This window comes from Paenibacillus sp. HW567 (genome assembly GCF_000374185.1).
In the GTDB taxonomy this organism is placed as follows: Bacteria; Bacillota; Bacilli; order Paenibacillales; family Paenibacillaceae; genus Paenibacillus_AQ.
In genome coordinates this window covers 5,170,938-5,228,608 of record NZ_KB910518.1, presented here as the reverse complement: position 1 = coordinate 5,228,608, position 57,671 = coordinate 5,170,938, and the positions used below count along the sequence as shown (strand labels likewise).

The window sequence follows — 57,671 nt, the reverse complement described above, 5'->3', positions numbered from 1 at the left end:
GATCAGCAGGCCCACGCTGCCGACCTCGAATGCGGGCTTCAGCTCATAGCCATAGTCACGGAATAAGTCCGTGATTGCCATCCGGGCGCGGCTGCTGCGGGAGAACAGGGTGATAGGGTACTGAAGCAGCTCCTTGATGGACAGCACCTTTTGGCTAAGCTCGGCATAGTGGCTGCCCGCGATGAAGCAGTCCTGAAGCTGAAGTCCCTGCCGCACCTCAAGCTGGGGATCGCCGATAGGTATGCGCACTACGCCCAGATCGACCTGCCCTTCTTTTAAATAGGAGATGACCTCCGGTGTGGTTCCGTGGATCAGATGCAGCCGGATGCCGGGGTACTTCTGATGGAAGACTTCAATAAAGGGCAGCAGGTAATGCTTGAACAGGGAATCGCTGCCGCCAATGCGCAGCTCGCCGTTGTCGAGATTTTTCAGCTCGTCCATTTTCTTCTCCGCCTGGGTAATCAGGATGTGGGACTGCTCAATATAGGAGTACAGTGTAGCGCCTTCCGGTGTCAGCTCGACGCCTTTGGAATTTCGGATAAACAGAGTGAGGCCAAAGCTGTCCTCAAGCTGCTTGATGGCATGGCTGACGCTCGGCTGGGTGATATACAGAGATTTCGCGGCCTGGGTCAGGCTTCCAGTCTTCGCAGCCCAATAGAAAACCTTATATAGCTCAAAGTTGTTCATAGACATGGTCTATAGCTCCTGTAAAATATATTAATTACATGTATGGGTCGTATTTGTATTATAGTGTAACCAGGAAAGATAAACCAGAGTCAAAGGAGAATGGAGATGGAGGCAACTACGTTTGTTTTGTTTGGGGCGACAGGAGATTTGGCCCGAAGAAAAATCTATCCTGCGCTGTATAATCTGTATCTCGACCACAAGCTGCACCATTCATTCTCTGTGGTGGGTCTTGGCCGGAGAGAGCTGGCTGATGAAGTTTTTCAGGCCATGGTTGAGCAGTCGCTCCGGGACTTTTCCCGGCGTGAAGTGAATGACCCTGAGTCTGTAAGCAGCTTCCTGAACGCCTTCAGATATCATGTGCTGGATGTAGGGCACAAAGAGGACTATCTCAAGCTTTTACAGGGAATTGAACAGCAGGAAAAGGGCATGGGCAGCTCGCCCAACCGGATGTTTTATTTGTCCGTCGGCCCTGAGTTTTTTGAGACGATTGCCTTGAACATTAAAGAGAGCGGGCTGGGTGCGGCCAAGGGCTGGAAACGTCTGGTAATTGAGAAGCCCTTCGGACATGATTTGCAGTCTGCGCAGGAGCTGAATCTCAAGCTGAGCGAGGCTTTTACCGAGGATGAAATTTTCCGCATCGACCATTATCTTGGCAAACCGATGGTGCAGGAGCTGGATGTGTTCCAGCAGACAAATCCGGTGCTTCATGCGCTGTGGAACAACCGCTACATCGCCAATGTGCAGATTACCGCAGGCGAGACAGTGGGCGTGGAAGAAAGAGCGGGCTATTACGATCATGTGGGTGCGCTCCGGGACATGTTCCAGAACCATATGCTGCAGCTCCTGATGATGCTGGCGATCCGGCTGCCGAAGGACAGTACCGCAGACGAGGTGCGCTTTAAGAAGAAAGAGGTCATGGAAGCTCTTGTGCCGCTGAAGGAAGCGGATATCCAGTCCAATGTGATCCGGGGGCAGTACACCGCAGGCGCTATTCAAGGCAAGCCGGTTATGGGGTACACCTCTGAGCCAGGCATTGCCGAAGGATCGCTCAATGATACGTTTATTGCAGCCAGATTGCAGATTGATGATCCTTTTTGGAAGGATGTTCCTTTCTATATCCGCACCGGGAAAAGAATGAAGGAGAAATCGACGCGGATTGTCATTGAGTTCAAAGAGCCGATCAAGCAGAATTCTTCAGCCGCTGAGGATGATATTCCTAATTTGCTGGTGTTCGAGATCAGCCCGAACGAGGGCATCACCCTACAGCTCAAGGCGAGAGATCCCAAGCACAAAGGAAAATTCAAAGCGATGCACATTGATTTTCATACCAGCCATATTGATGTGCCGGAAGCCTATGAGAATCTGATCTATGACGCGCTGAATGGCGACCCGTCGTTCTTCGCGCACTGGAATGAAGTGGAGTTGTCCTGGAAATGGGTGCAGCCGATCCTGAATGCTTTTGCGGAAAATTCGGTTCCACTGTATCCTTATGCTGCGGGCACGTTCGGTCCTGCCGAATGTGATCAACTGCTTGCGAGAGACGGGAATCACTGGTGGTTTGACTCTGCAATTGATGGAGAAAGCGAACTGCCGCTGCCTGATGCTTCAAATTTTTAATATATCAATTAAATCAACTTAAAATGGAGGATTACGATTATGAAATTTTTTATCGACACAGCAAATGTAGAGGATATTAAAAAAGCATACCAGATCGGCGTATTGTCCGGGGTTACCACCAACCCTTCCCTGGTCGCCAAAGAAGGCGTGAAATTCGAGGACCGCATTGCGGAAATTCTGCGTACCGTGCCTGAAGTGGAATCCGTATCCGCCGAGGTTACACCGGATGCCGTTACCGCCGAAGAAATGATTGCACAGGCGAACGAGCTGATCAAGATCAACAACAATGATAAGAACATTACCATTAAGCTCCCAATGACGCTCGCGGGTCTGGAAGCCTGCCGTTATCTTTCTAAAAAAGGTGTAAAAACCAACGTGACGCTGATCTTCACCGTGAACCAGGCGCTGCTCGCTGCCCGTGCAGGAGCTACCTATGTATCGCCATTCCTGGGCCGTCTGGATGATATTTCGGAGGATGGTGTGCAGCTTATTGTGAAGGTTGCCGAGTTGTTCCGTATTCATAACCTGGACGCGCAGATTATCGCCGCTTCGGTCCGCCATCCAGACCACGTAACCCGCGTAGCTATGGCTGGCGCGCATATCGCCACCATTCCGTTCAGCGTGATCGAGCAAATTTCCAAGCACCCATTGACTGATCAAGGGCTGGAGAAGTTCGCTGCTGACTGGAAGAAGACACCACAGGTCTAATTCTGTTTAATAAAAAATCAAAGCTTAATCAGAGGGCAGAAGTGACGGAGGGGAAGTTTGGAACTGGAGGAGCGGTAGCGACCGCCTTTGTCTGCGGATTTCAACCGCGAACAGCGGTACAATTGAAGAAATCTGCAGACAACAGCGGCCGGAAGTCCAAACATTCCCCGCAGTCACGATTTAAGCCCCCTATCACAGACTTGATTCAGCACATATCATAGGGAGGTCATTAACGATGGGTAAACAGCAGATTGGCGTGGTCGGCTTAGCCGTCATGGGTAAGAATCTGGCCTTGAATATGGAGAGCAAGGGGTTCTCGGTTGCCCTGTACAACCGTTCTTCGGAGAAAACGGATGAGCTGCTCGCAGAGGCGGCAGGTAAAAATTTCAAAGGCGCTTACAGCATTGAAGAATTCGTGCAGTCCCTGGAAACGCCGCGTAAAATCATGATTATGGTCAAAGCCGGCAAGCCGACAGATGATACGATTCAGCAGCTCGTGCCTTACCTGTCGCCAGGAGATATCCTGATCGACGGCGGGAACGCCTTTTTCCCGGACACGCAAAGACGGAACAAGGAGCTGCAGGCGCAAGGCTTCCGCTTTATCGGCGCAGGGGTATCGGGCGGTGAAGAAGGCGCACTGAAGGGTCCGGCCATTATGCCGGGCGGGCAGAAGGATGCCTATGAGCTGGTGGAGCCGATCCTGACAGCCATTTCGGCCAAAGTAAACGGCGATCCTTGCTCTACCTACATCGGCGAAGACGGTGCAGGACACTACGTCAAAATGGTTCATAACGGCATCGAATACGGCGATATGCAGCTCATTGGCGAAGCGTATCAACTGCTGAAGGATGTGCTGGGCCTGACCACTGGGGAATTGCACGAGATTTTCTCGGAATGGAACCGTGGCGAGCTGAACAGCTATTTGATCGAGATTACGGCGGATATTTTCGCGAAGTCAGACCCGGATACAGGTAAGCCAATGGTCGATGTGATTCTCGATTCGGCCGGACAAAAGGGAACAGGCAAATGGACGAGCCAAAATGCCCTCGATCTGGGCGTTCCACTCTCGATTATTACCGAATCCGTATTTGCGCGCTTCATTTCTGCGATGAAGGAAGAACGCGTAGCTGCAAGCAAGCGCCTGCAGGGTCCTGCGGCCAAGAGCTTTGACGGCGATGCCAAGGAATTCATCGAAGCGGTCCGCAAAGCGCTATATGCCAGCAAAATCGCTTCCTACGCCCAGGGCTTTGCGCAGATGCGGGTAGCTTCGGACGAATATAACTGGAACCTGAGCTATGGCAGCATTGCGATGATCTTCCGCGGGGGCTGCATTATCCGCGCAGGGTTCCTGCAGAACATCAAGGATGCCTATGACCGCGACCCAGAGCTCAAAAACCTGTTCCTGGACGAGTACTTCAGCGGCGTGGTTCACAACTACCAGGAAGCCTGGAGAGAGGTTGTGGCGGTTGCGGTGAAAAGAGGCATTCCGGTTCCGGCGTTTGCCTCCGCACTGGCCTACTATGACAGCTACCGTTCAGAACGGCTTCCGGCCAACCTGCTGCAAGCGCAAAGAGACTACTTCGGAGCGCATACCTTCGAGCGTGTGGATCAGCAAGGCAGCTTCCATTTTCAATGGATGGATAACAAGTAATAACGGAACCACCGTTTTCTATAGATCACATGAGGTCCGGGTGTAAAGCCCCGGGCTTTTTTTCTTTTTTACAGCAGTAATCGTTAGCAAATCCTCCCGTTTCATGCTCTATAATGAGGATGAACGTTTGAGGATTTCAGCCCGAGGGAACGCTAAGAGCAGAGCTTGAATCTACCAAAGAATATTCAGGAGGAATCTGTCATGCCAAAGATTGTTACGAATTTATGGTTTGATACCCAGGCGGAAGAAGCGGCGAAATTGTACACCTCCATATTCAAAAATTCGCAAATCATCAATACGTCGTATTACGGCGAAGGGGGCCGGCGGCCAGCGGGGATGGTGCTGACAGTAACGTTTGTGCTGGACGGGCAGGTGTTCACTGCGCTGAACGGCGGCCCGGAGTTTACCTTCTCAGAGGCGATTTCCCTGCTCGTCAACTGTGAGGGGCAGGAGGAAGTGGACGAGCTGTGGGAGAAGCTGTCCGAAGGCGGCTCGGAAGGGCCGTGCGGGTGGCTGAAGGATAAATACGGCTTATCGTGGCAGATTTTTCCGACTATTCTGGGGGAACTGCTGAATGATCCCGATCCTGTAAAAGCGCAAAGAGTCATGCAGGCTATGCTGCAAATGGGCAAGCTGGATATTGCCGCTCTGAAGCGGGCGCATGCAGGCAGCGAGACCGATTGAAACCCGTAGCCAAAGAATGAACAGCTAAGCTGAGCAAAATATTACGATTAAGGGGATGCGAGCGATTCGTGTCCCTTTTTCTTGTGCGCTATAGTTCTATACCAGCTAGACGAAGGTACTGTATAATTTAGGAATCATGATAGTGAAACCGAAGGAGGTACAATGATGATCAGAGCAACAGAAGACAATGAATATGTTGAATTAACAAGCCCGACTCTGCTGCCCAAGGCGTCGGGGTTTCTGTGGAATGAGAAGATGATGATTCACGTGAACTGCCGGGGTTATGCGGTAGCCCAGTTTATGCAGCCGGAGCCTTCCAAATACTCTTATGCCCCCAACCTGGAAGCGAAGACATTTATGCAGCCGGAGCAGCCTTATTATGCGCATCATCCCGGCCGTTTTGTGTATGTGAAGGATGAAGAGAGCGGTGAGATTTTCTCTGCGCCTTATGAGCCTGTACGCGTGCATACCGATAAATATACATTTGCCGTAGGGAAGCACAATATCGTCTGGAAGATTGAGCACCACGACATCGCCATTGAAATGACCTTAAGTCTGCCCAAAGAAGATGCCCTGGAGCTATGGCGGGTGAAGGTACAGAATCTGTCGGACCGGAAGCGGAAGCTCAGCATTTATCCTTATTTTACTGTAGGCTACATGTCCTGGATGAATCAGTCCGCAGTGTACAATGAAGATTTACAGGCGATGGTTTGCTCCGCAATTACGCCTTACCAGAAATATCAGGACTATGCGAAGATTAAGCTGCTGAAGGATAAGACCTTCCTGCTTGCAGAGCAGAAGCCGCGAAGCTGGGAAGCCAGTCAGGAGGCCTTTGAAGGAGAAGGCGGGCTTGCCATGCCATCTGCGGTTCAGCAGGAACGGCTCTCCAAAGGGGATGCCCGGTATGAGATGCCGCTGTGTGTTCTGCAATACAGCCCTGAACTGGAGCCTGGCGAAGAGAAGGAGTACCGCTTTATCTTTGGACCGGCCAAAAATGAAGAAGAGATCACGCATATCCGCCAGCATTATTTTCAGAATAGAGCGTCCAGTGGCCAGGATGGTTTTGCTGTAGCTGAGCAGGAATATGGGGCTTACATACGGGAGGGCCAAGGCTGTATCGAGATCACAACTCCGGATAAAGATCTGGACAACTTCGTAAATCACTGGCTGCCCCGGCAAATGTACTATCATGGGCAGACCAACCGCCTGACAACCGACCCCCAGACCCGCAACTACCTACAGGATAATATGGGGATGAGCTATATCAAGCCGCAGATGGCGAGAAATGCTTTTCTCACGGCGTTAAGCCAGCAAAATGCAAGCGGTGCCATGCCGGATGGCATTATTCTGCATGAAGCGGCCGAGCTGAAATATATCAATCAGGTTCCGCATATGGACCATTGTGTCTGGCTGCCGATTTGCCTGAGCACTTACCTGGACGAAACGAATGATTATACAGTTCTGGACGAGGTGGTTCCTTTTGCCGGAGGAGGGGAAACAGGAACGGTCTTTGAGCATATTAACCGGGCCATGCACTGGCTGATGAATGCAACGGATGAGCGGGGTTTGAATTATATTGATCAGGGCGACTGGTGCGATCCGATGAATATGGTGGGCTACAAAGGAAAAGGCGTTTCCGGCTGGTTGACAATGGCTTCGGCCTACGCTTTTCTGATCTGGTCGGACATCTGCGGCACCAGCGGACGGCAGGAACTGCGCGAGGAATTTGCCGTAGCGGCGGGCAAGACGAACGCAGTCATTAATCAATACTTATGGGACGGCAACTGGTACGCCCGGGGAATTACGGATGATAATGTGGTGTTCGGCATCAGTAAGGATACGGAGGGGCGGATTTTCATTAATCCTCAGGGCTGGGCTTTGCTGTGCGGGGCCGCAGATGCCTCGCAGCAGCAGAAGCTGATGCAGGCCGTGAAGGAACAACTCGAAACCCCTTACGGTCTGGAAAAGCTGGCACCATCCTACACCGCGATGCGCGAGGATGTGGGACGGGTGACGCAGAAGCACCCGGGGACCGCCGAGAACGGCGCGGTATATAATCATGCGGCGGCCTTTTATATCTATGCGCTTTACGCTGTGGGCGAGCCGGATGATGCCTACCGCCTGCTGCGGAAAATGCTCCCCGGACCAGACCCTGAAGACCTGGTCAGACGCGGCCAATTGCCTGTGTTCATCCCCAACTATTATCGCGGGGCCTACAGACAATTTCCGCGTACCGCCGGGCGCTCGAGCCACCTGTTCAATACTGGGACGGTTCCGTGGGTATACCGCTGCCTGATTGACGGCCTGTTCGGCGTGCAGGGGAATGAAGCGGGAATCCGCATTCAGCCGCAGCTTCCGGCGCACTGGCAAAAGGCTGCGGTCAGACGTACCTTTAGAGGGGCGGAGCTGCATATCGAAATGAGGCGCGAACCCGGCGTCACCGCCGCAGAAGTATATGTGGACGGCAACCATGCCGTAGATGGAAGAGTCACAGATTTGGAGGCGGGCAGGAGCTATAACGTGCAGGTTAAGCTGCCGCTCCTTTATGCATAAACAAATAAGCTATATGATTTGAACTTTAAAACAGCATATCATGGGTAAAGTAACGGAGGGGAATTTTGGAACTGTAGGAGCGATAGCGACCGCCTTTGTATCCGGATTTCAACTGCAAAACATCAGTAATTAAAGAAATCTGGATACAACAGCGGCCGGAAGTCCAAACATTCACAGCAGTTACGACCAAACCCTTGATTTTTAGAGTTTTAAGTTCGTTTTATATAGCGACTCCGAAAAGCCGATAATAATATGGAGCCAAAGAAAAACTCCATGAAGGGAATTACCCGAGCTTGAAGACTACGATCAGAGCAGCCTTTTCCAAAACACTACCGTTCATCCTAATTGCCGCAGCCTACTTTTTTTATACAAAAACAAAATCAATGACAAGCCAGCAATTAGAGGTTATCCAAATTTCTCCCTATGTTATCGCCTTTGTGGGGGCTGTGCTGTCCTGGAAGTTTAACCGGAGCCGGGAATTTTATATCCTGATTATCCTTACAGCAAGTCTGGCATTAATGACTGATCTGCCGGAATTCTACGGTACAGCATTGCCGACTAAGGATATTTATACCGTCGTTTGCCTGGTGATTCCTCTGAACATCGCGCTGTTTTCCTTTTTCAAGGAAAGGGGCATTCTGAGTTTATGGGGGACTCTTCGTATAGGTGTGATCCTCGCGCAAGGTGTACTTGTTTATTGGCAAATGAAATCAGGAGCAAGAGAACTCTTCAATCTATTGAATAAAGATCTGGTGCCTGTAAACCTTCACTCTATGACTCCGGTGCCGCAATTGCCCATCATCGTCTTTTTGGTTGCGTTCATTATTCTTATCACTAGGGCAATCCTATACCGATCCTCTTCACAGGATATTTCCTTTACCGGTGTTCTGCTTGCATTGTTTATTGTGCTGCATAATAATAACAGTCCCGTGATGTATGCCATCTTCTTCGGGGCTTCGGTAATTATTCTGATTACTTCAATTATTCAGGATTCGTATTCAATGGCTTTTTCGGATGAGCTAACCGGTCTTCCATCACGGCGGGCGCTTAAGCAGGATATGATGAAGCTGGGCTTTAACTATGTGATTGCGATGCTGGACATTGATTTCTTCAAAAAATTCAACGATACCTATGGACATGATACGGGAGATGAAGTGCTGAAGCTGGTTGCTTCCACCATCAAGGACGTTACGGGCGGGGGAAGAGCTTTCCGTTACGGCGGAGAGGAATTCACGATTCTTTTTCCGGGAAAAAGCATTAATGACGCGCTTCCCCATCTCGAAGAGCTGCGGGAAAAGATATCCAAACGCCCCTTTACCATACGCGGGAAAAGCAGATCCAAAGGCAAATCCCGAAAAAGCTCCCAAAGCTCAAGGTCCACCAAACAAATATACATAACCGTAAGCATCGGCGTCTCGCAAAAAAATGAAAAGAACAAAACGACGGATAGTGTCATGCAATCTGCGGATAAGGCTTTATACCGTGCCAAGAAAAAGGGCAGGAACTGTGTTAGTAAATAGGGGGGACTGAATTTCCTCCTAATGAGGGACGAAGCCGGGGGTAAATGTCTTAGCAGCAGATTGACCGGCAGTTTGGTATGAATATACGGTATGCTGAATAAGAGTGAATGAGAGTGACAAAAGAAAAGCGGGCAGTCTAAAGAGGAACTCTTTGTGACTGTTCGCTTTTTTGTGTTGTATTAAAATCCAGTATATAGGATAATGATCCGAAGGAAATAAAAACCAGATGAATATTTTCCAGCTAGCACCCAATTGATGAATATGACTTTCATAGTTAACTATTAGTTATATTAATTAACGTTATTTTAACTATTAATGGGATGAAGGACAATGTTTAGTGAGCGTTATTGGGAGATAAGGGATTATACACCATTAATTAGAATGAACACTAGGTAAAAAACTAATAAAAAAGTTATTGACGTGAGAATTATTAACATGTAATATAAACCATAATTTATAAGGGAAGGCTAAGCCTCCCAAGCAGGTTTTATGTTTGGCGCTAATTGACCGACGGTCTATTTATGGGATGGTGGTCAAGAAAGCAAGAGAGTTTGCTGTGAGGTATTGTTACATACTTTGGGAGTCGATTGTGAGAAGGTTTTGACTTGCGCAAGGGAGGTTGAACAAAGCTTCAACAGAGAGAGCATGAATGCAGTGCGGCTACACTGGCGGCAACATTACACGAACCCACTAAGGAGGAGTAATTGGATGGCGAAAAAGAAAAAATGGTGGTCTGGTCTGCTTGTTCTATCACTTGTAGGGGCTCTATTCACAGGTTGCAGTACGAATGACAGCTCAAGCAATTCAGCGAGTGCAACAGCAAGCACCGCACCGACTGCAAGCGAGGCTGCTGCCTCTTCTGAACCAGCTAAAGATGGACCGGTCGATGGCGGAACCCTCGTACTCAGCACATTCTCTGATATTGTTAATATTAATCCGCTCATGGTCAATGATACTTCTTCCGGCGATGTGGCTGAATTTGTTTTTTCTAAGCTTTACAATTTGGACCGCGAAGGAAATGTAAAGGCAGAGCCTTGGTCTCTGGCGGCGGATGTGCCGGAAATCTCTGCGGATGGTTTGACCTATACGGTGAAGCTGAAAGACGGCATCAAATGGAGCGATGGCCAGCCGGTCACTGCTGACGATGTGGTATTCACGGTTGATATGGCGAAGAATCCGGAAACCGGATCGCCGCTTACCAGTCAATTCGACAAAGTGAAGACTGTTGAAAAGGTCGATGACAAAACCGTGAAGTTCACAATGAAACAAGTGTATGCGCCATTCTTGTACGCTTTGGTTCAGGCTGTTGTACCTTCCCATATTCTGAAGGATGTTAAGCCGAAGGAAATGCAAACTAATGCATACGGTACTGATCCTGCGAAAACTGTTACAAACGGACCGTGGAAATGGACTTCCTGGAAACAGGGCGACAGCCATACTATGGATGCTGATCCAAACTACTGGGGCGAGGTTAAACCACACATCGCACAGGTTGTTTATAAAATCTATGCTGACCAGAACACCGAGGTTCAAGCTCTCCTGAAGGGCGACACGGACCATATCAGTGCCATCCCGGTTACGCAGGTCGAAGCGGTCAAAGCTAATGACTCGATTCATATCATCCAAAAGCCGGGTGCTCAGTATGAATATGTAATGTTTAACTTTGACTCCAAGAACTTTAAAGATAACTATGGGCTGTTCTCCGGACAGAAGACCAGACAGGCGATCGCACATGCGCTGAACCGTCAAGGTATGGTTGACAATATTCTGAAGGGTGTCGGCGCGCTGATGAACGCACCGTTCCTGCCGGATACATGGGCTGATCCGGGCGATGCAGCAGTCAATTACGATTACAATGCAGATGCTGCGAAGAAGCTTTTGGCTGAAGACGGATGGGTGGCAGGCAAGGATGGCATCCTCGCGAAGGATGGACACCGGTTCTCATTCGAATTGCAGTACAATGCCGGCAACAGCAGACGTGAGCAAGTAGCGGCAGTAATTCAACAGAACCTGAAAGATGTAGGCATTGAAGTTACACCGAAGGCTATTGACTTTGCCGCATGGATCGACCAGAATGTTACACCGGGTAAATTCCAAGCCCTGCTATTGGCGTGGTCGCTGAACACTCCTGACCCGGATTCAGAGAGCGTCTTCTCCTCCAAGTACTTCCCGCCTGCCGGCCAGAACAGCGGCTGGTATAAGAATGAAAAGCTGGATAAGCTGTGGGTGGATGGATATTCTACTGTTGACCAGGAAAAACGTAAAGAAGTGTATAAAGAAGTAGGTAAAGAAATCTCTACAGATCTGCCTTACGTGTTCCTGTATCAATATGGTCAAGCCATTGGTACGGGCCCTAGAGTTCATTGGGCAGACGAAGATGCTCCAGAGCCGTCACTGGGCTATGGACAGTACTTCCATGCTATCAAATGGTGGGTAACTGACTAAACAAACAGACACAGGAAATAGAATTACGGGAGGGGAAAGAGAGTTCTCTTTCCTCTTCTCCTTTTGTTATAAAGGAGTTCCGGGTTCTATGCCTTACCATCTCTAGGAGGACAATTGATGACAGAATATTTGATCCGCCGCGTATTGCAATCGGTGCTGGTAATCTTCTTGATTACAATAGTTACCTTTCTTCTTATTCATGCGGCCCCGGGAGGGCCGACCCAAATGATGCTGTCCCCTGGCCTTTCGCCGGAAGTCTTCAAGCAGCAAGCGCATAATTTGGGCCTGGATAAACCTGTCTATATTCAATATTTCCGCTGGATCGGCGATCTGCTGCAGGGCGATCTGGGATATACTTTTAAAAATCATCTGGCAGTCTCCGATTTGCTGTGGCCGCGTATCGGCAACACCTTTATCTTGATGGGGGCAGCTTGGCTGGTGTCCCTGGTCATTGCGATTCCGTGGGGGATCTATAACAGTACCAAGGTGTACGGGTTATCCGACCAGTCGGCATCCTTCATCTCCTATATCGGTTTTGCAATGCCGACGTTCTGGTTCGGGATCCTGCTGCAGCAGTGGTTCTCTCTGAAGCTGAGATGGTTTCCCTTATCGGATATGCATACACGGGGTAAAGAAGGGGACATCGGGGATTTATTCATGCACCTTGTGCTGCCGATAACCGTTCTGGCCCTTGGTTTTCTGGCTTCTTATATGAAATATTCGCGGGCAAGCATGCTTGAAGTGCTGGATCAGGATTATATCAGAACGGCACGTGCAAAGGGTGTCAAAGAACGCAAGGTCGTTTTCCACCATGCGCTGCGCAATGCACTGATTCCGATCATTACCGTTCTTGGCATGGATCTTCCTATATTGGTGGGAGGGGCCGCATTGACCGAGAGTGTATTCAACTGGCCGGGTATGGGCCGCTGGTTCGTACAAATGGCAACTCAGCGCGAGTATTCAGTGCTCATGGCTATAACCATCGTAACGGCGGTTATGGTAGTAATAGGCAATTTGCTGGCAGATATTCTGTATGCGGTAGTAGATCCTCGTGTCAAGCTTGGCAAGCAAGGGGGCAAGGCGGCATGAGTATAGAGCAATCACAGCTTCCGACTGATCCGTTGAATTCAGAAGCCGGAGCACCAGCAGCAGAGCTTAAAAGACCTCCCGGTCCTTGGGCGATTCTCTGGAAGAAGTTCTCGCGCAATCCATATGCGATGAGCGGGCTTTTCGTTCTGCTCTTTTTCATCATTCTGGCGTTACTTGCTCCGGCTCTAACCAAATATAAGCCGGACGCTATTGATATGATGTTCCCCAACCTGAAGCCCGGAGCTGAAGGACATCTTCTCGGGACGGACGAACTGGGCCGCGATATTCTCACCCGGCTATTGTACAGTGCGAGAATCTCCTTGATTATCGGGTTTTCAGTAGCCTTTGCTTCCGTAGCCATCGGTTCAATTGTCGGCGCAATTTCGGGTTACTTTGGCGGTTGGGTAGATACGGTATTCATGCGTATTGTTGACGTGATGAACTCCGTGCCTACACTTTTTCTTAACATTTTGGTGCTGGCCATCTTCGGCTCACAGATTAAGTATATGATCCTCATTCTGGCTCTGACCAGTTGGATGAGTATTGCCCGTCTGGTACGGGGGAACTTTCTGCAGCTTAGAGAGATGCAGTATGTCGAGGCTGCCAAGGCGATCGGGGTATCGAGCTGGGGGATTATTTTCCGGCATCTGCTCCGCAATGCGAGCTTTCCGATTATCGTCAATGCTACTCTGATGGTCGGCGGTGCAATTCTCAGTGAATCGGCATTGTCCTATCTCGGTCTTGGCATTCAGGCTCCGGCTACAAGCTGGGGACTTATGCTCAGCAACGCACAGGAATTCATGCTGATAGATCCGATGCAGGCCGTTTATCCGGGCCTCTGCATCCTGCTGGTGGTGCTGGCGGTGAACTTTATCGGCGATGGCATTCGGGACGCTCTAGATCCCAGACAGCAAGTAACGAAATCCCGGAGGAGGCTGGACAAATGGCGGAAAAATTACTCGAAATCCGGAAACTGACCACCGGCTTTGTAACAGAGAAGGGGTTGGTTAAGGCAACGGATCAAATCTCCATCGCTGTGGATAAAGGCCAGACGCTGTGTCTTGTTGGTGAATCCGGCAGCGGTAAAAGCGTGACCTCGCTCGCAATTATGCGGCTTATTGATTACGCCGGCGGAATGATTCTTGAAGGCAATATTGATTTCCACGGACAGGATCTTGCCGCCAAGAAGCAGGAGGAGATGCGCGAAATCCGCGGCAACCGGATCGCGATGATTTTTCAGGACCCGATGTCTTCACTGAATCCGGTGTTTACGGTAGGGGATCAAATTGCCGAGAGTCTGCAACTGCACCAGAACAAACCTGCCAAAGAAGCTGCGCAGATGGCGATTGACCTGCTGAGGCTGGTAGGGATTCCGGCACCGGAGATCCGGGCGAAGCAATATCCTCATGAGCTGTCCGGCGGGATGTGCCAGCGTATTGTTATCGCAATTGCCCTTGCCTGCAATCCCGAGCTATTGATTGCCGATGAACCTACGACGGCCCTTGATGTTACGGTACAGGCGCAAATTCTGGATCTGCTGCGCAAGCTTCAGGCAGAGCTTGGCATGTCCATTCTGCTGATTACGCATGATATGGGCGTGGCTGCGGAGATTGCGGACCGCATCGCTGTAATGTATGCCGGAGCCATCGTGGAAGAAGGCACAGTTGAAGAAATCTTTGAACATCCGAGTCATCCGTATACGATTGGGCTGCTGCAGTCCATTCCAGGGTTTGAAGGCGGACGTGGCGGCGAGCTGTATACCATTAAAGGAACAATTCCGCCAATTGGCCAGCTTCCGTCCGGCTGCCGCTTTCATCCGCGCTGTCCGCATGCCATGCAGATTTGCCGGGAGCGGGAGCCGCAGGATTTCTTGCTCTCGGAGGATCACCGTGCCGCCTGCTGGCTGTTCGGCGACAAACCGGCTCAGGCTGACGATAGAGAAGAGGTGAACCATGCATGAGCACTGAACCAGCAGTCAAACCTATCATTAATGATGCACCTCCCGCCGAGGTGCTGGTAGAGGTAAAGGATGTCAAAAAGTATTTCCCCATTACCAAGGGCTTGCTTAACCGGACCGTTGGTCAGGTGAAAGCTGTGGATGGCGTCTCATTGTCTATCCGCAAAGGAGAGACCTTCGGCCTGGTTGGCGAGTCCGGCTGCGGCAAATCCACCTTCGGTCGGGTATTGCTGCGGCTGCAGAGCGCAACCGGAGGAGAGGTGCTCTTCAAGGGCCAGGATATTCATTCGCTGGGCCATCAGGATATGCGCAAGCTGCGCGAGGATTTGCAGATTATATTCCAGGACCCGTTCGGTTCACTGAACCCGCGTTTTCTGGTTAAGGATATTATTGGAGAACCGCTGCGGATTCACCGGAACCTCTCAGCTAAGGAGATTGATGCCAAGGTCGTGGAGCTGATGGAGCTGGTAGGACTTGACGCTACACGCCGAAATCGTTATCCGCATGAATTCTCGGGTGGTCAACGTCAACGGATCGGGATCGCACGTGCGATTGCCTTGAACCCGCAGTTCATTGTAGCCGATGAAGCGGTATCCGCACTGGACGTATCTGTACAATCGCAGGTTATTAACCTGCTGATGAAGCTCCAGAAGGAGCTTGGACTGACATTTCTGTTCATTGCACATGGCCTCAATATCGTCCGCCATATCTCGGATCGTGTAGGGGTTATGTATTTGGGCAAGCTGGTTGAGGTGGCAGAGACTGAGGCGCTGTTCGCGGCTCCGCTGCATCCTTATACAGCGGCCTTGCTCTCGGCGATTCCGAAGCCGACGCCACGGCGTAAGCAGGAGCGGATTGTCCTGCAGGGGGATGTTCCTTCGCCGGCGAACCCGCCGTCCGGCTGCCGGTTTCACACCCGCTGCCCGATGGCCCAGGACAAATGCCGCCAGCAGGAGCCGGTGCTTACCGAAGTGCTTCCTGAGCGCATGGTGGCCTGTCATTTTCCACTGACGACTTCGTAATATTGCATGATTAGAGCCTTTCCCTTTTCGGGAGAGGCTCTTTTTTCTGCCCGGAATGACCGGAACGTGTTCGCCGTGCTAAGCTTAAAAAAACAATTCTACAGAAATGATGGTGGCTATGCAGATTCAGCTTCAAGATCAGATGATACAGCTTCACGTTCAATATGCGAAGCGGAAGAAAATCTCCCTTCAGATAGATATGCTGGGATTGATTACGGTTAAAGCCCCTACGGGCACAAGCGAGGAACTGATTCTGGGCGCGGTGCAGCGCCATGAAGAGTGGATTCTGGAGAGTCTGCGCAAGATCGCAGCGGCCCGGCAGGTTCCAGTGCCCAAGGAGTATCAGGAGGAAGGCAAATTCTTGTACCTTGGACAGGAGTATCCGCTGCACGAATTGATTGAAACCGGTGAGCAGGAGGAAGAGAAGCTGAAGCTTGCGCTGAAGAAATTTTATTTTGCCAGCCTGAAAAGGATTGTTGCCCAGCGGATCACCGGGTACCAGACGATGCTGAAGGTCAAACCCAAGTCCATTGAGATTGTAGAATCCCGTACCAAATGGGGAAGCTGCAGCGCGGATAAAAAGCTGACATTCAATTACCGGCTCGCGATGGCACCGCCCGAGGTGATTGACTATGTAATCATTCATGAGCTGTGCCATTTGCTGCATATGAATCATGACCGGTCCTTTTGGCGGCGCCTCGGAAGTATTATGCCGGATTACAAGGAGAAGGAAGCCTTTCTGGCCCGGCACGGACAGTTCATGACGCTCTAACCATAACATCACCTCTATTTCCAGTTCGAATAGTTCTGTTATAGCCTTTTTTCCTAGCTCAATACCACAGAACTCTAACTACGTCAATACGCTAAAGGATACCTAATTGTACCCGCTGGTGTTATTCACATTTAATAGGAAGAACGGTATCTTATATAGTAAGAAATGTTCTTTATTAAGAACTAGGAGAAAGCTTTGCTCAGGTGCTTAGACAAGCATAGAGAGGCTTTCGAACCAGGTGGGGGTCTTACGATGAGTGCGATTGCCGGGATTTATCATTTGCAGCATCAAACGTTGGACCCGCAGTTGGGAATGGACCTTATAGAGCAGCTTAAGCGTTACCCGGCTGATGATATCAGTGCGTGGCAGAGCAAGGACATTTACCTTGGCTGCCTGTCGCAGTGGATTACTCCTCAGTCCGTGGGCGAGACGCTTCCTTATTATGATTCTATGCGGGGGCTGGCGATTACGGCTGATGCCATTATCGACAACCGGGAAGAACTGTGCGGGCAGCTTCAAGTGCCCCATGCAGACAGAGAGTCCATACCGGACAGTCTGCTCATTCTGCTGGCCTATGAGAAATGGGGCGATCAGGCTCCGGTCCATCTTATCGGGGATTTTGCCTTTATGATCTGGGATGAACGGAAGCGGTCGCTGTTCGGGGCCAGAGATTTCTCCGGGAACCGGTCGCTGTACTTCCGCCGGTCCGGCGGGCTGTTCTCCTTCTGCACCGTCATCCACCCGCTGTTGTCTATGCCCGGGGCGGACCGGGCGCTGAATGAGAGCTGGGCATCCGAGTTCCTGGCGATCCAGACGCGAACTGATGTCACGGACCTGTTCTCTACCGTCTATCAAGCGGTCGAGCAGTTGCCGCCGTCATATTCTATTACAGTAAGCGGCGGGAACATCGTGTTCTCCCGCTACTATACACTCAAGGCTCCGCCAGAGCTGCGCCTGCGCTCAAGCAGTGAGTATGAGGAAGCCTTCCGTGAAGTCTTTGGACGCGCGGTGCGGGACCGGCTTCGGACTCATCTGGCGGTTGGCGCCAACCTAAGCGGGGGGCTCGATTCAGGATCGGTGGTCAGCTTTGCTTCTGCCGAGCTTCGCCGCCGGGGCAAGCCGCTCCATACCTTCAGCTCTTATCCGGTGGACAGCTTTGTCGATTTCAATCTCGGCAAGCGCGTAGCCGATGAGCGGCCCTATATCCAGGAGACCATCAATTATGTAGGCAATATTCAGCCGAGCTTTCTGAATTTTCCCGAGCTGAGCCCTTACAGTGAGATTGACGAGTGGCTGGATATCATGGAGATGCCTTATAAATTTATTGAAAATTCCTATTGGTTAAAAGGGATCTTTGAGCAGGCACATATGAAGAACATCGGCGTGCTGCTCAGCGGACAACGCGGCAACTGGAGCATCTCCTGGGGACCGGCCTTGGATTATCAGGCCAAGCTGCTTCGGGAGTTCCGGTGGCTGACCTTTTACCGGGAGAACAAGCAATATAATCAGTCGATGGGTGCGAACCGTAGGAAGGTGCTGCAGATTGTCGGCAAAAAAGCGTTTCCGTCTCTGACGCGGCTGCTGCGGGCCGGGCAGGAAGCGCCGCTGGAGCTGATTCATCCTGATTTTGCGAAGCGCACGGAAGTGCAGGAGCGGCTTAACGGGGTAGGGATGAACAGCGGCGCGTCTTCCCAGACGATCTATGATATCCGCCGCAAGCATTTTGAACAGCCGCACATCTGGAATGTCAACGGAACGGTAGCCACTAAGCTGTCGCTGAAATATCGGGTGTGGGACCGCGATCCCACCAATGATTTGCGTGTGATCCGCTTTTGCTTATCCGTGCCGGAAGGCCAGTATGTGCAGAATGGGGTGGACCGCTCGCTGATCCGCAGGTCGATGAAGGGGCTGCTGCCGGACGAGGTGCGTCTGAACCGGAAGCGGCGCGGCGTTCAGGGGGCCGATGGAATTTTCCGTATGCTTCCGCAGTGGAATGCCTTTCTTCAGGAGCTCAGGGAGATGATCAAGGACCCGCGCACCTCCTCTTACCTCAATAGTACCGGGCTCGCCGGATGTTTGAACCGGCTGGGTAGTGAGCCCGCACCAAGCATGATTTTCAACTCGGATTTTCGCCTTCTGACACGGGGACTTGTATTCTATCGTTTCTTGAAGCGTCTGTCCTGATGAAGCAATGCCTGAAAGGGGGTGAGAATATGAAGAAGGAATACAGCAAGCCTGAATTGGAAGTGCTCGACGTCAAAATGACAATGGCTGGACCTGGTATCGCTATCGTCGACTCATTCCAGGATGATCCAGATGAAATTCAACACTACTCCTAAGATGTTTTTGGTTCTTGCAGCCCTCATCCCCCTGTGCTTGCTGAGGGGGATAAGGGCTATCTTTTAATAATACGGTGATATGGAGTGAACCGCATGGAGAGTACCGTTCAAGGTCTGGCCTATCAGGCATTTGGCCTGCAGATTCACAGTGAATTTCCTTTGCCGGAGCTTCCCCTCGCGGATAAGATGGGGCTGGCAGGCAGCGTATCGGTGGTTCAGGCAGATCTTGCGGAACGCTGGCAAGCGATCCCGAAGGTTACATCCAGCCTGGGAGTGTCCGGGAATGAGGTCATGTTCGAGGCCAAGGGTACGGCTGTTTTTTCAATTCAAGGCGGTAATACCATCACAGTATCTCCTGCACCGGAGGCAGACCCGGACTGTGTCCGCCTGTTCATTCTGGGAAGCTGCATGGGTGTGCTGCTGATGCAAAAGCAGATTCTCCCGCTCCACGGCAGCGCGCTTGTAATTGACGGCCAGGCTTATGCGCTGGTTGGGCGTTCAGGAGCAGGCAAATCGACGCTTGCTTCCTATTTGATGGATCAGGGCAGCCCGCTGATCAGTGACGACGTTATTCCCGTTATGGTGCAAAATGGACATCCATTAGCTATTCCAGGTTATCCGCAGCAGAAGCTGTGGCAGCAAAGCTTGGACTATTTGGGAATGAATTCGTCCCTCTACCGTCCGCTTTTTGAGCGGGAGACCAAATTTGCTGTGCCGGTACATGACCGTTTCCACAGTGAACCTCTGCCGCTTGCCGGAGTGTTTGAGCTGTCAGTTACCCGGGAGGGGCCGGTCGCCCTCGAGCCGATTCAGGGCATGCAGCGGTTCCACGCGTTATATCATCATACCTATCAAAGAGCAATTGTTGACCGGATCGGCATTCGGGAGTGGCATTTCGGCATGCTCGCTTCGTTCATTAACCGGCTGCCGATGTACCGTCTGACCCGGCCTGAGCAAGGCTTCAACGCTCCGGCGCAAGCATCGCTTATTCTTGAAACAATCAGGCAACAAGTGAAGGAGAGATGAACCAATGAATATGAAGCCTGCAGATGTATTGTCGCTCGAATCGGTGCTCGTGCAGCGCGAAGGCAATATTGCCAGCGATATGGACGGCGAGAAGGTCATGCTGAATGTGAAGAACGGAAAATACTACAACCTTGGAGAGGTCGGCGGAGAAATTTGGACGGCGCTGTCGTCACCGGTTACTGCGGGCCGGGTGGTGGAGATCATTCAGACGAGCTTTGAGGTGCCGGAAGAGCTTGCCCGTCAGGATGTGTTTGCCTTTTTGCAAAGCCTGCTGGATGAGGAGCTTGCCGCAGTAGTAAGCCAGCCATGACAGCCTTCCGGCGCATCCGTAAGCTGCTGACCCATGACCAAGCCGCCCTGGCGCTCATCCCTGAGGCGCTTTGGAGGCTTTTTCTCGTGAGAGTCCAATTGCTGTTTCCTTTTGCCAAAACGGCTCCGCAGCTTGGAATCCAGTCCGGGGAGACCGCGGCAGTGTCCAATGATGTTGATATTCCCCGCATTCAGCACATCACCAAAGCCATCCGGGTCATCAGCCGATACACCCCCTGGAAAAGCACCTGTATGGTCAGAGCGGTAGCGGGACTCAAAATGCTCGAAAAACGCGGGATCGAGAGCACCCTGTACATGGGGGTTGCCAAGGATAAGCAGGGCCGGATGATTGCCCATGCCTGGCTGCGCAGCGGGGCTTATTATGTCTCCGGCGATGATGCCATGAAGGGGTTTGTCGTGGTGGAGAAATTCGCCAAGGTGTTACATGCCGAGTAATCGAGGTGGTTCCATGCAATTCATAATCCATTATATCCGGCAGCTTCAGCGCTTGTCCGGGGCCAAACTCTATCTGAATCTATTGGGTATGGTGATCAGCGGTCTCTTGGAGAGCTCAGCTATTCTGCTGCTGGTGCCGATGCTGGGTATGGCGGGTATTCAGCTTGGCGGAGCTGCGGCGGGCTATCATCTGCCAATGCTCGGGTTCATATCGGAGCTGCCGCAGACATCAGCGCTAATGCTGGTGCTCGGTGCTTATGTGCTCATCGTTCTGTGTCAGAATCTGATCTCACGTTTTGTCGCTGTGCGGAACGTGGATATTCAGCAGACTTACAGCCGGCAGTTGCGATATGAGGTGTACAGCGCGCTGCTGCGGGCCGAGTGGTCTTTTTTTCTGAAGAAGCGCACCTCCGACCTGATCAATGTAATGACCACCGAGATAGCGAGAGTGCTGGCGGGAATCAGCGCTTTTCTGCAATTCCTGACTTCACTGCTGTTCACGCTGGTACAGATCGGCTTCGCCTTCTGGCTGTCTCCTACAATGACGCTTTCCGTACTCTTGTGTGCCGTCCTGCTGTCCGTATTCTCCCGCCGGTTTATCCGCAAGGCGAAGAAGCTGGGCAGCCGCAGTTCTTCTCTGGGCCGGCAATATTTGGCCGGGATTACGGATCAATTGAATGGCATTAAAGATATCAAAAGCAACAATCTGGAGCACTCCCGGCTGAGCTGGATGCATGAGTTCACCGGCGAAGTCAAGGAAGAGCAACTGGATTACACGCGGCTGCGCTCGAACTCCCAGATGCTCTACAAAATGTCCTCCACGCTGCTGATCGCGGTGTTCATCTTCGTATCTTTCCGCTTCCTGCATGCGGAGGGGCCGAATCTGATGCTGGTGATTCTGGTCTTTGCCCGGCTGTGGCCGACCTTCGCCACGCTGCAGTCTCTGATGGAGCAGCTCGCTTCCGTGCTGCCTTCCTTCAAGCAGCTCCAACTGCTGCAGGAGGAATGTCTGCAGGCTGCGGAGCATGGTGCCCAGGAGGGTGCGGAAGCTGCGGTGACTCCGCTCAGCCTGAAGACGGGCCTGGAAGCGCGGGGCGTTGATTTCCGTTACCATCCGCAGGAGCCGAAATATTCCCTGCAGGATGTGAACGTGGTCATTCCGGCCAACCGGATGACGGCGATTGTCGGACGTTCAGGCGCAGGCAAAAGCACGCTTGTCGACCTGCTCATGGGCCTCATGCAGCCGGAATCGGGCGAGATTCTGGCGGACGGGCAGCCGATCACGGGGGAGAGGCTGCTTCCTTACCGTCGCTCGATTGGATATGTGGCGCAGGACCCTTTTCTGTATAATGCAACGATTCGCGACAATCTGACGATGATCAAGCCGGATGCAACCGAGGATGAACTGTGGGAGGCGCTGGAGTTCGCTTCATCGGCAGACTTCGTCCGCAAACTGCCTGAAGGGCTGGATACGCTGCTCGGTGACCGCGGCGTCCGCCTCTCCGGCGGAGAGCGGCAGCGGCTGGTCCTGGCACGGGCAATCATCCGCAAGCCGTCCATTCTCGTACTGGATGAAGCGACTAGTGCGCTGGATACAGAGAACGAGAAGCGGATTCAGGAGGCACTGGAGCGCTTGAAAGCTTCAGTAACGGTCATTGTTATAGCCCACCGCCTGTCCACCATCCGGGGAGCGGATCAGATTCTGGTCATCGACCAGGGCCGGGTCATTCAGCAGGGTGTCTATAACGGCCTGGCCTCCGAGCAGGGCGGTATGTTCAGCCGTCTGCTCAGCAGCCAGGAAGAGGCAATGTAGGAAGGAATGGGAGCGGCTGCAGCTCTCGAATATCTATCGAAAAGTAAAAGGATTCTATTGCACAGAGTGCAGCGGAATCCTTTTTTTTATAGTGCTATGTGGTGGGATATATTATTTTCTTAACTTACCCGGTAATGGGATGTGCCTGATAGATTCAATCGGATGATAGAGCAGCATCCACGGGCCTGAGTAACGCATAGTTTCCTTAATTCTCTGCCGGTAATCCTGTTTGTAGCAATGGATAGGGCACTTTGCGCAAGCCGTTTTCTCCTCACCGAATGGGCAGAGGGAGAGTCTATGGATAGCATAATCATTCAAGTCCTGACATTCGGCGCATAACACGTTTTGACGATGTTTTTTCTTGCAATAGATACGAATCATTGTGGAGACAATTTCTTTTTCTTTTTGGATTTTCAGACCATCGTTCAACCGCCGTTTTACTTCTGTTGTCATGTTGGAAAGATCCCTTTCAGATGGTATAACAATGCCATTATGCATTAACTATATCATCTAATTATTCAAGAAATCGGGTATGTCTTTTACAGTTCTAAGGAAATTTTATCTTGTATTGCGTTTATTGTGGAAAAGAGCTACGATTGTCTTGGAACGTATGTTCGTGATTTTTTTGGTGAGATATCATTGAGGTTTAAGGCGTGTACAACAGATTATTAAGATACTGAGGTGATAAAGCGATGTCAGCGGTTATAGATTTACTTGAACAAGAACTTCTTTATCATCCATAAATAGTAATCTATTTAAACTGATTTTTCATGTTAGCTTTTTTGCATGTCTAGTGCATTTTATGCAGCTATTCTCAGCTAAAATAAGTGTTTTAGAGATATAAATGTAGTTGCTGCAATTAAAAATGAGGAAGATGAGCCATTCTGCTGATTCCAGCCAATATACCTGTATGAAATACAGGTTGGACCTCCGTCAAGAAAGTGGACACAAAAAAAGTGGATTATGCGGTTTTTCTCGTTTGGAACTTGGCCGCAAACTGGACAGGGGAAACATAACCCAGCGCACTGTGGATTCGCTTGCGGTTATAAAAAAATTCAATATACTGGAACATCTCGTCCTGCGCTTGCTGCTTCGTTTTGAACTTGGTGCAATAGACAAACTCTTTCTTTAGCACGCTATGAAAGGATTCGATGCAGGCATTGTCATAGCAATTCCCTTTGCGGCTCATGCTCGCCTTCATGCGGTACTTTTTTAGACGTTTACGGTAGTCGGCAGAGGCATACTGCGATCCCCGATCCGAGTGATGGATGAGTCCCTTCTTGGGCCGCTTTGCCTTGTAGGCATCGTCCAGTGCACCTAGTACCAGATCGGTCGTCATTCGCTCTCCGAGCCTCCAGCCTACGATCTCCCTCGTACAGAGGTCGAGTACACTGGCCAGATACAGCCTTCCTTCCCGGCAGGGGATGTAAGTGATGTCCGTAACCCAGACTTTGTTGGGTTCAGCGGTCTTAAAGTCTTGGTTCAGCAGGTTCGGGGCGATGGGCAAATCGTGATTGGAATCGGTCGTCATCACGCGAAAGCGTTTGGCGACACACGAGCGTAACCCCAGCTCTTGCATGTACTTTCCTACCGTCCGCTCACTAACGGTGTAGCCTTCTTTCTGTAGAAGCTTGGTGATCTTGGGGCTGCCGTAACGTCTCTGGTTATCCTTGAAATGATAGGTGATTCGCTGGAGCAATAGTGCCTTACGCTCCGCTTGGGGGTTGGTCGTCGTGTCGCGCCATTTGTAAAACCCGCTCCGGGAGACTTCGAGAACTCTGCACATCTTCTCCATTCGAAACTCGGAGCGATGGTTTTCGATGAACTGAAATCTCAGTTCTTTGGTTTGCTGAAGATGTGCACGGCTTTTTTTACGATGGCAAGCTCTTCTTCGACGTCTGCAATTCGCTGCTCTCTTGCCCGTAATTCTTTTTCTTGTTCAGCCAGCCGCTGCTCGAGTTCGCGAACCTTTTCCGCATGGTTTACAGGTTCATTGCCGAACTCCCGATACTTCGCCAACCAGCTATGCAGCACGCCAGGGGAGACGCCTAGCTCCTCACCAATCTCCACCACCGTCTTTGTCTGTTGCTGAATATACTTGACGGCTTCTCTTTTAAACTTTTCATTGTACCGTTTCCGTTGTTCACCCATGTGAACACCTCCTCGTTAAGTTCATTATTCATACGTTCTTAACGGGTGTCCACTTTTTATTCTAATTGCAGAAATACAGGTATCCCCCCGATGTCTCTCAGAAGTGAGATTTTAGCTGTACGAAGTACAGTTAACCTCCATGTAGAGACTCGGGCGGGATGACCGGACAGCAGAGATCTAGGCGTGATTACTTTTCCCCGCCGCTGACCTTGCGCCAGGTCCACAGAAAGGGACGCAGCGGGAAATAGAGCACATGCAGCGGCTTCGGCAGCGGGAGGGTCTTCGCATCCGCCGCATAAGGATACAGAAAGCCGGCTATATACAAGAACTGATGCCAGCGCGTCAGTATGGCCGGCTGATAATATTTGTAATGCCGCTCAACCTCCGGCTCCAGGGGAGGATTATGGAGGTTGATCATTCGTGTCACATAGAAAAGGGCAAGCTGGGCAATACGGCGGGACTTGGGTCTCTCCGCGAGACTGGACAGAGCGGGCGCGACAGGCGCCGCCAGCAGATCGGCGGCAAGCAGCAGCGCCTGCCCGCCAACATCGGCGTAGTTATACCGCTGCAGCAGCCCGGTTAACGTGGCGGGGTCCGGTTTTTGCAGCAGCAACTGCTTAATATCCAGCAGCCATCTCAGTCTGGACCAGCCATGTCTGGCCCCGTGGGCGGCGAGGAAGAGGAACAAATCCCCTTGCCCTAGATAATGAACGTGCTGCCCGAAGTGGCTGCTGATCCGCGAACGTTCCCACAGCTCGTCGAACCCCGGCTCCTTGGACGGACCCGGGCTTAATCTCCAGTGCACCTCCACCTTGATGTTTTTGCCGGGATGATTGAAGGTGGTATGATGCTCTCTCCATTTCCAATCCCCCAGAATACTCTCGAAATCCTCTTCCTTTACATATCCAAGTTGGACCAGCAGCGCTTCCGTCTCGGTGAGCTGTTCCAAAGGCACCAGAAAGTCGAGATCACGCGAGGTCCGCTGCGAAATTTCGCCGTACAGCTCTTGGGCCAGCACCGGCCCCTTCAGGAACAGAGAACGTATATGCAGTTTGGCAAGCTCCTCACCGATAGTTCCCATTTCCCCGCTGAGCTGGAGCATCTGCACAGTATTTCTGCGATACTCCCATTTCAAACGCTGGGTGACCGCAGCAGGCACACACTCTCCACGCATCCGGCTAAGCTTGGGGTAAATGTACGGAAACACACGATGATGCAAGGACAGCCGTACCCATAGCTCCCAGTCGATATCCTTGAATAATTGCGGATTCTGCTCCGCCGTTTCATTGATGTCGTCACTATTAAGTACTGCAAGCAGAAGCTGCAGCTCCTTGGACAAGCTCGTCTTATCCAGGCTATACCCGTCAGTCATAGGAAATCTCCTTCATTGGATTTGTAACGTTTTGACGGTGAATTTTTGTACATTCAGTTCGGTGTAGAGAACGCACTGTGAGCGTACCATCGTTTACAGAAATCTGTCAATTTATTGGGCTGTGTTGAATCCTACAGTATATATACCATTAAGAATAGTGTATTGACGCAGTCCGAGTGGCTGGTAGACTAGGTAATATATAGATTCTGGAGTACGCAGGCAGTCCGTTTACCTGGAGGGAGCATTATGCAACATTTAATAGAAGCGATAAGGTATAACAAAGACCGCCGGTTTCCCCGCGAAGAGCTGGAAGAGATCATAAGCAAGAAGGATGAAGCCATTCCATACCTGCTGGAGATTATGAGCGAATTGCAAAAGCACCCAGAGCTTGCTGAGGATGCATCACGCATTGATTTTTTGTATGCCAGTTATCTGCTCTCGCAGTTCCGTGTCATGGAATTATTCCCCATTTTGATTGAGCTGTTCTCGCTCCCGGAGGACGTATGTGACCTCATCTTTAGCGATACTCTGACGGACGCCGGAGGAAGAATGCTCGCCTCGGTCTATAACGGTGATTTCACTCTGCTGCAGCAGCTAATCGAGAACAGGAAAGCGTCCCAATATGCAAGAGGTCAGGGGCTTAGAGCACTTGCCATACTTGTGTATAGCGGTGAAATTCCAAGAGAAACGGCCGTGAGTTATTTGGGAGAACTGCTGACAAGTAAACGCTCGGACAGCGATGATTACTTCAACGCGGAGATCGTATGCTGTGCGGATGACTTATACCCGGAAGAAGTGTACGCTGATATTAAAAAACTGTATGAAGACAGGGCAATTGACCCTCATGTCATCCAATTGGACGAAATTCAGTCAACGCTGCTTAAGGATAAGGACGATCTGCTGCATACAAAAAGTAAAGACATGGAATCTGAACGTATAGATGATACCATTAAGGAGATGGAGAACTGGGATTGTTTTGGTCCAGAGTGGTATTCTTCTTCAGAAACACTTAAGTATGAAGCGCCTAAGAGTCTGCGTGACCTGAAAACAATCACCGTGGCTGCCAAGCCGGGCCGTAATGACCCATGCTCCTGCGGAAGCGGACTTAAATACAAGAAGTGCTGCGGAAAATAGGAAAGCAAGATACAGGAGGCGGGCTACAGATTCTTTTTCAAATAGTAGTGGTTGAAGCCTCTGTCATCCGGAATGGTGCCATACACCCCGAATTTGTCCAAAAGATTGAAATCAAGGAGTACAGTACGGTAGAATTGGGACTGAATATAACCAAGAAGGGGATTGTATCGTTTGAATAATGAAGAAGTGAACAACGGGCTGCCGGAGAATTACGAGGAACTGAAGAAGGCTGCCGGACGCTCCGCCGATTGGAGAGCGCGTCTTGAGGCTGTGGAGGAGCTTGGCCGCTACAACCACAAACAAATTATCGACATCCTGAACCGTCTGCTGGTCAGCGATCCTGTATATACCGTTCAAGAAGCTGCATACGAGAAGCTGAAGGCCTTCGGGGAAGATGTAACAGTGCCGTCAAGGAACAAAGCCGAACTGTTCAAAGGCATATCCAAGATTGTGCTGCGAATCAAGAAAAGTCTTCCGAGAGACCATTCGTATGAAGAGTTCAAGGAGAAGCTGAAGAAGATGCGGATTGACGTCTACGATGCTTATGAAGGCGATAAGGGCCAGAATTTTGATGCTTGGCTTCAGAAACTGTGGGCTTCTGCCACTAAAGGATGATGATATGCTAAACCCTCCATCAATCGAACGGTTAACCGTCAAATTTCAGGAATACCTTAAGCTGTCGGGCGGGCTGCGCCCCGGTTATTCGGCCAGTCTGGGAACCGGCGGGGAGCGTGTGACGGCCAAGCTGGGCAGTCTGATGCCGAAGGTGCCGGAAGTATTGCAGGCGATTTACAGCCAGGTATCCGGTACCAGCAGCGAAGAAGAGGAGCCGAACCTGATCGAGTTCATTCCCGGCTACAGACTGATCCATATTGATGAATATGAGCAGGAAATCAAGGTGCTGACAAGTATTCTGGAGGACAAAGGCTACAGCGGCGGAGGTACAGTGCTGCCGCTCCTGACCAACTACGGGAGTGACTTCATCTGCTATTTCCAATCGGAGGATGGCGTAGAACGGATATGCGATCTGCTGCACGACTACGGTGATCTTGTAGTAATGTACGATTCCCCGGAGAACTTCCTGGAGACACTCTGCGAGTTCTATAAGCAGGAGGTTTATTTTGTGGACGAAGAGGGCTATCTGGACTGCGACCTGATCAAAGAGGGCGAAGTAGGTGCGGCTCTGAATCCTGAGGCAAACTACTGGTCGGAATAAAATTATAACGGGTACCCTTCAACATGCGGGGTACCCGTTGTTGTATCAGCAGGCCTGGTGTTACTTCTGGGCGGCCTTCTTTTCCAGATCGCGCAGCGCGACTCTTCGAATCTTGCCGGAGGCGGTTTTCGGAAGGTCGACGATGAATTCGATTTTACGCGGGTACTTGTAGGGAGCGGTCCACTCTTTGACGGAGGCTTGCAGCTCCCGTACCAGTTCAGGTGTACCGGTGTGGCCGTCTTTCAGTACAACGAAGGCTTTTACAATGGAGCCGCGAATTTCGTCCGGGCTGGCCACAACAGCACATTCCTTGACCAAAGCGTGCTTCATCAGTGCCTCTTCTACTTCAAACGGTCCGATGGTATAACCTGAGCTGATGATAATATCGTCGCCCCGGCCCTCGAACCAGAAATAACCTTCCTCATCCTTACGCGCCCGGTCCCCGGTGATAAAATACTCCCCATGCGAGCTGTTAGCCTTCCGTTCAGGGTCCTTGTAATAGCTCTGGAACAAGGCTGGCATGCTAAGATGCACGGCAATATCTCCAACCTCTCCCGCAGGCAGCGGCAGGCCGTCTTCGTCAACCACCTCTACAATGCCCGGTGCAATCGACTTGCCCATAGAACCGACACGTAGCGGTTCGCCCTTCAGCGCCGCGATGATCAGCGTGCTCTCCGTCTGCCCGTAGCCGTCGCGGATCGTAATCCCGAAATGCTGCTGGAAGGCGTTGATCACCTCCTGGTTAAGCGGCTCGCCGGCGGACACTGCGCAGCGCAGCTTCGACAGGTCAAACCTCGACAGCCCTTCCGTCTTGGCCATCAGGCGGTACTCCGTCGGTGTGCAGCATAATACCTGGATGCCCTGATCCTGAAGCAACTGCAAGTAACGGTGCGGGTGGAAAGATCCATTGTAGACAAAACCTGTTGCGCCATTGCCGAGAACGGTCAGGAACGGACTCCAGATCCATTTTTGCCAGCCTGGTGCGGCGGTTGCCCACACGATATCCGACTCCTGAATATCCATCCACAGCGACGAAACGATCCGCAGATGGGCATATCCCCAGGCGTGGGTATGGACGACAGCCTTAGGGTTGCCCGTTGTTCCGGAGGTATAAGCCAGGATGGCGATATCCTCGCGGCGGCTGGCAACCGTAGGGAAGCTGTCCGGCTGGCCGTTCATCAGGTTCTCCAGACCGGTCCATCCGCCCAGCGGGTCAACTTCGGCGCCGCCGACGGAGAGCCGGTAATCCAGTGCAGGCAGATCGTCGGTGATTTTATTGACTTCTCCGGTTACCTCGGACCAGACGATAACAGCTCTGGCCTCAGAGTGCCGCAGCCGGTAGGCCAGGTCCTTGGCCCGCAGCATTTCGGAGGAAGGGATAACGGCAAGCCCCAGCTTCAGACATGCCAGATAAATAACGTAAGCGATAATGCTGCGCGGTACCATTACGAGCACCCGGTCACCCTTTTCAAGCCCAAGCCCGGACAGTCCCCCGGCAAGCCGGCTTGCCTGCTTCATCAACTCACCGTAAGTAATTTCTTCATAATCTCCATTCTCATGCAACCATTTAAGCGCAGGCTTATCGGCGGGATGCTGTTCCATTTCCGAAGTGATATTGTAGAATTCAGGTGCAACCCAGCGTGTATTCTCCAAAACGAACCTCTCCTATCTCCTATATAAACATAATGGTTTCTAATATCTACAGTATAGCACGTTCTCCTAGTACCAGGTTCTAAATGAAAGGACTGGCAGTAGCGAATGTTCTGTGACTATTTTAAAAATATAAGAAAGTATAAGTTTCACGCTATACTTTATCCTTATATTTCTCCCTGAAACGGATACCGTCCTTTTTAAGGACGGTGTAGCCGTTTCTACTTGTTTGCTATAATACAGGAATTAACCAGAAAGCGGGTAGAAAATTAATGAATCCTACAGTGTTTGATGAAATATTCGCCATAATGGAGGCTTCTTTTCCAGTCAGTGAGCTCAGAACCTACAGCGGACAAAAGTCCTTGCTGGACAATCCGAATTACCATATATACACCGAGCGGGATGCTGAAGGCAGGATAGTGGCTTTTTTGGCGGCATGGGAGTTCCCTGAGCTGCGGTTTGTTGAGCACATCGCGGTGAACCCGGAGATTAGAGGCGGCGGAATCGGTAAAAAACTGATGAATTCGTATCTTAGCCGTTCGGACAAGCCCGTTGTGCTGGAGGTGGAGCCGCCGGAAGGTGAGCTTGAGCTGCGCAGAGTCGGCTTTTACGAGCGTCTGGGTTTTCATCTGAATCCTTTTCCTTATGTGCAGCCGCCGCTGCGTGAGGGACAGGCCGATCTGCCGCTGATGATCATGACCTATCCCCAGGCCGTAAGCCGGCAGGAGTTCGGGCGGTTCAGAGAAATTTTGTACACTGAGGTGTATAAAATACCGGCAACTGCTTTGGAATCACTTCTTTACAATCACGATACAAGTTCGAAACAAGTTCATGATTAAATTGAATCATAGCAAGGAACACCATACATGAACTTTACAAGGAGACGATAATCAATGAAAAGCAAAAAAATGATCATAGCAACAATGGTATTCGGAATGGCAGTGACAGGCTCGGCGGGGGTATATGCGGGTACGAACATGCAGAAGATCAGTGCATACCTGAATCACAGCATCGGCTTTACAGTGAACGGTGCGGAGTATACACCAGTCGATAGCAATGGAAAAACGCTCGCACCAATCACATACAAAGATACGACTTACCTCCCTGTCCGTGCGATGGCGGATGCGCTGAAGGTGCCGGTAACCTTCGATCCTTCCACTAATCAGGTGGTTTTGGGTTCAGCAGCAGGCACAACAACACCGGGTAACGGTTCAGCAATCACCTTGGCCGCAGTACAATACAGCGCCGCACAAAAAGAAGCAATCACCAAAGCCTTCGCAGCCTTCCAGGGCTTCGAAACCGCCTATGCGCCGACGCAAATGATCAGCGGAGATGTGTTCCAGAAGGCAGCCCAAGGCTCCGATGGCGTAAGATTCCTCTTCAAGCATATGAGCGTGGAGATTTCACCACGGGACTACTCCTATGATTACAAAGGTACGACAGTGAAGCTTTCGACCGGAGCTGAGGGCAAATGGTATACCCCTTCGGATATCCCGATGCTTACCTTCAAGCTGGATGACCGTTACGTTACGCTTAGCTCGCCGGATAAAACACTGAGCAAAGCGAAGCTGGAGAAAGTAGCTGCAAGTGTTGCTAAACTGAGCAAATAAGATTATTCCTATCCTGAAATAACGATGTCCGAACAGAGGACATTGTTATGGAAGCCTCGAATTTGGCGAAGCCAAATTGAGGGTCTTCTATGAAATTTCATCGTCTGAAGTGCCGCGAAAGAGCGGCATGGATGTCTATTGTATAAAAAGGGATGTCCGCCAGAGCCAAAAAAGTGGCTTTGCGGACATCCCTTTTGTGCAAATATAGATACCTCCCGCTGAATCGGGGCGGCCGTTCCCGGCACTTATTTGTTGGTGCTATGCTGTTTGTTCGACAGTCTCGCTTCCGGCGAGCCTTTGCCGCGGCGTTTGTTCTTCTCAGCCTTCTTCATATTCTCCCGAAACCTCTCTACGAACTCGTGTGTGTCCATCGTTGCCCTCCTAAAAGTTGTCCCAGACCTGCTGTTACTGTGTCCAGTTCCGGTAAAGTTCATTCACTGTAAGGAATCTCACAGACAGGAGACTTAAATGAAGTGCAAAGTAAACTCATAGTTTACTTTGTAACAATGCGGTGCAAGTTTAAGGGGGTGACAGGATGGGAAGCGGAGAGCGCAGAGAGAAAGAGAAGGAAATCCGCAGGAACGATATTATCGAGGCGGCGGAGGCGGTCTTTTTTGCCAAGGGATATAATCAAGCGACGATGGATGATGTGGCCAAGGCGGCAGAGTTCAGCAAAAGAACCTTGTACGTCTACTTCAGCAGCAAGGAACAGATTTATTTTGAGATTATGACCCGGGGCTACAGGCTGATGCTGGAGATGCTGCGGCAAGACATCCGTGAGAATCCGGCTGCCAACGCTTTGGGGAGTATCCGGCAGATGGGTGATGTATTTTACCGGTTCAGCAAGGAGCATCCGGAATATTTCGAAGCGATGATTCAATATGAGACGGCGGAAGATGACTTCATTGCCGAAGCTGCCGACAAGACGAGAGAAGAATGTTATGCCCTGGGGGAAGAGATCACAGAGCATTTAATCGGGATGCTGTGGCGGGGAATGGACGAAGGAGTAATCCGTAAGGAGCTTAACGTTGTACATACCGCACTTATGCTGTGGTCGAGCGTCGTGGGTGTGCTGAACACAGCGCTGAAGAAGGAGAATTATCTCCGTCATATGCATGGAACAACGCCGGATGAGCTGGTTGCGGCAGCTTTTAGCCTAATGGTTGAATCTATAAGCGTATAGAAGGGGTGCTCTCAAGTGAAAGGGAAGAAACGGGGGAAAAAGGTTATGTTGATCGTTGTCTCGGGCATTGCCGGTCTGGTCGCTGTCGTGTTTGCCGCCTTGCTGCTCATCAGTGGAGTGTTCACCCAGCAGCGTTATTTGCAGCCCTGGAAACCCGGTTATTCCGCGAAAATGGCTGATCCCAGACTGCAGCTAACCGCCCATGGTCTGCTTGCTGCCAGCGGGCATAATATGCAGCCTTGGCGGATCAAGCTCGATCCTAATAATGACATGGTTTTTTCGCTGTATGCGGACAGCTCGCGCGTATCTCCGGCAGTTGATCCCGACGCACGGCAGTTTATGGTTTCACAGGGAACCTTTCTGGAGTATATTCGGATTGCCGGAGCGGAGCTGGGTTATGATGCTGCCATCAAGCTGTTTCCTGAAGGGGAGTATGAGGAGAGCAGGCTTGCCGGGAGCATGGACAGCAAACCCGTTGCAAGAATTACTCTCACGAAGATCAGCGCCGCTGCCGGGCCGCTCTATCCATATTTGTTCCAGCCGGATACGAACAGGGGAGGCTATAAGCCAGATCCGCTGACTGATTCGCAAGTGCAGGAGCTAAAGGGCATTAACAAAGACAGTGACATGACCATTGAGGTATTTCAGGATGCCGGTAATATGCAGAAGCTTGCAGACTATGCCAATCAAGCGGCTAAGGTAGAGGCGGGGGTTGACCGTGTAATGGAGGAGACGGCCCAAATCTTCCGTGCCAATGAGCGGGAAAAGAATAAATACCGCTACGGCTTCTCCGTGGAAGGCCAAGGAACCAGCGGGCTCATGCGCCATGTCCTGCAGGGCGCTGTAACCTTGTTACCGTCGCTGAACAAGGGACAGGCTGCTTCCGACCAGCTTATTCAGTCAACGGAAGCCTCTGTGGACAAAACGCCTGCTTACGCACTGATTGTCAGCGGCGATAACAGCCGCACAAGCCAGGTCAGAAGCGGGATGCTGTACAGCAGGCTAATCCTGACCGCCCACCGCCTGGGTCTGGCGATGCAGCCGTTAAGCCAGGCCATCGAGGAGTATCCCGAGATGAACGGGATCTACAGCGATATTCACCGGAGCTATGCCCCCGGCGGCGGAACCATTCAGATGCTCGTGCGTCTGGGAACCCCGCTTAACGAGGTGCCGTTAAGCATGCGGCGGGATGTGCAGGAGTTAATCATCAGCAACTAGCGGCGTTTGCCAACCGGAACCACCAGCGGAGTGCCTGTAACCGGGTCTTCAATGATTTTGCAGGACAGATTAAATACTTCCTCAACCAGTTTCTCCGTAACAATGTCCCGGGGATGGCCCTGTGCGGCAATTGCCCCGTTCTTCATCGCAATGAGATGTGTGGCGTATCTGGCTGCATGATTCAAATCATGCAGCACAGCCACCAGCGTATGCCCCTTTCCGTTCAGCTCCGAAAAAGTGAAATTCTATCAAACAGGCGGATAGAGGAGGCTCTCTGCCTTTAATTTTTACAGTAAACCTTTATTTTTTACCCTGTTTGCGCCAGTGACCATAGCTTATTGTTGAAGTATATAATTAATTTAATTACTACAAAAAGGCAGAAGTGGTGGAGGAGAAGTTTGGAACTGTAGGAGCGGTAGCGTCCGCCTGAGAGCTTTCCGTAGGAAAGCTGGCATCGTAAGCATAAGCTATGTTTGGATTTCTACTGCGATCAGCGGTTCCAATCAGAGAAATCTAAACATAACAGCGGCCGGAAGTCCAAACATTCTCTGCAATCACGATCCAAGCCGCTTTGATAAATCTTTTATTCAGTAAGAAGTGAGAAGAAGTTTGGAGCCGACAAAACATATATAATGAAGTGTAGTTCACTAGGCAACAAGAGCAGGAGGGACTTCCGGGAATATGCTGCTTCCGAAATGGTATAAGAAGCATTTCAAGAACAATCTGTTTATGAAGATCATCCTGATCTTCTCCATAATTGCCGTGTTCACCACGATTACGTTCTCCTATCTGATGTTCCTCTTAATGTCGCAGCCCGTGGTGCAAAGGCAACTGGATATTCAGAAGCGGACCGTCGAGAGTGTGAACAACTATATGCAGAATAAATATGATGCCGTACAGACGATGATGCGCGATGTCTACAGGGACAGTGAGCTTGCCTCCAATACGTCCTATCTGCTGGAGCATCCATATCAGGACTATGTAACCTACAGGCTGGACCGGTATCTGAATGAGAGCAGCATCACTACAGACAGCGTGCAATTTTTCCGCAACAAGCTGGAGGATGATCCGGATATCCGCAGGCTGCTGCTCTACAGCTCAGCCAAACAGCAGTTGTATGTATTCAATGAACGGCAGAATTTCAATATTATCTCTACCAATGCGGCACGTTCGCTTGTCCCGGATGCCTTGTATCTGGAAGAAGCCAGCAGCGTGACCGCTCCGAACATCTGGGTCCGCAAAACCATTTCCCTCGCGGATTCCCCTATGTTCTCGATCCGGGTTCCTATCAATGACAAGCAATCGCTGCGCAATATCGGGCAATTGCTGGTGTTCTATGATGCGGAGCATATCTGGGAGAGTATGGGCGACTACAAGGATGATTTCAAAGGCAACATTGTTGTGCTCTCGGCGGACAACGACGTGTTATTCGACAGCTCCGGGAAGCTCTACGGCAAGAAGTACCCCTATCCTGAACAGGTTGAAGCGGTCTTTTCAGACGGTGAAGAAGTAAACGGGATGATGATCACGAAGCTGACACACAGCCAGGGCGGCTTCACGGTGCTAAGCGCAGTCCCGGAACAGGAGCTTGCAGCGACTTATAGAGGTCTGCGCAACATGATTATTATCATCTGCCTGATCTGTATTCTGTTTGCGGTGATTACGCCATCCCTGTTCATCAGCAACTTCGCCTACCGGGCGCATAATATTATCCGTTTTACCCGCAAGGTGAAGAATGGGGACCTTGCCGCCCGGATCACGGATGTGAAGGAAGACGAGCTGGGTCAAATCTCCAAAAGCTTCAATGATATGCTGGATGAGCTTAATCTCTATATCGACCGTGTCTTTAAGGCCGAGATCAAGCAGAAGCACAGCGAAATCTCAGCGCTTGAGGCCAGAGTCAACCCGCATTTCCTATACAATACACTGGAGGTAATCCGCATGCGCGCGATCTCCCAAGGGGCGCCCGATGTAGGAGAGATGATCTACAGCCTGTCTGTTCTGTTCAAAAGCTATGTCCATCCCAAGAGCAAACACACGATGAAGGATGAGCTTGAAGCCTGCCGGCTGTATCTGGAGCTGTTCCGCATCCGGTACAAGGACAAATTCTCTTATGAGCTGCATTGTCCGAAGGAGCTGGAGGGGCGGGTAGTCCTGAAGATGTCACTGCAGCCCATCGTCGAGAACTATATTCTCCACGGGATGAGAACAGACCGGAGCGATAATCACATCTCCATTCAACTGTTCAAGGAAGGCGAGATTCTCCGCGCCGTAGTAGCGGACAATGGCCGGGGCATTCCGCCGGAGCGGCTGCAGCAGATCCAGAGTGATTTGCTGCATACAGACAGCTCGTCGCAGTCTTTTGGCCTTCGGAGCATTCATGAGAGAATGATGCTGCTGTATGGAGCGCCGCATGGTGTCCGGGTGGAAAGCGAAGAGGGTGCCCGGACAACTGTGACCGTATGTTTCCCTGATTTGGGAGAGGAGGAGCCTACCTATGTATAAGGTGTTCATCGTGGATGACGAGCCGTTTATTATTGAAGGACTGTATGATATTGTCGATTGGGCCGGAATGGGGATGGAGATTGTCGGCCGGGCGGAGAACGGGCAGGAGGCGCTGGAAGCGCTGACTTCACTCCGTGCAGATATTCTCATTACCGACATTTCCATGCCGCTGATGAACGGGCTGGACCTGATCCGCGCTGTCCGCAGGATTCAGCCGGCGCTGAAGGTTATCATCCTCAGCGGGTACGATGAATTCGGTTATCTGAAGGAAGGAATGACGCTGGGCATTGAGAATTACCTGCTCAAGCCGATTAATCTGGAAGAGTTCAAGGCAACGCTGAGCAATGCTGTAGAGAAGCTCAACATGAGCAGAGCCGAAGATGAGATGAATGCGCATAGCATTTCCATATTAAGAGACAACGTGATGCACCGCTGGCTCAGAGATCAGATTGCCCCGGAGGAATTCCGCGAACGGGCGGAGCTGCTGGGCTTACAGATGAACAAGCCTCTGCTGCTCGCCGCATTGCTGCGCCCGGGCCCGGGCTTCGGCAGTGCGGAATTTCTCCAGGCGGTTGGGGAGGCACTTGCCAGCAGCAGCTCTATCATTCTGTTTCAGGACATCGAAGGGGATGCTGTACTGCTGCATGGTCTAAGTGAATACCAGCGCGGGAAGGAAGAGGTGGAGCGCTGCCATGAGCGGCTAATTGGACAATTGGCTGCCTTCCAGCCGCTCCGCCTCTCGCTTGGCTCCGTTGTGGAGACTGAAGGGGGCGCGGCCCAGAGCTATACGCAGGCGAAGAAGGCCCAGGAATATTTCATGCTGTTCCCAGAGCGGAGCTTGATCCGGTATGAAGAGATAAGGAGCCGCACTGAAGGGGATGGGCGGGAAGTCACCCAGAATTGGGAGCAGGTGCAGCGGCTGATTCTGGCCAAAGACAAGGAGGCGCTGCTGCGGCGGATTGACGAACGGTTTGAGCAGCTCAGGCATATGGAAGGCGTGACGCCGGAAATCCTGCAGGATTTTTCCATGGAATGGCTGATCCGTTTCAAGATGCAGTTGAAGGAAATCAGGCATTCTGAAGAGCCGGAGCTGTACCAGGAGGGCTTCCGCAGAATCCGTGAGACGGCGTCGATCCATGAGTGGATTTATATTTTGAAGGAAGCGGCAGCGTTTACAATAGATTTGCTGATCCGCGATGTGAAAAGTCCGGTCGTGCAGCAGGTGCTCAATTTTATCCATGAGTCCTACTCGGAGGATATTTCGCTGAAGACACTCGGCGCGCAGTTCCATATTCATCCGGTATATCTGGGGCAACTATTCAGCAAAGAGGTAGGGGATACCTTCACGGAATATATCAACCGCTACAGGATCGAGAAGGCCAAGGAAGAGCTGCGTTATACCTCCTGCAAGGTCCAGGAAATCGCCAGGAATGTAGGCTACTGGGAGACGGGATACTTCTATAAGCAATTCAAAAAATATGTGGGCATTTCACCTACCGAATACAAGGGGCTTGTCTAGCGGACGTTCGCCGGGCGAGTTCTTTTCTTTATTTTCTACAGGATTTATTTAGTTTAGCTTCTGTTTGAGAATGCTTACATCAACTAAAGTTAAGATAATCCTTGAAGAGGACGGCGGCGGTCAGGCTTCCGGATATTCCTGGGAAATTCGAGGTGAATAAAGGGGAGGTTATCAAAGAATGAGCAAGAAAAGAAAACGGTTTTCCCTGTTACTTACATCGCTGATGGCATTCTCGGTGCTGCTTAGCGCCTGCGGCGGCTCTAACAATGCTGCTACGAACAATGCCGGGACTAAGGATGCTGCTTCCGAAACGAAAGACACTTCGTCGGAGAAGCCGGTAGAGCTGATCTGGTATACCATCGGCGCGCCGCAGAAGGACCTGGACACGGTAGTGGCTGAAGTCAACAAATATACCAAAGAAAAAATCAATGTTACCCTCAAGGTCAACATGATTGACTACGGCGACTACTCGCAGAAGATGCAGGTTAAGGTTGCCTCCGGTGAGCCTATGGACATCATGTTTACCAGCTCGTGGGCTTTGGATTATGTGCAAAATGCCCGCAAAGGCGCGTTCCTGGAACTCGACAGCCTGATTGATCAATATGGCAAAGGCATCAAGGATGCCATCGACCCTGCCTTCCTGGAAGGCTCCAAGGTAGACGGCCACAACTACGCAATCCCTGCCAACAAAGAGCTTCCGGCTCAGGAAGTATGGCGCTTCAACAAGGAGCTGGTGGACAAGTACAAGCTGGACATCAGCAGCGTGAAATCGCTGGAGAGCATTGAACCTTTGCTCAAGACAATCAAGGACAACGAGCCGGGCATCACGCCTTACGCGATGGTGAAGGATTTTATGCCGGTGCTGCCTTTTGACTATATCATCGAAAAAATGCCAATGGCAGTATATCTGGACACCAAAGACTATAAAATCGTCAACATTCTCGAAACTCCTGAACTCAAATCCAATCTTGAAACCGTACACAAATATTACAAGGCAGGTTACCTCTCATCGGAAGTAGCGACAACTACGTCCGTGGATGACCTCTACAAATCCGGCAAATGGTTCATGGACCGCGCCACCACACAGCCAATGGCTGACAATCTGTGGACGGCAAGCTACGGTTATCCTGTAGTATCGACTCCCGCCGGTGAATCTTACATTTACAACTGGTCCGTTATGGGCTCGATGCAGGCGATTTCGGCCAACTCCGAGCATCCGGAGAAAGCGATGGAATTCCTCAACCTGCTCAACACCGATCCGGTGCTGCGCAACATGATGGATTCTGGTATCGAAGGTGTGCACTATGAGAAGGTCAATGACACTACCGTTAAGTTCCTGCCGGAAGCGCAGAACTATGATATGCCGTCCTTCTCTCTCGGGAATATCATGCTCAACTATTTGAACGAAGGCGACCCTGCGGACAAATGGGAGCAGTTCAAGAAATTCAACGAAGCAGGCGTAAATGCGCCGCTCCTTGGCTTCAACTTTGATACCTCCAAGGTGACGAATGAAATCGCCGCTTTGCAGAACGTGAAGGAAGAATTCTGGGCTCCGCTCATGACGGGAACCGTAGATCCTGACGAATATCTGCCAAAAGCGATTGAGAAATTCAAAGCTGCCGGTCTCGACAAAATCATCGCAGAAGCACAGACCCAAATCGACGCCTGGAAAGCCGCGAACAACAAATAATTCATTCATTTAAGGAAGATCGGGCGGGTGCCAAGCCTCTTGCCCGGTCTTCTTTACAGTTAAGGAGGGCTCCACGTGAAAATGGTTGGCGGATTCATCCGAAATATCATCAAAAACAAAATTATGCTGCTCATGGTCCTACCGGGCGCGCTGTGGTTCCTCTTTTTCTCGTATCTGCCGATGGTGGGAACGGTCATTGCCTTTAAGGAATACCGCTACAGCCGGGAGGGCTTCTGGGCCAGCATTATCAACAGCAAGTGGGTAGGCTGGGATAACTTCAAATTTCTGTTCACCACAAACGATGCGTATGTCATCACCCGCAACACGCTTTTATACAATGCCGCTTTCATTCTGCTTGGGCTGGTGCTGTCGGTGGCGATGGCGATTGTGCTGGCGGAGATTTCCAATAAAAGACTGGCGAAGGTCTATCAGACCGGTATGTTCCTGCCGTATTTCCTATCCTGGGTTGTTGTCGGCTACTTCGCCTTCAGCTTTCTCAGCTCCGAGAGCGGTGTAATGAACCAGATCCTGGGCTATTTTGGCGCAGAACCGATCAACTGGTATTCCGAGAAAAAATACTGGCCGCTCATCCTGATACTGGTGTATCTGTGGAAAGCGCTTGGCTACAACAGCGTAGTCTACCTGGCTGCTATCATGGGGATCGACAAATCGCTGTATGAAGCTGCAATGATCGACGGTGCAGGCAAGTTCCAGCAGATCAAGAACATCACCCTGCCGCTCCTAAGCCCGATTATCAACATTATGACGCTGCTTGCCATCGGGAAAATCTTTTACGCCGACTTCGGCTTGTTCTATCAGGTTCCCCGCAATTCCGGGACGCTCTACAGTGTTACGAACGTTATCGACACCTATGTCTACCAAGGCCTCAAATCTACAGGTGAGATTGGCATGAGCACTGCCGCAGGTCTGTATCAATCCGTTGTCGGGTTTGTGCTTGTTATTACTTCGAACTTCATCGTGCGCAAATTCAACAAGGACAGCGCCTTATTCTAATCAGGGCGAAAGGAGTGAACCAGATGTCCACACTAGTCAAAAAAGAACGCGATTTTCACAAGCTCTCCAAGACCTGGAATGTGCTGTTCAATTTGTTTGCCGGCATTTTTGCTTTTCTGTGCGTTTTTCCTTTTATTTTTGTAGTGATCATTTCCTTCACGGATGAAGGGACGCTGGCCCGGGATGGCTACAGTCTGTTTCCGGCAAAATGGAGCCTCGGGGCTTACAAATATGTATTTGAATCAGGCGATATGCTGCTGCGTTCTTACGGGGTAACCATTCTCGTGACCGTACTCGGTACGCTGATCAGCCTGTTGTTTATTGCTTTTTATGCCTATGCCATTTCGCGTAAAAGCTTCAGATACCGCAATTTCTTTGCGTTCTTTGCCTTTTTCACCATGCTGTTCAACGGGGGGCTTGTTCCGACCTACATCATCGTTACGCAGTTCCTGGGACTCAAGGATTCGATCTGGGCGCTTGTGATGCCGCTGGCGGTCAACGCCTTTTACATTATGATTCTGCGGACGTTCTACAGCACCAGCGTTCCCGATGCCATCATTGAATCCGGTAAAATCGACGGCGCGGGCGAATTCCGCATTTTCCTGACGCTTGTGTTGCCGCTGTCCCTGCCCGGGCTGGCTACGATTGCCCTGTTCAGTACCCTGGGCTACTGGAATGACTGGTTCAATGCGCTGCTCTATATTGATGATCCGAACCTGGTGCCGCTGCAGTCGATGCTGATGCGGATCGAGACCAGTATGCAGTTTATTATGCAGAACTCCACCAACAGCTCGCTCAGTCTGGAGGCGCTGCGCTCCATGCCTCAGGATACGTCGCGGATGGCGATGGTCGTGCTTGCGACGGGACCGATAATTTTTGCTTATCCGTTCTTCCAGCGTTATTTCATTCAGGGGCTTACCGTAGGGGCCGTCAAAGAATAAGAGTGTCAGCAGAAAGGGCGTGGAGAAATGAGCTATACAGATCCGGGCAGACCGGCCAAGGAACGGGCGGAGCATCTGCTGGGACTAATGACCTTGGAAGAAAAGGCCGCACAACTGGTTCAGCCCTTCGGCTGGCAGGCCTATGAACATACAAATGGAACCATTACGCTTACCGAAGATTTCAAACGCCGGGTGGCGGAGACAGGCATCGGGTCGCTGTACGGCATGCTTCGTGCCGATCCGTGGACAGGTGTAACTCTGGCGAGCGGACTGTCCCCACGCCAGGGTGCGGAGGCGGTCAACGCGATTCAGCGTTATGCTATCGAGCATTCCCGGCTGGGCATTCCGATTCTGATCGGGGAAGAATGCTCGCACGGGCATATGGCGATTGGCGCTACCGTGTTTCCGGTTCCGCTCTCGCTGGGCAGCTCCTGGAATGTGGACCTGTACCGGGAGATGTGCCGGGCGGTGGCGCTGGAGACCCGCAGCCAGGGCGGAACCGTGACCTATTCTCCTGTGCTGGACGTAGTGCGCGATCCCCGCTGGGGGCGCACCGAGGAATGCTTCGGCGAGGACGCCTACCTGATCAGTGAACTGGCCGTCGCCTCCGTGGAGGGGCTGCAGGGTGATTCGCTGAGCAGCCAGGAGAGCGTGGGGGCGACCCTGAAGCATTTCGTCGGCTACGGCAGCTCCGAGGGCGGCAGAAATGCCGGCCCGGTGCATATGGGCTGGCGCGAGCTGCTTGAAGTGGATCTGCTGCCGTTCAAGAAAGCGGTAGAGGCTGGCGCGGTTTCAGTTATGCCTGCCTACAACGAAATCGACGGCGTTCCCTGCACGACGAATACCGCGCTCTTGGAGGATATTCTCCGGGGAGCTTGGGGCTTTGACGGCCTTGTAATAACCGATTGCGGCGCGATCGAAATGCTGGCTTCCGGCCATGATGTTGCCGAGGATGGGCTGGATGCTTCCGTGCAGGCCATTAGCTCCGGCATCGACATGGAGATGTCGGGCGCGATGTTCGGCGAGCACTTAGTAAACGCCGTCCGCACGGGCAGATTGGCTCCAGAGATTCTGGACCGCGCCGTGCAGCGGGTGCTGGAGCTGAAATTCAAGCTCGGCCTGTTCGAGCAGCCGTATGCCGACCCGGATGCAGCCGAGAAGTTCATCGGCAGCAAGAAGCACCGGGAGCTAGCCCGCAAGCTGGCGGCGGAAAGCATCATTCTGCTGAAGAATGAAGGGAATACGCTACCGCTGGCTGGCAGTTCCGGCGGCAGCGGCGGCGCGGGGGGCAGCGGCATAGGCGGCTCCGGCAAGGTTGCCGTCATCGGCCCGAACGCCGATGCGCCGTACAATCAGCTTGGCGACTATACCTCGCCGCAGCAGCGCGCAAGCATCGTCACCGTGCTGGACGGTGTGCGCAGCAAGCTGGGGCCGGAGCGGGTGCTGCATGCGCCCGGCTGCCGGATCAAAGGCGACTCCAGAGAAGGCTTCGAAGCGGCTCTGTCCTGCGCGGCGCAGGCCGACACCGTGGTGATGGTGCTCGGCGGCTCCAGCGCCCGCGATTTCGGCGAAGGCACCATTGATCTGAAGACCGGAGCCTCGAAGGTTACGGAGCATTCGTGGAGCGATATGGACTGCGGCGAAGGCATCGACCGGATCTCACTGGCCCTTTCGGGTGTGCAGCTTGAGCTGGTGCAGGAGATTCATAAGCTGGGCAAGCCGGTGATTGTGGTCTATATCAACGGACGTCCGGTAAGCGAGCCGTGGATTGAGGAGCATGCCCATGCCATTCTGGAAGCCTGGTACCCAGGTCAGGAGGGCGGCCACGCGGTGGCGGATATTCTGTTCGGCGAGGTGAATCCTTCAGGCCGGTTGACGGTTTCCTGGCCGAAGGATGTCGGACAGCTTCCGGTGTACTACAACGGCAAGCGTTCCCGGGGCAAAAGATACCTCGAGACGGATTCGCAGCCCCGCTACCCGTTCGGCTTCGGGCTGAGCTATACAAGCTTCAGCTACGCTGAGCTTAAGGTAGAGCCGCAGTCGATCACTGCAGGCGAAACCGCAACGGTAACCGTACAAGTGACTAACACGGGCGAGCGTACAGGGGCTGAAGTCGTTCAACTATATATTTCCGATGTTGCCAGCAAGGTTTCGAGACCCGCCAAGGAATTGAAGGGCTTCCGCAAAATCACGCTGTCTCCGGGTGAATCGCAAATCGTGGAATTTGAGGTCGGTCCGGAGCAACTGCAATATATCGGCCCGGATGTTCAGCCTGTTGTGGAGCCGGGAGCCTTCAAGGTGCTGGCCGGCAGCCATGTAAATGATGTGCTGGAAGCCGCGCTTATGGTAATGGAGGGTTCAGATGGAGCGGATTAAAAGATTGATACGCGAGCTGTCAGAGCGGCAATGGCTAGAGCGGCGCGCGCTTGAGGAATGGGATATCCAAGCTTCGGTATATACCGTGCCGGGCCAATATGATGCAATGCGCCCCTATACCGAAGGAAATTTCAGCCTGTTTCCAAGTGTTCAGGGAACCACGTATTTCTTCCGCCGTACGCTTGTAATTCCCCGTGAATGGGAACGGCAGCATGCGGGTCTGATCTTTGAGTCGGGAGGCGAGGGCTTGCTGAGGGTCAATGGGGAATCCCGTCAGGGCCTTGACCGGAACCACACCTTTGTGACGCTTGAAGCTGCCCCGGACGGAAGGCCGCTGGAGCTGGAAATTGAATTGTTTGATCCAATTCCGGAGCCGGTGGACCCGCTGAACCAGCAGGCGGTGATCCAGCCGCCGATCCGGGCGATCCGCACGGAGCTTGTGCTCGTGAATGTTGCGGTTCAGAGCTTGATGTACAGCTCGATCATTGTCCGGGATGCAGCCATTCTGCTGCCCGAAGCGGATTTGCGGCGGGCCCGGATGCTGGAAGCCTTGTACCGCGTAATGGATGAATTTCTGAATTTATCTGAGGCAGCAATCCGTGAGGGAAAGGCTGCTGCCGCTCTCGAAGAGAAGCTGCGTGCAGGCATTGCGGGAATTGGCGGAAATGCGGAAGGCACCATTCATATGGTCGGCCAATCCCACATTGATATTGCCTGGCTGTGGCCGGCCCGGGAGACCGTGCGCAAGACCAGCCGGACCTTCTCAACCGTGCACGCCTTGATGGAAGAATACCCTGAATACCAATTTGCCCAGAGCCAGCCGCAGTTGTTCGCATATCTCAAGGAGAATGACCCCGTGCTGTTCGCCAAGGTAAAAGAAAGAATCCGCGAAGGCCGTTGGGAGCTTGTCGGCGGCATGTGGGTGGAGCCGGATCTGAACATTCCGAGCGGTGAATCGCTGATGCGCCAGATGCTCTACGGACAGCGCTTCTATCTGGAGGAATTCGGCAAGACCTCGGACATTGAATGGCTGCCGGATACCTTCGGCTACTGCGCATCGCTTCCGCAGATCCTGCGGCATGGCGGAGTGCATTATTTCATGACCACAAAGCTCGGCTGGAATGATACCAATGTGTTCCCTTACGATCTGTTCCACTGGGTGGGCATTGACGGCACTGCCATGCTGTCCTATCTCAATCATGGCGTGAATGAGAATACATTGCCGAAGGATGTGCATGATCACTGGCAATCCTTCCGCGAGAAGAAGACCCATAACGAGCAGATGCTGCTCTACGGTCATGGCGACGGCGGCGGAGGCGTGACCCGCGAGATGCTGGAATATATCCGCCGGGCGGAGCTGATGGTCGGCCAGCCGGCCAGCCAAATCAGCAGTGCCGCCGATTTCTTCGCAGGCATCCGGGAACGGCAGCCGAAGCTCCCGGAATGGCGCGGCGATCTGTATCTGGAGCTGCACCGGGGAACCTATACCACCCACGGCCGCAACAAGCGGAACAACCGCAAGGTGGAGATCCTTTACCGCGAGGCGGAGCTTTGGCAGACAGTGGCGGCTTCCTTCATGAAGCCGGAAGAACGGAGCAGCAGCGTAGAACAGCTCCATAAAGGCTGGAAGCTGGTGCTGCTGAACCAGTTCCATGATATTATTCCCGGCTCGGCGATCACCGAAGCTTATGAGACTTCGGAGAAGGAATACCGCGAGGTGTTCACCCTCGGGCAATCGGCGCTCCAGCCGGGTCTTCAGGCCTTGGCCGGCCAGGTGGCGGCAGTGGGCGAAGGTACGCCGTATGTGCTGTTCAACAGCCTGGGCTGGGCACGGGACGTGGTAGCTGCAATTCCTGTGCCGGATCAGCCGGATCATACGGAACTGGAGAATGCAGCGCTGGCGGACACCCAACCGGCAAGTACAGGATGGACAGGTACGGAACTAACAAGTGCGAAAGTGACCAATACAGGACTGAACAATAGTGGGTTGAGCAATGCGGAATTAGCAAAGACGACACCAACTAAGGCGACAACTGCCGGGAAAACATCGGCAAACCTAACCTGGGCAGCCTACGACGAGGACGGTCATTCACTTTCGGTGGATCTTGTGTCCGAATCGTCGGCTGCCACCGGTTCAACGGAGCAGAAGACGGCCTATATCTATGTCCCACAGATTCCGGCCTTTGGCTATAAGACAATCTGGCTGAGACGCGAAGAAACCAGCACAGAACCAATCACCGGAAGTGTGGGCGGCATGAAAGCTGCAACCGGAGTAACTGCACCATTTACGGGAGCTGCATCTGCGGAGACTACGGAAGCCGTGGCGGCGGCGGAGCACACTCCGTTGACGGAGTACGCTGCGTTGAACGATAGCTGGGACACACCGTATTACAGATTTACGTTTAATGAACGGGGCGAGATTACCAGCCTGTTCGACAAGACGGCAGGCCGCGAAATTGTACAGCCGGGCGGACGCGCCAACCGGTTCCACTTTTTCCATGACCGCCCGACGCTCTGGGATGCCTGGGATATTGACAGCCGTTATGAAGATCAGCCCGCCGGTGAGGCAGAGCTGGTATCGAAATACGTGCTTCACTCGGGCAAAGTTCAGGATGTGCTGAGATTCCATTGGAAGCTGGGCCAATCGGAAATTACGCAGGATTTGATCCTGTATGCGAATGACCGCAGGATGGATTTCAAGACACATGTGGAATGGAATGAAGCCCACAAGCTGCTCAAGGTTGGATTCCCGGTGGATGTGGTTGCGGACAAAGCGACCTATGAGATTCCGTTCGGGGCGCTTGAGCGCCCGACCCACCGCAACACATGCTGGGAGCAGGCCCAGTATGAGGTGTGCGGTCATCGTTTTGCCGATGTGTCCGAGCATGGTTACGGCGTCAGTCTGCTGAATGACTGTAAATACGGCTATGACGTTCAAGGCAGCACGATTCGCTTATCTCTGCTGCGCGCGCCCAAATGGCCGGATATCACTGCTGACCTGGGCAGCCATGACTTTACCTATTCCTTATATCCCCATGAAGGGGATTGGCGGAGTGCGCACACGCTGCGCAAGGCAGCGGAGCTGAATCATGAAGTGCCGGCCTTTGCAGCCACTATGAAGACTGGACAACTGCCATCTACTGGAGCATTAATCGGCTTCAACGGGCAGCAGGTTGTGCTGGATACGGTGAAGCTATCCGAGGATGGACAGGGCAGCATTCTGCGGCTCTATGAATCCTCCGGCGGACGCGAAGCCGTGAAGCTTGGCTGGAAGCAGCCTTTTAACGAAGTGCACCTGTCCAATGCTTTGGAACAGAAGCTTGAACCCGTAGCCCACCACCAGGGCGAGTTCGAGCTGCACTTTGCTCCCTTTGAGATCAAGACTATTTACATTCGCTGAGCCGGTATTGCTGCTTATCCCACTCCTATCCATATCCCGGCCTGCATATGCTCAACCCCAACTACATGAACAAAGGAGTGTGCGTTCCTTGGAACAATTCAGATTGCCTAAGATCCCTATGCCGAAAATTAAGCTGCCTCAAGCGGTACAGGAGGTGCTGGACGAAGCTGAAGTGAAGCTGGCCCACCGTCCGAAGCTGCTGCAGCTTTTCAAGAACTGTTTTCCCAATACACTTGAGACGACCACCAAGCTGCTTGATGACGGGACAACCTTTGTCATTACCGGCGATATTCCGGCTTCCTGGCTGCGCGACTCTGTGGAGCAGGTCATTCATTATGTACCCTTGGCCAAAAATGACCCGGATCTCCAGCGCATCATCGGCGGCCTGATCAAACGTCATATTCAGTACATCCACATCGACCCTTACGCCAATGCTTTTAACGAGTCGGCCAATGATTGGCACTGGAACACCACCGATGGCACCGAAATGTCCCCTTGGGTCTGGGAGCGGAAGTTCGAGATTGACTCGCTTTGCTTCGTGGTGCGCCTGGCCTACACCTACTGGCAGGAGACCGGCGTGACCGATTTCTTCGATGCCGGCTTCAAGTCCGCTTTGCGTACCATTATGGATCTGTTCAAAAGAGAGCAGCGCCACTTCGAGCAGTCGCCTTACCGCTTCAGCCGCAACAATGGCATCCCTGAGGATTCGCTGCGTAACAGCGGACTCGGCATGCCGGTGAACTATACAGGGATGATCTGGTCCGGCTTCCGCTCCAGTGACGATGCCTGCGATTTCCACTACAACATTCCCGGCAACATGTTTGCGGTTGTGGCGCTGCGCCAGATGCAGGAGTTCGCCGAATGGGTATTCCGCGACATGGATATGCTTGCCGAGCTGAAGGAGCTGGAATTTGAAGTTGATCACGGCATTAAGCTGTACGGGATTTACCGCCATCCTGAATTCGGACCGATTTATGCCTACGAGACCGATGGCTTCGGCAACTACTGCCTGATGGATGATGCCGGAACCCCGGGGCTGATCTCCATTCCTTACCTGGGCTATTTGAAGAACGATGATCCGATCTATCAGAACACCAGACGATTTGCGCTCAGTAAAGAAAATCCTTTCTATTATGAAGGAACAGCGGCCAAAGGCATTGGCAGTCCGCACACACCCAAGAACTATATCTGGCATATGGCCTTGTCGATGCAAGGGATAACGGCGGACACCAAGGAAGAGAAGCTGGCGGTGATCAGCATGCTGGAAGCAACGGACGCCGATACCGGCTTCATGCACGAAGGCTTCCATGCGGACGACCCATCCGTGTTCACGCGCAGTTGGTTCGCCTGGTCGAACAGCCTGTTTTCCCAACTGATCTGGCGGGCGCTACAGGAAGGAATTCTCTAAGCTATTTCAGATACTGATGACAAGATGGAGTAAGATACTTTTTTATATGAAAAGGAGACATGAGCATGAGTACAATTATTGGAGAAAATCTGTCAAATATCCCTTGGGAGGAAAAGCCGGTAGCCACCCACGCACCCGTGTGGAGATATTCGGCCAATCCGATCATTAAGCGGGATGCCATCCCAAACTCCAACAGTGTGTTTAATTCGGCGGTCGTCCCCTTTGGGAATGGGTTCGCCGGCGTCTTCCGCTGCGATTCCAAATCGGTCAGCATGGATATCTTTGCAGGCTTCAGCGAGGATGGTGTGAACTGGACAATCCAGCATGAGCCGATTGTTTTCCAAGGTGACGAAGAAGTCATTAAACGGGAATACCGCTATGATCCCCGGGTCTGCAAGATAGATGATCGTTACTATATTTCCTGGTGCAACGGCTATCACGGGCCTACCATCGGACTCGCGTACACCACCGATTTTCAGACTTTCCATCAATTGGAGAACGCCTTTCTGCCGTATAACCGCAATGGCGTGCTGTTCCCGCGGAAGATAAACGGGCATTATGCCATGCTTAGCCGTCCAAGCGATACCGGGCATACTCCGTTTGGAGATATTTTCTACAGTGAAAGCCCTGATCTTACCTTCTGGGGCAAGCACCGCTATGTGATGGGCACGGTGAATGGGGATGCCTCCGCCTGGCAGTCCAAGAAGATTGGTCCAGGCCCTATTCCGATTGAAACCAGCGAGGGCTGGCTGCTCATCTATCACGGCGTAATCAACACATGTAATGGATTTGTCTACCGCATGGGCTGTGCGCTCCTGGATCTGGATCAGCCTTGGAAAGTGAAAGCCCGTTCGCGCAATTATATTCTTGGACCGGAAATGTTGTACGAATGTGTGGGAGATGTGCCCAATGTGACCTTCCCTTGCGCGGCTTTGACAGATTCTGCTACAGGACGGATTGCTATCTACTACGGGTGTGCGGATACCGTTACGGGCCTTGCCTTCACCACCGTAGATGAATTGCTTAAATATATGAGGGAGTTCCCTTTGGAGATTGAGGAATAGCATCAATGAACAGTAGCAGGACATAACATTAAGGCATAATCGAGACGACAGTATTTGAACCTGCGGCTCCTTGCTCCCGAAGTAATGCTGCGCCTGTCATTCCGGGCGGTTTCGGAATATGGCCTGGAAGCGCTGGGCTCAGCCGCGAACCTGATTCTGTTGCCAAGTGCGCAGAATTTGGACGATAGCGCGATGGAACAGTTGATTGCTTTTATAGAACACACTAGAGCAGTGCTTGTAGTGACCGGAGCACTTGGACTCAACTCCTACTGGCAGCCGTCCGGTCGCCTAGAGGAATTCTCGGTATGCGTGAGCTAAGCAACGTGCGGCGCGAGGAGGAGATGAAGCTTGGTGATAGAGCCTTTGCCGTCTCCTACGGGCAGCGCCGGATCGCGGAGCTGGTCAAGGAGGTGCAAGTGCGGGATGCCGCCGCAGCCACCCGGCCAACAGACACTGGCGGCGCCGTGGTGGAGCGGCAGCTCGGCCAAGGGCGCGATTACAATACATTAAGCAAGATTTAAGGGGAGAGATGGGATTCATGACGAAGAAAAAAACGGCGCATATCGTTTCCCACACCCACTGGGACCGGGAATGGTATTTGCCCTACGAGAAGCATCATGTACGTCTGGTAGAGCTGGTGGATGCGCTTTTGGATAAATTGGAGAGCAGTTCGGCCTTCCGCAGCTTTTATCTGGATGGGCAAACCATTATTCTCGAGGATTATCTCCAGGTCCGCCCGGAGAACAAGGAACGTCTGGAACGGCACATCCGGGATGGCCGGATTCTGATCGGTCCGTGGTACATTCTGCAGGATGCTTTCCTTACGAGCGGGGAAGCTAATGTGCGAAACATGCAGATCGGCCACCAAGACGCCCTGAAATACGGCGAGCCTTCCGCAATCGGCTACTTCCCCGATACCTTCGGTCTCGTCGGTCAGACGCCGCAGCTTATGCTCCAGTCCGGCATCAAAAACGCCTTCTTCGGCAGAGGAGTTAAACCGACCGGCTTCAACAATACCGTATCGGACGGCGGTTATGAATCATCGTTCTCCGAGCTGATCTGGGAAGGGCCGGACGGTTCCCGAATCCTTGGTATTCTTTTCGCCAACTGGTATTCCAACGGCAATGAGGTTCCTGTGGACGAAACCGCTGCCCGGGAGTTTTGGGACCGCAAGCTGGCGGATGCCGAGAAATATGCCTCCACTGGCGAACTGCTGTTCATGAATGGGTGTGACCATCAGCCGCTGCAGCTCGACCTGCCGGAGGCGATTGCTGCCGCACAGGCGTTGTACCCGGAGGTAGAGTTCGTTCATTCGAACTTCCCCGATTACCTGGACGCGTTGAATGCCGATCTGGAGCATAGCGGGCGTGAACTGTCTTCCGTCACCGGAGAGCTGCGCAGCCAGCGGACTGACGGGTGGGGCACGCTGGTCAATACGGCCTCGGCACGTGTGTACCTGAAGCAGATGAACCAGAAGGGCCAGGCCCTCCTTGAAAAAGTAGCCGAGCCCCTGGCCTCCATCGCCAAGCTTGCCGGCAAAGACTATCCGCATCATCTGTTCACCTACGCTTGGAAGACGCTGATGCAGAACCATCCCCATGACAGCATCTGCGGCTGCAGCGTAGATGAGGTCCACCGCGAGATGGTAACCCGTTTTGACAAAAGCCGCCATGTAGCGGAGAGCATCATAGAAGAAAGCGCCAGATTCATCGCCGATGCTGTGGATACTTCTGTTTTTGACGGATATTCGGATAGAGGCGGGGCTGTTCCCTTCGTGGTGATGAATACCACCGGCTGGAGCCGTACGGGAACTGTCAGCGTTGAACTGGATGCCGCCCGTTTATATTTAGGCGAAGGTTATGGTTTGGAAGAAACCTCGCGCAGAATGCAGGAGACTGATCTCTCCGGCCGCGTATTGGTGGATGACAACGGCAATGTGCTGGCTTGCACCGTAGAGGATTTGGGTCTGGAATTCGGCTATGATCTGCCGGACGACAAATTCCGCCAGCCGTATATGTGCCGCAAAGTGAAGCTCACCTTCGAAGCGGCCGAGGTACCGGCACTTGGACTGCGCGCCTATGCCTGGATCACACAGCAAGCAGCAGCTCCTGCGGGACAGCAAGCTTCCCTTATTAGCGGTGGGCATGTGATGGAGAATGCGGCGATCCGTGTTGAAGTGTCTGCGGACGGCTCTTTCAGCCTGCATCACAAGCCGAGCGGGGCTGTATACTGTGATCTTGGTGTTTACGAGAATACCGGGGACATTGGCAATGAATATATGTACAGACAGCCTGATGGCGAGACACCTTTGACGACCAAAGGCTTGAACGCAGCAATCACTGTACTTGAAGACACTCCTTTCCGGGCGGCTGTCGAGATTAAGCATGAATGGGAAATTCCCGCCTCGGCAGACGCCAGACTAAATGAGGAGCAGCGCGCATTGGTGTACTATCCAGAGCGGAAGGCACAGCGCAGCAGCGAAACAGTGATTTTGCAGCTTCGTACTGTTATTTCTCTGGAGCGTGAGGGCAAGGGGCTGCATATTGAATCGACGATCAATAATGTGGCCAAGGATCACCGGGTGCGCATGCTGTTCCCCACAGATCTGCAAACAGCGGTGCATCATGCCGATTCCATGTTCGAAATTGCCAAGCGGGACAACGAACCGGCAGCAGAGTGGCTGAACCCGAGCAACACGCAGCATCAGCAGGCTTTTGTGGATGTCAGCAGTACAAAAGCTGGCATGACGGTAGCCAATCTCGGTCTGAACGAATATGAAGTGCTGCGCGACGGGCGCAATACAGTAGCTGTTACTTTGCTGCGCAGTGTGGGCGAACTCGGGGACTGGGGCTGGTTCCCGACACCGGAAGCCCAATGCCTCGGCGGGCACACCGCTCAACTAATGCTGATTCCGCATACTGGGGATGGGATTGCTTCAGGCGCTTATGCGGAAGCCTATCAGTACCAGACACCGTGGACCGCCTTCCAGACTGGTGTACAAGCGGGAGCGCTTGCCTCCGGGTATTCTCCATTAAGTTGGAAGAGTGCAGAAGCAGCATTCTCCTCCATGAAAATGAACGAAACCACCGGCGATCTCCTGCTGCGCTGGTACAATATGAGCGGCCGGCAAACAGACCTGGAGCTGAAGCTGGGGCTTGCCCATGAACATCTATACAAGACTGGCATCCTCGAAGAGAGTGCGAATCCGCTGCCGGATTCTGGAGATGCAGAACATATTCTGCAGTTAGGCGCATGCGAAATCGCAACATTCGGCATCCATCTGTGATCTTACCCTTATTTGATAAAAAAAAGCTCCACCGGCGCTTCCCTGCCGGTGGAGCTTTTTGCTTACTTCCTGCGGTAATCTTTGCTCCAATTCCGAATAGCCTCAGCTAATGTTGGTGTTCTAAGTTTTCTCCAGTCAGAGGTCTCCCATTCGTGAATCGCTTGCTGTCTGGTTTTGTAGAAGCTGTAATCGCGGATATTCCAAGGGCAGTAGACCTTTCTGTACGATTTACCATCAGAGATCCCGCGGGTATAGCGGCGGACGGCTTTGCTCGCCTGTCTTTTAGCCCAGACAGAGCCTGGGGATCGCTGGTCGTTCCACACCGGGTGTTTCTTAACACTTCTGCTCATTGTGACTCTAACCTCCTATAGGGAAGGGAAGCTAGAAGTCGTGAACTCTCTTCAAAAAGCAGTCACCCCTTTCGTAACATGTTTCCTTCTTGCTTATAGGGGGAAGGTACATTCATGGACGTTAAGACTTAAATAAAGTTTCACACCCGACTATGATATCAAGGCAAGAAGCGGGGCATGCGGAGTAAGCCCAAACAAGTTTGAAATAAATGCTTGCAAAGAATCTCTATACATGATATATTCTAATTCCGGCCAAGAAAGTTCAACGCCGAGCTCGAAAAAAGAAATTAAAAAAGAGCTTGCATTAATACGCCGGACATGATATAGTATAAGAGTTGCTGCTGACGAGAACATCGTCGCCAACAACGAGCTTGATCTTTGAAAACTGAACAACGAGTGAGTATCGGAAATCACGTGAGTGACTTCCAAAATGAGAATGCAAATTCTCGTCAGATGTTTCAAAATGAGCGAATCGCTCTTTCTAAATACCAATTTGGAGAGTTTGATCCTGGCTCAGGACGAACGCTGGCGGCGTGCCTAATACATGCAAGTCGAGCGGAGCTTATCCTTCGGGNTAAGCTTAGCGGCGGACGGGTGAGTAACACGTAGGCAACCTACCCTGTAGACTGGGATAACTACCGGAAACGGTAGCTAATACCGGATAATTCCTTTCTTCTCCTGAAGGAAGGATGAAAGGCGGAACAATCTGCTACTAGAGGATGGGCCTGCGGCGCATTAGCTAGTTGGTGGGGTAACGGCCCACCAAGGCGACGATGCGTAGCCGACCTGAGAGGGTGAACGGCCACACTGGGACTGAGACACGGCCCAGACTCCTACGGGAGGCAGCAGTAGGGAATCTTCCGCAATGGGCGAAAGCCTGACGGAGCAACGCCGCGTGAGTGATGAAGGTTTTCGGATCGTAAAGCTCTGTTGCCAGGGAAGAACGTCCGGTAGAGTAACTGCTACCGGAGTGACGGTACCTGAGAAGAAAGCCCCGGCTAACTACGTGCCAGCAGCCGCGGTAATACGTAGGGGGCAAGCGTTGTCCGGAATTATTGGGCGTAAAGCGCGCGCAGGCGGCTNTTTAAGTCTGGTGTTTAAACCTTGGGCTCAACCTGGGGTCGCACTGGAAACTGGATGGCTTGAGTACAGAAGAGGAAAGTGGAATTCCACGTGTAGCGGTGAAATGCGTAGAGATGTGGAGGAACACCAGTGGCGAAGGCGACTTTCTGGGCTGTAACTGACGCTGAGGCGCGAAAGCGTGGGGAGCAAACAGGATTAGATACCCTGGTAGTCCACGCCGTAAACGATGAGTGCTAGGTGTTAGGGGTTTCGATACCCTTGGTGCCGAAGTTAACACAGTAAGCACTCCGCCTGGGGAGTACGGTCGCAAGACTGAAACTCAAAGGAATTGACGGGGACCCGCACAAGCAGTGGAGTATGTGGTTTAATTCGAAGCAACGCGAAGAACCTTACCAGGTCTTGACATCCAACTAACGAAGCAGAGATGCATCAGGTGCCCTTCGGGGAAAGTTGAGACAGGTGGTGCATGGTTGTCGTCAGCTCGTGTCGTGAGATGTTGGGTTAAGTCCCGCAACGAGCGCAACCCTTGACTTTAGTTGCCAGCAGGTAAGGCTGGGCACTCTAGAGTGACTGCCGGTGACAAACCGGAGGAAGGTGGGGATGACGTCAAATCATCATGCCCCTTATGACCTGGGCTACACACGTACTACAATGGCCGGTACAACGGGAAGCGAAGCCGCGAGGTGGAGCAAATCCCAGCAAAGCCGGTCTCAGTTCGGATTGCAGGCTGCAACTCGCCTGCATGAAGTCGGAATTGCTAGTAATCGCGGATCAGCATGCCGCGGTGAATACGTTCCCGGGTCTTGTACACACCGCCCGTCACACCACGAGAGTTTACAACACCCGAAGTCGGTGGGGTAACCCGCAAGGGAGCCAGCCGCCGAAGGTGGGGTAGATGATTGGGGTGAAGTCGTAACAAGGTAGCCGTATCGGAAGGTGCGGCTGGATCACCTCCTTTCTATGGAGAATCGTTCTCTGCGATGAGAACATTCAAATCTAAATCTAACCAGGTCGGTTAGTGACTCACTCGTTGGTCAGTTTTGAGAGTTTAAGCTCTCAATTGTAATAAACTTGATCCTTGAAAACTGGATACCGAAACGAAAATGCGTTTTAGAACATTCCTTTAAGCTGAACTTGTGTTAATACAAGTGAAGATTTAATAGCGATGCTAAGTGAAGGTTTTCGATTGTGAAGCGACCTTTGGCTTTGAATGATCTAGCGGACGGAGTCATCCGGGCGCGCCATTCAAAACAAGATGAGCGAACAAGCGAAACACCGGAACGTTGGTTAAGCTACTAAGAGCACACGGAGGATGCCTAGGCGCCAGGAGCCGACGAAGGACGTGGCGAACAACGAAACTGCCTCGGGGAGCTGTAAGCAAGCTTTGATCCGGGGGTGTCCGAATGGGGAAACCCAGCTGTGGTAATTCGCAGTTACTCACATCTGAATACATAGGGTGTGCAGAGGCAGACCAGGGGAACTGAAACATCTAAGTACCCTGAGGAAGAGAAAACAATAGTGATTCCGTCAGTAGCGGCGAGCGAACGCGGAACAGCCTAAACCAAGGGGCTTGCTCCTTGGGGTTGTGGGACGTCTCACATGGAGTTACAAAGGAAAATGGTAGGTGAAGAGGTCTGGAAAGGCCCGCGATAGAGGTAAAAGCCCTGTAACCTAAACTGTATTCCCTCCGAGACGGATCCCGAGTAGTGCGGGGCACGTGAAACCCCGTATGAATCCGGCAGGACCATCTGTCAAGGCTAAATACTACCTGGCGACCGATAGTGAAACAGTACCGTGAGGGAAAGGTGAAAAGCACCCCGGAAGGGGAGTGAAATAGAACCTGAAACCGTGTGCTTACAAAAAGTCAGAGTCCTGTTTATGGATGATGGCGTGCCTTTTGTAGAATGAACCGGCGAGTTACGTTTAACATGCAAGGTTAAGGTGAGAAGCCGGAGCCGCAGCGAAAGCGAGTCTGAATAGGGCGATTAAGTATGTGGACGTAGACCCGAAACCGTGTGATCTACCCCTGTCCAGGGTGAAGGTGCGGTAACACGCACTGGAGGCCCGAACCCACGTACGTTGAAAAGTACGGGGATGAGGTGGGGGTAGCGGAGAAATTCCAATCGAACTCGGAGATAGCTGGTTCTCCCCGAAATAGCTTTAGGGCTAGCCTCGGTGAATGGAGTGGTGGAGGTAGAGCACTGATTGGGTGCGGGGCCCGCAAGGGTTACCAAGCTCAGTCAAACTCCGAATGCCATTAACTTCTTGCCGGGAGTCAGACAGTGAGTGCTAAGATCCATTGTCAAAAGGGAAACAGCCCAGACCATCAGCTAAGGTCCCCAAGTGTGTGTTAAGTGGGAAAGGATGTGGAGTTGCACAGACAACCAGGATGTTGGCTTAGAAGCAGCCACCATTGAAAGAGTGCGTAATAGCTCACTGGTCGAGTGACTCTGCGCCGAAAATGTAACGGGGCTAAACACACCACCGAAGCTATGGCTTGATGCTTTGCATCAGGGGTAGGGGAGCGTTGTGTATACGTTGAAGGTGTACCGTAAGGAGCGCTGGAGCATACACAAGTGAGAATGCCGGTATGAGTAACGAAAAGATCAGTGAGAATCTGATCCGCCGAAAGCCCAAGGTTTCCTGAGGAAGGCTCGTCCGCTCAGGGTAAGTCGGGACCTAAGGCGAGGCCGACAGGCGTAGTCGAAGGACAACAGTTTGAAATTACTGTACCACCGTAATCCGCTATGAGCGATGGGGTGACGCAGGAGGGTAGTGACGCGGACTGATGGATGTCCGTCCAAGCAGTGAGGCTGGTGTGTAGGCAAATCCGCACACCGTAAGGCTGGGCTG

46 protein-coding genes and 2 rRNA genes (2 of these 48 cut by a window edge) are annotated in these 57,671 nt (G+C 52.1%); 39 read left to right on the top strand and 9 right to left on the bottom strand.

The features are described from left to right. On the bottom strand, positions 1-693 hold the 5' portion of the coding sequence (locus B212_RS0123185) for a LysR family transcriptional regulator (RefSeq protein WP_019913524.1). The gene continues 189 nt to the left of window position 1, outside the view; only the first 693 of its 882 coding nucleotides appear in the window; its start codon is at positions 691-693; the stop codon falls past the left edge of the window. Positions 694-792: 99 nt separating this feature from the next. Between B212_RS0123185 and zwf the strand changes: the two genes are divergently transcribed. The 18 genes from zwf to B212_RS0123095 all read left to right on the top strand — a co-directional run bounded on the left by zwf (position 793) and on the right by B212_RS0123095 (position 22,648). Next, entirely contained in the window at positions 793-2,304 is a 1,512-nt protein-coding gene (gene zwf, locus B212_RS0123180) for a glucose-6-phosphate dehydrogenase (protein ID WP_019913523.1), read from the top strand. A 39-nt stretch (positions 2,305-2,343) separates the two neighbouring features. Beyond that, entirely contained in the window at positions 2,344-3,012 is a 669-nt protein-coding gene (gene fsa, locus B212_RS0123175) for a fructose-6-phosphate aldolase (protein ID WP_019913522.1), read from the top strand. Between the two features lie 235 nt (positions 3,013-3,247). Further along, positions 3,248-4,663 (top strand): NADP-dependent phosphogluconate dehydrogenase, encoded by a 1,416-nt coding sequence (gndA, locus tag B212_RS0123170; protein ID WP_019913521.1) that lies wholly within the window; start codon positions 3,248-3,250, stop codon positions 4,661-4,663. 201 nt (positions 4,664-4,864) lie between these two features. Further along, a complete protein-coding gene (locus B212_RS0123165; RefSeq protein WP_019913520.1) occupies positions 4,865-5,347 on the top strand; it encodes a VOC family protein in 483 nt (160 codons plus the stop codon). Positions 5,348-5,512: 165 nt separating this feature from the next. After that, on the top strand, positions 5,513-7,900 hold the full coding sequence (locus B212_RS0123160) for a GH36-type glycosyl hydrolase domain-containing protein (RefSeq protein WP_019913519.1): 2,388 nt from the start codon (positions 5,513-5,515) through the stop codon (positions 7,898-7,900). A gap of 293 nt (positions 7,901-8,193) precedes the next feature. Further along, positions 8,194-9,420, top strand: a complete 1,227-nt coding sequence (locus B212_RS0123155) for a GGDEF domain-containing protein (RefSeq protein WP_019913518.1) — start codon at positions 8,194-8,196, stop codon at positions 9,418-9,420. 708 nt (positions 9,421-10,128) lie between these two features. Continuing rightward, entirely contained in the window at positions 10,129-11,865 is a 1,737-nt protein-coding gene (locus B212_RS0123150) for a peptide-binding protein (protein WP_019913517.1), read from the top strand. Between the two features lie 117 nt (positions 11,866-11,982). Continuing rightward, a complete protein-coding gene (locus tag B212_RS0123145) occupies positions 11,983-12,954 on the top strand; it encodes an ABC transporter permease (RefSeq protein ID WP_019913516.1) in 972 nt (323 codons plus the stop codon). After that, the gene (locus B212_RS0123140) at positions 12,951-13,931 is read left to right on the top strand and encodes an ABC transporter permease (RefSeq protein ID WP_019913515.1); all 981 of its coding nucleotides are present in this window, start codon (positions 12,951-12,953) and stop codon (positions 13,929-13,931) included. The genes B212_RS0123145 and B212_RS0123140 overlap by 4 nt, the downstream gene beginning before the upstream one ends. Beyond that, positions 13,898-14,914: an ABC transporter ATP-binding protein gene (locus B212_RS0123135; RefSeq protein ID WP_019913514.1), complete on the top strand. Its 1,017-nt coding sequence runs from the start codon at positions 13,898-13,900 to the stop codon at positions 14,912-14,914. Before B212_RS0123140 ends, B212_RS0123135 begins: the two co-directional genes overlap by 34 nt. Beyond that, a complete protein-coding gene (locus tag B212_RS0123130) occupies positions 14,911-15,933 on the top strand; it encodes an ABC transporter ATP-binding protein (protein ID WP_019913513.1) in 1,023 nt (340 codons plus the stop codon). The genes B212_RS0123135 and B212_RS0123130 overlap by 4 nt, the downstream gene beginning before the upstream one ends. 118 nt (positions 15,934-16,051) lie before the next feature. Next, a complete protein-coding gene (locus B212_RS0123125; RefSeq protein ID WP_019913512.1) occupies positions 16,052-16,705 on the top strand; it encodes a M48 family metallopeptidase in 654 nt (217 codons plus the stop codon). A gap of 252 nt (positions 16,706-16,957) precedes the next feature. After that, positions 16,958-18,889, top strand: a complete 1,932-nt coding sequence (locus B212_RS0123120) for an asparagine synthase-related protein (RefSeq protein ID WP_019913511.1) — start codon at positions 16,958-16,960, stop codon at positions 18,887-18,889. Between the two features lie 29 nt (positions 18,890-18,918). After that, complete coding sequence (locus B212_RS34705; RefSeq protein WP_019913509.1) at positions 18,919-19,044, top strand: paeninodin family lasso peptide; 126 nt, start codon at positions 18,919-18,921, stop codon at positions 19,042-19,044. Between the two features lie 93 nt (positions 19,045-19,137). Then, positions 19,138-20,070, top strand: coding sequence for an ATP-binding cassette domain-containing protein (locus B212_RS0123110; RefSeq protein WP_019913506.1), 933 nt, complete (start codon positions 19,138-19,140; stop codon positions 20,068-20,070). Between the two features lie 4 nt (positions 20,071-20,074). Then, positions 20,075-20,380: a lasso peptide biosynthesis PqqD family chaperone gene (locus B212_RS0123105; RefSeq protein WP_019913504.1), complete on the top strand. Its 306-nt coding sequence runs from the start codon at positions 20,075-20,077 to the stop codon at positions 20,378-20,380. Continuing rightward, positions 20,377-20,835: a lasso peptide biosynthesis B2 protein gene (locus B212_RS0123100; RefSeq protein ID WP_019913503.1), complete on the top strand. Its 459-nt coding sequence runs from the start codon at positions 20,377-20,379 to the stop codon at positions 20,833-20,835. Before B212_RS0123105 ends, B212_RS0123100 begins: the two co-directional genes overlap by 4 nt. A gap of 13 nt (positions 20,836-20,848) precedes the next feature. Then, positions 20,849-22,648 (top strand): ABC transporter ATP-binding protein, encoded by a 1,800-nt coding sequence (locus tag B212_RS0123095; RefSeq protein ID WP_019913502.1) that lies wholly within the window; start codon positions 20,849-20,851, stop codon positions 22,646-22,648. A 111-nt stretch (positions 22,649-22,759) separates the two neighbouring features. On the opposite strand, the gene B212_RS0123090 is transcribed toward B212_RS0123095, so the two are convergent. The 4 genes from B212_RS0123090 to B212_RS0123075 form a co-directional block, all read right to left on the bottom strand. Beyond that, a complete protein-coding gene (locus B212_RS0123090) occupies positions 22,760-23,101 on the bottom strand; it encodes a nitrous oxide-stimulated promoter family protein (protein ID WP_019913501.1) in 342 nt (113 codons plus the stop codon). Between the two features lie 508 nt (positions 23,102-23,609). Then, positions 23,610-24,470 carry an IS3 family transposase gene (locus B212_RS0123085; protein WP_232231538.1) on the bottom strand — a complete coding sequence of 287 codons (861 nt, stop codon included), beginning with the start codon at positions 24,468-24,470 and terminating at the stop codon, positions 23,610-23,612. 11 nt (positions 24,471-24,481) lie between these two features. Next, positions 24,482-24,799, bottom strand: a complete 318-nt coding sequence (locus tag B212_RS0123080) for a transposase (RefSeq protein WP_019909631.1) — start codon at positions 24,797-24,799, stop codon at positions 24,482-24,484. A gap of 187 nt (positions 24,800-24,986) precedes the next feature. Continuing rightward, positions 24,987-26,171, bottom strand: a complete 1,185-nt coding sequence (locus B212_RS0123075; protein ID WP_019913500.1) for a nucleotidyltransferase domain-containing protein — start codon at positions 26,169-26,171, stop codon at positions 24,987-24,989. Positions 26,172-26,417: 246 nt separating this feature from the next. Here B212_RS0123075 and B212_RS35535 point away from each other — a divergent pair, with 246 nt between their 5' ends. The 3 genes from B212_RS35535 to B212_RS0123055 all read left to right on the top strand — a co-directional run bounded on the left by B212_RS35535 (position 26,418) and on the right by B212_RS0123055 (position 28,521). Further along, the gene (locus B212_RS35535; protein ID WP_019913499.1) at positions 26,418-27,305 is read left to right on the top strand and encodes a DUF1186 domain-containing protein; all 888 of its coding nucleotides are present in this window, start codon (positions 26,418-26,420) and stop codon (positions 27,303-27,305) included. 171 nt (positions 27,306-27,476) lie between these two features. After that, a complete protein-coding gene (locus B212_RS0123060; protein WP_019913497.1) occupies positions 27,477-27,920 on the top strand; it encodes a HEAT repeat domain-containing protein in 444 nt (147 codons plus the stop codon). Positions 27,921-27,924: 4 nt separating this feature from the next. Continuing rightward, positions 27,925-28,521, top strand: a complete 597-nt coding sequence (locus B212_RS0123055; RefSeq protein WP_019913496.1) for an SMI1/KNR4 family protein — start codon at positions 27,925-27,927, stop codon at positions 28,519-28,521. A 60-nt stretch (positions 28,522-28,581) separates the two neighbouring features. Here B212_RS0123055 and B212_RS0123050 read toward each other — a convergent pair whose 3' ends face one another. Beyond that, a complete protein-coding gene (locus B212_RS0123050; RefSeq protein WP_051128326.1) occupies positions 28,582-30,123 on the bottom strand; it encodes an acyl-CoA synthetase in 1,542 nt (513 codons plus the stop codon). Positions 30,124-30,443: 320 nt separating this feature from the next. Here B212_RS0123050 and B212_RS0123045 point away from each other — a divergent pair, with 320 nt between their 5' ends. Together B212_RS0123045 and B212_RS0123040 are read left to right on the top strand one after the other, a co-directional pair. Continuing rightward, the gene (locus B212_RS0123045) at positions 30,444-31,010 is read left to right on the top strand and encodes a GNAT family N-acetyltransferase (protein WP_019913494.1); all 567 of its coding nucleotides are present in this window, start codon (positions 30,444-30,446) and stop codon (positions 31,008-31,010) included. A 54-nt stretch (positions 31,011-31,064) separates the two neighbouring features. Next, positions 31,065-31,781, top strand: a complete 717-nt coding sequence (locus B212_RS0123040) for a hypothetical protein (protein WP_019913491.1) — start codon at positions 31,065-31,067, stop codon at positions 31,779-31,781. Positions 31,782-32,026: 245 nt separating this feature from the next. On the opposite strand, the gene B212_RS34025 is transcribed toward B212_RS0123040, so the two are convergent. Continuing rightward, a complete protein-coding gene (locus B212_RS34025; protein ID WP_019913490.1) occupies positions 32,027-32,152 on the bottom strand; it encodes a DUF4023 family protein in 126 nt (41 codons plus the stop codon). 164 nt (positions 32,153-32,316) lie between these two features. On the opposite strand from B212_RS34025, the gene B212_RS0123030 reads away from it, so the two are divergent. Both B212_RS0123030 and B212_RS0123025 read left to right on the top strand, forming a co-directional pair. Further along, positions 32,317-32,964 carry a TetR/AcrR family transcriptional regulator gene (locus B212_RS0123030; protein ID WP_019913489.1) on the top strand — a complete coding sequence of 216 codons (648 nt, stop codon included), beginning with the start codon at positions 32,317-32,319 and terminating at the stop codon, positions 32,962-32,964. 15 nt (positions 32,965-32,979) lie between these two features. Next, a complete protein-coding gene (locus tag B212_RS0123025) occupies positions 32,980-34,182 on the top strand; it encodes an Acg family FMN-binding oxidoreductase (protein WP_019913488.1) in 1,203 nt (400 codons plus the stop codon). On the opposite strand, the gene B212_RS0123020 is transcribed toward B212_RS0123025, so the two are convergent. Next, positions 34,179-34,385 (bottom strand): hypothetical protein, encoded by a 207-nt coding sequence (locus B212_RS0123020; protein WP_019913486.1) that lies wholly within the window; start codon positions 34,383-34,385, stop codon positions 34,179-34,181. The two genes, B212_RS0123025 and B212_RS0123020, sit on opposite strands and share 4 nt — an antisense overlap. Positions 34,386-34,863: 478 nt before the next feature. Between B212_RS0123020 and B212_RS0123015 the strand changes: the two genes are divergently transcribed. The 12 genes from B212_RS0123015 to B212_RS0122960 all read left to right on the top strand — a co-directional run bounded on the left by B212_RS0123015 (position 34,864) and on the right by B212_RS0122960 (position 53,385). After that, positions 34,864-36,687: a sensor histidine kinase gene (locus B212_RS0123015; protein ID WP_019913484.1), complete on the top strand. Its 1,824-nt coding sequence runs from the start codon at positions 34,864-34,866 to the stop codon at positions 36,685-36,687. Beyond that, positions 36,680-38,206 carry a response regulator transcription factor gene (locus B212_RS0123010; protein WP_019913483.1) on the top strand — a complete coding sequence of 509 codons (1,527 nt, stop codon included), beginning with the start codon at positions 36,680-36,682 and terminating at the stop codon, positions 38,204-38,206. The genes B212_RS0123015 and B212_RS0123010 overlap by 8 nt, the downstream gene beginning before the upstream one ends. A gap of 178 nt (positions 38,207-38,384) precedes the next feature. Then, on the top strand, positions 38,385-39,896 hold the full coding sequence (locus B212_RS0123005) for an ABC transporter substrate-binding protein (RefSeq protein ID WP_019913482.1): 1,512 nt from the start codon (positions 38,385-38,387) through the stop codon (positions 39,894-39,896). A gap of 81 nt (positions 39,897-39,977) precedes the next feature. Then, positions 39,978-40,910, top strand: a complete 933-nt coding sequence (locus B212_RS0123000) for an ABC transporter permease (protein WP_036669947.1) — start codon at positions 39,978-39,980, stop codon at positions 40,908-40,910. 23 nt (positions 40,911-40,933) lie between these two features. Continuing rightward, the gene (locus B212_RS0122995; RefSeq protein ID WP_019913480.1) at positions 40,934-41,851 is read left to right on the top strand and encodes a carbohydrate ABC transporter permease; all 918 of its coding nucleotides are present in this window, start codon (positions 40,934-40,936) and stop codon (positions 41,849-41,851) included. Positions 41,852-41,878: 27 nt separating this feature from the next. Beyond that, entirely contained in the window at positions 41,879-44,227 is a 2,349-nt protein-coding gene (locus tag B212_RS0122990) for a glycoside hydrolase family 3 N-terminal domain-containing protein (RefSeq protein ID WP_019913479.1), read from the top strand. Further along, on the top strand, positions 44,214-47,627 hold the full coding sequence (locus tag B212_RS0122985) for an alpha-mannosidase (RefSeq protein ID WP_019913478.1): 3,414 nt from the start codon (positions 44,214-44,216) through the stop codon (positions 47,625-47,627). Before B212_RS0122990 ends, B212_RS0122985 begins: the two co-directional genes overlap by 14 nt. Before the next feature lie 88 nt (positions 47,628-47,715). Further along, complete coding sequence (locus B212_RS0122980; RefSeq protein WP_019913477.1) at positions 47,716-49,035, top strand: glycoside hydrolase family 125 protein; 1,320 nt, start codon at positions 47,716-47,718, stop codon at positions 49,033-49,035. Between the two features lie 65 nt (positions 49,036-49,100). Then, complete coding sequence (locus tag B212_RS0122975) at positions 49,101-50,099, top strand: glycoside hydrolase family 130 protein (RefSeq protein ID WP_019913476.1); 999 nt, start codon at positions 49,101-49,103, stop codon at positions 50,097-50,099. A 54-nt stretch (positions 50,100-50,153) separates the two neighbouring features. After that, complete coding sequence (locus B212_RS0122970) at positions 50,154-50,417, top strand: hypothetical protein (protein ID WP_028531013.1); 264 nt, start codon at positions 50,154-50,156, stop codon at positions 50,415-50,417. After that, entirely contained in the window at positions 50,405-50,620 is a 216-nt protein-coding gene (locus B212_RS0122965) for a hypothetical protein (RefSeq protein ID WP_028531012.1), read from the top strand. Before B212_RS0122970 ends, B212_RS0122965 begins: the two co-directional genes overlap by 13 nt. A 17-nt stretch (positions 50,621-50,637) precedes the next feature. Further along, positions 50,638-53,385 carry an alpha-mannosidase gene (locus tag B212_RS0122960; RefSeq protein WP_019913475.1) on the top strand — a complete coding sequence of 916 codons (2,748 nt, stop codon included), beginning with the start codon at positions 50,638-50,640 and terminating at the stop codon, positions 53,383-53,385. 62 nt (positions 53,386-53,447) lie between these two features. On the opposite strand, the gene B212_RS0122955 is transcribed toward B212_RS0122960, so the two are convergent. Beyond that, complete coding sequence (locus B212_RS0122955) at positions 53,448-53,735, bottom strand: hypothetical protein (protein ID WP_019913474.1); 288 nt, start codon at positions 53,733-53,735, stop codon at positions 53,448-53,450. A gap of 490 nt (positions 53,736-54,225) precedes the next feature. Between B212_RS0122955 and B212_RS0122950 the strand changes: the two genes are divergently transcribed. Further along, a 16S ribosomal RNA gene (locus B212_RS0122950) occupies positions 54,226-55,776 on the top strand. Positions 55,777-56,103: 327 nt separating this feature from the next. Beyond that, a 23S ribosomal RNA gene (locus B212_RS35090) occupies positions 56,104-57,671 on the top strand (it continues 1,426 nt past the right edge of the window). Together the 16S and 23S rRNA genes form the textbook arrangement of a ribosomal RNA operon.

Bases quoted from the DNA above. Each gene is read 5' to 3' on its own strand.
- zwf (WP_019913523.1), top strand. From the start codon at position 793: ATGGAGGCAACTACGTTTGTTTTGTTTGGGGCGACAGGAGATTTGGCC.
- fsa (WP_019913522.1), top strand. From the start codon at position 2,344: ATGAAATTTTTTATCGACACAGCAAATGTAGAGGATATTAAAAAAGCA.
- gndA (WP_019913521.1), top strand. From the start codon at position 3,248: ATGGGTAAACAGCAGATTGGCGTGGTCGGCTTAGCCGTCATGGGTAAG.
- B212_RS0123165 (WP_019913520.1), top strand. From the start codon at position 4,865: ATGCCAAAGATTGTTACGAATTTATGGTTTGATACCCAGGCGGAAGAA.
- B212_RS0123160 (WP_019913519.1), top strand. From the start codon at position 5,513: ATGATCAGAGCAACAGAAGACAATGAATATGTTGAATTAACAAGCCCG.
- B212_RS0123150 (WP_019913517.1), top strand. From the start codon at position 10,129: ATGGCGAAAAAGAAAAAATGGTGGTCTGGTCTGCTTGTTCTATCACTT.
- B212_RS0123145 (WP_019913516.1), top strand. From the start codon at position 11,983: ATGACAGAATATTTGATCCGCCGCGTATTGCAATCGGTGCTGGTAATC.
- B212_RS0123140 (WP_019913515.1), top strand. From the start codon at position 12,951: ATGAGTATAGAGCAATCACAGCTTCCGACTGATCCGTTGAATTCAGAA.
- B212_RS0123135 (WP_019913514.1), top strand. From the start codon at position 13,898: ATGGCGGAAAAATTACTCGAAATCCGGAAACTGACCACCGGCTTTGTA.
- B212_RS0123130 (WP_019913513.1), top strand. From the start codon at position 14,911: ATGAGCACTGAACCAGCAGTCAAACCTATCATTAATGATGCACCTCCC.
- B212_RS0123125 (WP_019913512.1), top strand. From the start codon at position 16,052: ATGCAGATTCAGCTTCAAGATCAGATGATACAGCTTCACGTTCAATAT.
- B212_RS0123120 (WP_019913511.1), top strand. From the start codon at position 16,958: ATGAGTGCGATTGCCGGGATTTATCATTTGCAGCATCAAACGTTGGAC.
- B212_RS34705 (WP_019913509.1), top strand. From the start codon at position 18,919: ATGAAGAAGGAATACAGCAAGCCTGAATTGGAAGTGCTCGACGTCAAA.
- B212_RS0123110 (WP_019913506.1), top strand. From the start codon at position 19,138: ATGGAGAGTACCGTTCAAGGTCTGGCCTATCAGGCATTTGGCCTGCAG.
- B212_RS0123105 (WP_019913504.1), top strand. From the start codon at position 20,075: ATGAATATGAAGCCTGCAGATGTATTGTCGCTCGAATCGGTGCTCGTG.
- B212_RS0123100 (WP_019913503.1), top strand. From the start codon at position 20,377: ATGACAGCCTTCCGGCGCATCCGTAAGCTGCTGACCCATGACCAAGCC.
- B212_RS0123095 (WP_019913502.1), top strand. From the start codon at position 20,849: ATGCAATTCATAATCCATTATATCCGGCAGCTTCAGCGCTTGTCCGGG.
- B212_RS0123090 (WP_019913501.1), bottom strand. From the start codon at position 23,101: ATGACAACAGAAGTAAAACGGCGGTTGAACGATGGTCTGAAAATCCAA.
- B212_RS0123080 (WP_019909631.1), bottom strand. From the start codon at position 24,799: ATGGGTGAACAACGGAAACGGTACAATGAAAAGTTTAAAAGAGAAGCC.
- B212_RS0123075 (WP_019913500.1), bottom strand. From the start codon at position 26,171: ATGACTGACGGGTATAGCCTGGATAAGACGAGCTTGTCCAAGGAGCTG.
- B212_RS35535 (WP_019913499.1), top strand. From the start codon at position 26,418: ATGCAACATTTAATAGAAGCGATAAGGTATAACAAAGACCGCCGGTTT.
- B212_RS0123055 (WP_019913496.1), top strand. From the start codon at position 27,925: ATGCTAAACCCTCCATCAATCGAACGGTTAACCGTCAAATTTCAGGAA.
- B212_RS0123050 (WP_051128326.1), bottom strand. From the start codon at position 30,123: ATGGAACAGCATCCCGCCGATAAGCCTGCGCTTAAATGGTTGCATGAG.
- B212_RS0123045 (WP_019913494.1), top strand. From the start codon at position 30,444: ATGAATCCTACAGTGTTTGATGAAATATTCGCCATAATGGAGGCTTCT.
- B212_RS0123040 (WP_019913491.1), top strand. From the start codon at position 31,065: ATGAAAAGCAAAAAAATGATCATAGCAACAATGGTATTCGGAATGGCA.
- B212_RS34025 (WP_019913490.1), bottom strand. From the start codon at position 32,152: ATGGACACACACGAGTTCGTAGAGAGGTTTCGGGAGAATATGAAGAAG.
- B212_RS0123030 (WP_019913489.1), top strand. From the start codon at position 32,317: ATGGGAAGCGGAGAGCGCAGAGAGAAAGAGAAGGAAATCCGCAGGAAC.
- B212_RS0123015 (WP_019913484.1), top strand. From the start codon at position 34,864: ATGCTGCTTCCGAAATGGTATAAGAAGCATTTCAAGAACAATCTGTTT.
- B212_RS0123010 (WP_019913483.1), top strand. From the start codon at position 36,680: ATGTATAAGGTGTTCATCGTGGATGACGAGCCGTTTATTATTGAAGGA.
- B212_RS0123005 (WP_019913482.1), top strand. From the start codon at position 38,385: ATGAGCAAGAAAAGAAAACGGTTTTCCCTGTTACTTACATCGCTGATG.
- B212_RS0123000 (WP_036669947.1), top strand. From the start codon at position 39,978: ATGGTTGGCGGATTCATCCGAAATATCATCAAAAACAAAATTATGCTG.
- B212_RS0122995 (WP_019913480.1), top strand. From the start codon at position 40,934: ATGTCCACACTAGTCAAAAAAGAACGCGATTTTCACAAGCTCTCCAAG.
- B212_RS0122990 (WP_019913479.1), top strand. From the start codon at position 41,879: ATGAGCTATACAGATCCGGGCAGACCGGCCAAGGAACGGGCGGAGCAT.
- B212_RS0122985 (WP_019913478.1), top strand. From the start codon at position 44,214: ATGGAGCGGATTAAAAGATTGATACGCGAGCTGTCAGAGCGGCAATGG.
- B212_RS0122975 (WP_019913476.1), top strand. From the start codon at position 49,101: ATGAGTACAATTATTGGAGAAAATCTGTCAAATATCCCTTGGGAGGAA.
- B212_RS0122965 (WP_028531012.1), top strand. From the start codon at position 50,405: ATGCGTGAGCTAAGCAACGTGCGGCGCGAGGAGGAGATGAAGCTTGGT.
- B212_RS0122960 (WP_019913475.1), top strand. From the start codon at position 50,638: ATGACGAAGAAAAAAACGGCGCATATCGTTTCCCACACCCACTGGGAC.
- B212_RS0122955 (WP_019913474.1), bottom strand. From the start codon at position 53,735: ATGAGCAGAAGTGTTAAGAAACACCCGGTGTGGAACGACCAGCGATCC.